We start from the raw sequence: 57,671 nt of genomic DNA on the forward strand, positions 1-57,671 counted from the left end.
AATGTGTGGTAGTTTTCCACTATTAGGTTATATACTTCAATTTCATTATAACCCTTATATTCTATACTTTCTACTACCTCATACTCTTTTCTACTGCTTAATACCTTTGATCCATCATGAAGTTCTCCAGCTTTTACCCATCCTTGATCTGTCATAAATGGGTGTTCAATTGTTGCATTAATAATTTGTCCGTTTATCTTTACACTTACTATTTCTTTGCTCTTTTTTCTTATTAACTTTGCTACCTGATAGCTTTGCTCTCCAGTATCTTCATTTTGAGATAATACCCTATCACTTTCACTTATTTCCTTTATTCTCTTAAATCCTTTTTCTGTTAGCACTAAGGTTTCTTCTGTAAAACAGCCTATTGAACACCCAAACCTTTCTAGAGGTGTTAAATCTGCTTCTTTTAAGATTATTCCAACTACTCCATTAACTTTTTCTTTTAAGGTAATATGATACTCTCCATTTATTAACTTTGAATCTTGAAGATACTCCATTACTTTATTACTTTTAAATTTAATTGTATTTAAAAAGTTCCTTTTTGGTAATTCAAAATTTTTAAATAAATCCGTTGACTGAATTAGATTTATTGTTCCTTTAGCACCTTTTCCTCCTGAGTATAGCACCATACATACAAGTGGATTAATCCCAATTGAAGAAAGAGTGGTTGTCCCTGATATTATAGCAACATTTTTTAGTAGTTCAGTACCAAATACTTTACTGTTAAATCGTATTCCTCTTTTTAGTCCTACTTCTGTTAACTCTTTGGCACCTTTTCCAAATATTTTGGCTCCGTCCCCAAAGAAAGGTATTATTGATATTAAACATAATCCTCTTTCTAGTGAACTTAATTCTCTTCCTGTGAAAAATTCCCGTCCTAACGCTGCTTCTATAATTGCTTTCCCATCTCCAATTACTGGAATACAATCTATGGCTAATGAAACGTATTCTTGCCAAGGCTCCACTATTTTATAGTCAAATTCACCTTGATGTATTAGCTCATTTAAGTACTCTTCGAACTTTGGTGGTACATCCTCACCTTTTTCATTACCCTCTTTCCCCTCTAAGCTGATGCAGTATTGCTCATAGTTTTTTTTCATTAGCTCTCCAATATCACCATAACTTAATACATCTTCAAAAGAAATAGTATCCTTAAGCTTAACTCTAGATTTCCAATCACGTCCTCCATTTCTTTCATCTTTATAATATTCAACCTCTGTTGCTCCTATATTATTGGGAACTGTAATTTCTTCAGATTTTATATCACTTATTTGAGCTACCAGCTTTTCATAATCTTTTGTAAATGGCTTATCTACTTCATCATCATATTGGGAGCATATTTTTCCAAATCTTGATAACTTATCTTTATCTTCTCTAAGTTTATCATAAAAAGCCCTTTGTGATGGAAAATTGAGGTTATTTAATTCTTCATCTTTATTTATAAGACTAATTGCATAGTTTATATAGTTTTCTGCTCTCATCATAGTCTCAATTATGTTCTCTATAGCATCAGTAGCTATTTTTGCTTTTGCTTGAGTTGATTCTTCCTCAATACAAAAATCGGACATTCCCTTTTACCTCACCATATTATTCTAATTCTAAAAATTCTTTATATATTTTTCTAGTAATTTCTTCATCCACATTTATAAATGTATTCATAACATTCATAATATACATATAACACATCTCGTAATATTGGCTTAACTTATCTAAATCTGCATTCATTGAACTATTAACAACTTTGAGAAATTCCTGAGCTCCTCCTGTATAGTTTCTTTCATTTTCTAATATAGCTAAAGCAGTTGAGTAATACATTACAGCTTCAAATATTTGTTTCTTTGCAAGTTCAATTCCATAATATATTTCAGATAAATCTTGTACAGGTATATCTATTATTTCATTCAATTATTTCACCTCTACCCCCAATAATTTGCTTATATCTAACCTTACTACTTTAGGACTTACTTCACATAGTTCTTTTTTTAATACGTCATATTTATATGTTTTACCCTCAACCTCAATATATGTTATATAAAGGCTAACGTAAGGAATTCTTACATTTTCCTCTTTTTTTAATATTAAAAAATTTTGATTATCATTTTTTATAATATAATTTTCTATAAAATCCTCAACTTCCATATTATTAATTGAACTATCTACTATAGTATCTCTTCCTCTTAGAAACTCATATTCCTTAAGTATAGTTAAAACCAAATGAAAGTTTGCCATTTTTTTAAGTTCAAACACATTACTTTCTGTATCTTTTTTGAAAAATATCATATAATCTGTATCATCTTTTGATAATAATATATCGTTTACCCAAATATAAGATTTTGCCATCTTAAATTTTTCTAAGCCTTTTATTAATTGATATGAACAAGCATTTATAGTATTATCTTCATTTAAAATCATTTTTTCTTTTAAACTATCTAACGCTTTTACTTCAGAATATAAATTTTCTCTTAGAGCTGCTTCTTTATCTAAACCATAGATATCTTTTCCATCTAAAGCTTCATTAAGTAAGTATATTTCACTTGCTTTAAGCATAACTATTCCTCCAACTCCTTTATAACTAGCGAATTATTTATAAACTCATCACGTTCATCAATAAACTTAGATATTTTTCTAACATTTTCTTCTGCAGCATCCTTTAACTTATCATTTAACTGCTCACATAACATAATTAAGTTAAGAAATGATTTCTTGGACTCTCCACTCCAAGAAGAATTTTCTACTAAGCTCACCATCTCACTAATTTTATCTTTACTATCGCTAATATTGTTACTAGCTTTTTTTATATAATCGTAAGCTTTTTGCATTTCATCACTTCCCCTAAAATTCAATCCTCCCACCACCACTTCACATAAACAATTTCAGGATTAGACCCCTCATAATCTCTTTTAGACTTATAATAATCTTTCTTTGATATTGCAGTATCAAGACTATTTTTTATACTGCTACAAATAATTTTATAGTCTTTTATTCTCACTTGAATATCCTTACTTGTCCTAATACACTTATCATTAAAAACATTAATTGGCTTTCCATAAATATTATCATAATTTGTTGTGCTAACTTTTCTCAAAGCGCTTAAATATCCATCAAGCTTGTTAAGTTTAACTATTAATTCATTATAGTATTCATTAAGATTCTTGCTTAAATCTTTATATTTTTTATATTTATCCTTATATATATAATATGCGTCTGTATTTCTCTCATAAGAGTACCCCAAAATATTCTCCCCTCACAATCATTTATATTTAAATAAGACCCTAAATTAAAAAGCTGTATCAAAATGGTTTATCATTTTAATACAGCCTCATCTTATGTTAGACCATTTTAATTTTACTAGCTATATCTTGGTCTGCTGCTTCCATTGCTTCAACAATAGAATTTAATTGTGCACTTAAATCTTCAAGCATTGTTACAAAGTTTGCCATAACGGAAGATTTTAATTGTTCATATTGATCTGCATATTGCCTACTTGCTGCACCTTCCCACTGAGCACATAACTCACCAGAAATTAGATTAGAAAGAGCATTTAATTCACCTTCAATTGTATCTCTTCTTCTAATAATTTCTGATGCCATCTCTCTTCCTTGTTCTGGACTAAATTTAATATTTCCTGACATTTAATCATCCCCCTTCTTATTAATAATTCTACCATTTATTACATTTACTGTAAATACGCTTTATGTATAATTCCACTACTATATATTGTATTATTTTTCATTTAAATACTATATTATAATTTATTATTCCATTTGATCTACTAATCACTAAAAGCTCTTTAAGCCCTGTAACATGTAGTATACAAAAAGGAACACTACTAGTAGTGTTCCTCTAATCTTCTATCTATAATGTACACTGCAATGCAAACGCTTTGTATCTTATAGAATTCCCTCTTTACCATAAGTTTCAATACACTTTGTTATGTAACTTAAGGTACAGAAATCTCTATCTAATCTATCAGCCAATATATTTAATCCCGAAATTAAATTCTTCTCACTGAATTTTTCTAATAATATCATGATACTTATAGGATTAATACCTCCATCCTTAGTATCTAAAACTCTTGAACTCTTTACCTTCTCATTTCCCATAGCTTTAAGTACTGCCTCTTCTAGCTCTTTACTTATATCTAATTCTGGAATCTCATCAAAAACTCTTACTTCACTTTCCTTATACTCTAAGCTCTTTGCAGATGATAGGTCGCATCCTACAAATATAACATTCTTAAATTCTGCATCTCTAAAATCTACATCACCTAAGTTAACACCTTCAAAAACAGCATTCTCAAATATAGCTCTTCTAAACTTGCTCTTTTTAAAATTAGTTCCTATAAACTCTGTTCCCCTAAAAGTACAACTAAAGAAATTACAGCCTTTAAAATGTGCTCCTCTAAAACTTGAGAAGTTAAAGTTTGATCCTGTAAAATCTGTTCCATAACAATTGCTTCTTCTTAAATCACTATACATAAAGTTTTTATTTTGCTTTATTTCTTTATTATAATGGAATCCCTTACTTTTATTCTTATCCATTTTGCCTCCAAATACCTAACTTCATTTTTTATTACTAACTTTTACTAGTATATAGCAAATACTTATACCTTACAATATTTATTCTGCGTTATCTATCTAATTAAATTCATTAAAAAAGGTGGAATGGATATTTATTTTATACTTTTCTATGCATTAAAAAAGAGCTATAAATTAAATTTATAGCTCATAACAATCATAATTATTGTCTGTTTCTTTCTTTCTTAGCTCTTCTACAAGCTTGGCATCTAACTGGATCGTTTTCGAATCCTTTTTCTTTGTAGAATTCTTGTTCTCCTACTGTGAATGTGAATTCTTGACCACAGTCTTTACATGTAATTACTTTATCTTGCATTGATATTCCTCCTTAAATTATAAAGAGATTCAAATTTGACTAATATAACTCTCATAAAGGAGAAATATATATTCACTCATAATCTAAACTCTTTATTTTTACGCATCAATAATACCACAAACTTCCTTCAATATCAATATAGTTTTAAATTTTATCCATTTTTTAAAGTATTTATTTCCTTAATACTCAGATTTCTCCACTTTCCTTCTTCTATTCCGTCAATTAAAACATTCATAATTCTAATTCTCTTTAAAAATGTAACTTCATATCCTAAAGACTTACACATCTTTCTTATTTGCCTATTCATGCCTTCTGTTAATATAATAGAAAACTTCTTTTCACCTAAAGCTTTAACTTGGCATTTCCTAGTTACCCTATCCCCTATTTTAATTCCATTGGACATATTTAAAATAAATTCATCATCTATATCTTTATCTACTTCAACTATATACTCCTTCTCATGATAGTTCTCAGAGCTTAATATTTTATCAGCTAAACCTCCATCATTAGTTAATAAAATCAATCCTTGAGAAGGTTTATCTAGCCTTCCAATTGGAAAAATATATTCAGGATAATTAATATAATCTATAATATTATTTTCAGTTTCCTTTGCTGCTGTACAAACAATTCCTACTGGTTTATTAAAAGCAACATATAGCTTATCCTTAGGTTTTACTCTTACATTATCTAAAAGTATAGTATCAGTTTCTTCAACCCATTGCCCCTCAATTGCTAGTTCTCCATTCACTATAACCCTTTTATCTTGAATAAGCTTATTAGCTTCCTTCCTAGAACAGTATCCATAATTGCTTAATAACTTATTAATTCTCATATAAATGTCCTCATTTGCAGTTTAAAATAATGAAATTTGAGTTTCCTCATAATTTTTTCTATATGCATTTATAATATCATTCATCTTATAAAGAATTCCACATCTTTCACATTCATTTTTAAATATATCCCATAACTTCCGATGTTCTAAAGAAGAACATTCATACTTTTCTCCATATATATTCATATACTTCTTTACTAAAAATTCATTAGGGAATAGTTTTGATAGTTTTTCATAATAGTATTCTCTTTGATTGCCTCTTAATGTTAACCCCATTCCATAAGCAAATATAAATTTAGCGCCACACTCCTTAGCTTTTCTAACAATGGATCTAATATTTTCCTCATTATCATTTATAAAAGGAAGTACTGGCATTAGTAATATACCTGTAAAAATCCCTTCACTAGTTAACTTTCTAATTGCTTCAAATCTACTTGAAGAAGGAACTACATTAGGCTCGATCTTTCTACATAAACTATCATGGAAAGTAGTTATAGTTATCTTTATTAAAACTGGTGAATGATTACTAATTTTTTTAAGTATATCAATATCTCTAAGAATCAAGTCACTTTTGGTTGCAATACTTATTCCAAATCCATATCTATTAATTAGCTCTAAGGCTCCTCTAGTTAAGTTAAGTTTCCTTTCAAAAGGATTGTATGTATCACTCATAGCTCCAATACCTATAACCCCTTTTTTTCTCTTACTCTTTAATTCTTTATTTAAAATATCTAATGCATTTCTTTTAGCCCTAACTGAATCAAAATTCTTAACTCCATAACATTCACTCCTTGAATCACAATAAATGCATCCATGTGAACACCCCTTATAAAGATTCATATTATAATTTAATCCAAACCACCTATTGTTTTCTGCATACCCCGAAAGTATTTGCTTTGCATCTATATAATACATTTTAATCCTCCTCTTACAAGGATTTTAAACCTATAAATAAGACATCTTTATGTCCTATTACTTAAATCCACATATGAAAACTTTTTAATATTATACCACATTATCTTTTTATTTTGATTTATCCCATTTTTCCCTATTTAATTCCCTTCCTTTACCAACTTGATAATGCTATAATAAATTCGTTAAAAATAAGCGATATAAAGGATTTGATAAAAATGTTTAAACTAATACCTTATTTAAAGGACTTTAAAAAGGAATGCTTTTTAGGTCCATTATTTAAGCTACTAGAAGCAATATTAGAACTTATTGTTCCTCTAGTAATGGCAAAAATAATCGATATTGGAGTTAAATCTTATGATACATCATACATAATTAAAATGGGTATATTGATTATAATTCTTGGTATAGTAGGATTAGGATCAGCCCTAGTTTGTCAGTACTTTGCTGCTAAAGCCTCTCAAGGTTTTGGAACAAAGCTTAGAAATGAGCTTTTCCATCATATAAATAGTCTTTCTCACTCAGAAATTGATAATATAGGAACTCCATCATTAATAACAAGGATAATAAATGATGTAAACCAGCTACAGGTTGCTGTGGCTATGGCTATAAGACTTGGAGTTAGAGCTCCATTTATAATTTTAGGTTCAGCAATAATGGCTATGTTTATAAATCTAAAGCTCTCACTAATATTCTTCCTATCTATCCCTCTAATTGTACTTACTTTATATTTAGTAATGGGAAAAGCTGTTCCACTATATAGGGTAATTCAGAAAAAGCTAGATAAAATTTCTCTAATTACTAGAGAAAACTTAGATGGGGTAAGAGTTGTAAGAGCCTTTTCTAAGCAAGAGGTTGAAAAAAATAGATTTAATATAGCAACATTAGATCATAGTAATACAGCTATAAAGGTAGGTAAGCTATCTGCACTTTTAAATCCATTAACCTTCATGATTATGAACTTTTCCATAGCTTTTATAGTTTGGTTTGGAGGTATTGGTGTAAATAACGGTAATTTTACACAAGGTGAAATAATAGCCTTCGTAAACTATATGACTCAAATACTTCTAACTCTTATAGTAGTTGCAAACCTTGTTATTATATTTACAAAAGCATCTGCTTCTGCAACTAGAGTTAATGAGGTTCTTGATACAAAATCAAGTATTAAAGAAGCTTCTAGCTCAACTAAGGTACAAGCTACTAATAATTCATCTAAAATAATTGAATTTAAGAATATTTCTTTTTCCTATAATAATTCAAAGCAATATTCTTTAGAGAATATCTCATTATCAATAAATAAAGGTGAAACCATAGGAATTATAGGGGGAACAGGAGCAGGAAAGTCTACTCTAGTAAACCTTATGCCAAGATTCTATGAAAGTACTGAAGGTGAAATTTTTATTAATGGAGAAAATATCAAAAATTACTCTATTAAAGACTTAAGAAATCTATTTGGCATAGTTCCACAAAAAGCTGTATTATTCACTGGAAGCTTAAGAGAAAATATGAAGTGGGCTAATAAGAATGCTAGTGATGAAGAAATTTTAATGGCACTAGATATTGCGCAATGTAGCGATTTTGTAAGTAATCTTAAGGACGGCCTTGATACTGCTGTTCTTCAAGGAGGTAAAAACTTCTCTGGAGGCCAAAAGCAAAGACTTACTATAGCAAGAGCTTTAGTAGGTTCTCCTAAAATAATAATTTTGGATGATAGCTCAAGCGCCTTAGATTTTGCTACTGATTTAAAACTTAGACAAGCATTAAATACACATGCTAAAGATATAACTACAATAATAGTTTCTCAACGTGCATCTTCAATAAAAAATGCAGATAAAATTGTAGTTTTAGATGATGGAAAGTTAGCTGGAATTGGAACACATGAAGAACTTCTTGAAAACTCAGAAGTCTATAAAGAAATATGCTTATCCCAACTGACTAGAGAGGAGGCTTATAATTAATATGGATAAACAAGTTGTTAAAAGGCTTTTAAAGTTTACCAAACCATATATAGGTTACTTAGTAACAGCTTTAATTTGCGCTCTTTTTTCAGTTACATTTACATTACTAGGACCAGTTTTAATAGGTAAAGGAATAGACTTAATAATTGGACCAAACAATGTAGATTTTAATGGAATCTTAAAAATAATAGTTATTCTTATGGCAACAATTATTTTAGGTGCTTTATTTCAATGGTTAATAAGTTTATGTACAAATATTGTTACCCAAAAAACAGTTAAGGATTTACGTACAACTGCCTTTAATAAAATAAATGAAGTTCCTTTAAGGTATATAGATAGTAATCCCCATGGTGATATTATAAACAGAGTTGTAAATGATATTGATTTAATATCTGACGGATTACTTCAAGGTTTCACTCAACTTTTTACAGGCATTGTAACAATTGTTGGAACTCTACTATTTATGCTATCAATAAATGTTTCAATAGCTCTAGTTGTTGTACTTGTCACTCCACTTTCACTATTTGTAGCTTCCTTTATTGCTAAAAAATCACACAATAGCTTTAAGGTTCAATCTGCAACAAGAGGTGAATTAAGTGGTTACATTGAAGAAATACTTGGTAATCAAAAGGTAGTAAAAGCTTTTTCTTATGAAGATGAAGCAGAGGAAAAATTTAAAGAAATAAATGCTAGGCTATATGAATCTGGAGTAAAATCTCAATTTTATTCCTCACTTACTAATCCTTCTACTAGATTTGTAAATGGTATTGTATATGCTGCAGTTGGTGTTATTGGGGCATTATTGGCTATAAAAGGGAAACTTACTATTGGAGATATATCTTGTTTCCTTTCCTACGCTAATCAATATACTAAACCATTTAATGAAATATCAGGAGTTGTTACTGAACTTCAAACAGCCTTTGCATCAGCCAAGAGAGTATTTAATCTTTTAGACGAGCTACCAGAAACTCCAGAAGATAAGGATGCAATATCCTTAGTTAAAGCAGATGGTTACCTAGAGATAAATAATGTTAATTTCTCTTATTCAGAAAATAAAAAACTTATAGAAAACCTTAATTTAAAAGTTAAACCAGGTAATAGAATTGCTATTGTTGGCCCTACTGGATGTGGTAAAACCACAATAATAAACCTTTTAATGAGGTTCTATGATGTAACATCAGGAGAAATTAAAGTTGATAATACTAATATAACTCATTTAACTAGAGAAGGTTTAAGAAGAAACTTTGGAATGGTACTTCAAGACACATGGTTATACTCTGGTACTGTAAAGGAAAATATAGCTTATGGTAAGGTAGATGCTACAGATGAAGAAATTATTGAAGCTGCTAAAGCTGCTCATGCTCACAACTTCATAATGAGATTACCAAATGGATATGATACTCTTATAAATGATGATGGAAGCAATATATCTCAAGGACAAAAGCAACTGTTATGTATTGCTCGTGTCATGCTTACAAAACCACCAATGCTAATTCTAGATGAAGCTACAAGCAGCATTGATACAAGGACAGAAATATATATTCAAAAGGCCTTTGATAAGATGATGGAAGGTAGAACAAGCTTCATTGTAGCCCATAGACTTTCAACAATAAAAGAAGCTGATCTTATTCTAGTTATGAATGCTGGTAAGATAATTGAACAAGGAAAACACGAACAACTATTAGCAGCTAATGGCTTCTATGCTAATCTTTATAACAGTCAATTTATTAAAGAATAAAAAGAGTGTAGCGGATATTTATTTTGCTTGTTCCGTCGCAAGCTCCAAGTCACATCAAAACAAATATCCACCCCACCCGTACTAAAGGTAAGGAAACTCCCTCTGCATTAACAGGGGGAGTTTAAATTTATCAGTGAAATCCTAATTTTTAATTATATCAATTGAAGTTATTTCATCTCCATCCTTAGTTAAGACAGCTTTATCTATTGTCTTACCATTAGAATCCAAGAAATTATAGAATATAAATGGTATTGTTACAATGCCATTCTCACTTTCCTTATCAATAGCTAACAAAACTAAATTGTAACTCTGTCCATTTTTTGTAATAATGTTCAAACAATAATTTGATTCCTTATTAAAATTATCGCTAGAAAATTTTATTTCACCTACAAATCCATAATCCTTTTTTGAAAACTCTTTTTTATCATCATATAGAATATATGATGATGGTATATTTTCATAAAATTCATAATAATCCTTATAGCCTACAATTTTTATATCAGCTATATCATTATTACCAGAATAATAGATATTCTTATCCTCTTTTTTAAAGGAAGTAAAGTAAATACCACTAACTATAACAAGTAAAATAAAAAATATAAATAAAATTATAGTCTTTTTATCTCGCAACATAGTAATCTCCTTAAGATAACTTTATACAATCCCTATATTTTACATTTTACCATCTGTCTAACTTTTTATCAATTACATTAACGCCCCTCTCCTCACATCCCTTACATAAACTGTAGTGCATTAAAAAGAAACTCAAGCTTTAGCAGTGTTTATTCATCATATTTTATTATCCTTTTTATCTTCTTACCTTTTTACCTAGTACCCTATTATCTTTTTTATCTCTCTTATCCTTCTTATCTTTCTTATCTCTCTTAATTTTCTATAAAAAGAAACACCAACAATATCAGTGTTTCCTCCCCAAACTTATTATCTCTTTTATCTTTTTACCTTCTTACCTTGTACCTTCTTACCTTTTTCATCTTAATTATCTAACTATCATCCCTTAATAAGCTCTATTTCATTTTCTTTAAGAAACTCACTCACCTCATTGATATCATCATAAGCCTCTCTAAATACAATTCTTCTTATACCAAATAGAACTAACATTTTAGCACAATTAAAGCATGGTGAATATGAAACATATGCTGTAGCTCCCTCTAAATTGAATCCATTATTCTGAGATGCCTTCTTTATTGCATTCATTTCAGCATGAATCTCATTTAAAAGAGACCACTTTGAATGTTCTCCATTCTTAGCTTCTATCCATTCATTATCTCCATCTTTCTTAAACCATTTATTACTGCTCTTTTTAAATAGTTCATTACAGTTTGTCTTGCCTTGCAATGTTCCATTAATACCTATAGAAAGAATGTTATTATCCTTAGTAAGTATACAAGCTACATTTTTAGCAGCACACTTGGAATGCCTCTCATAAAGAGATAAACTCTGAAGAAAGGTCTTGTCCCACTCACTTAAGTCATTATATTTAAAGGTTTTACTCTCCATATCACCACTCCCTCAAAAATTATATCATATTTTTTCCTTTACATAATCACATAATTGTAAATTATTCATAGTATATAGTATAAAGCTGAACACACAGCAATTAATCCTCCTTATAGCTCATAACTTAATCTTTTCTCAGTAGGCTTAAACCTACTGAGATTTTTTAGAATTCACTTCTTCTAAATAATTCTTTTTATTTACTATGTTTTCCTCAAAATTCTCAACTGCATTTTTAGTAAAGTTTCCTACTCTAGCCATATTCTCAAACTTCTCTGAACTACTTTTATGTGCCATAAAATCTTCTCCTTTTATTATATTTATAACTAATATTATTCCAAGCTCACTCATATTTTATAATAAGAACTTTTTCAAGGAGAATGTAAATGTTAAATAATGAAAATAATATATCTTACCACGTAGATCTTCCTTATCCAGACATAAAAGTTGAAAAAGAAAACCCACGTTATGCTAACATATTATTACACAACTACTCAGGTATAGTATCTGAATTTACAGCAGTAGACCAATATGTATACCATAAATTCAAATTATTTAAGGACTGTCCTGCTGTTTCACAAGCAATTGGTGAAATTGCTATGGTTGAAATGCACCACTTAGAAATGCTAGGGGAACTTATTTTACTATTAGGAGAAGACCCTCGTTATTGGATAAAGAAAAAAGATAAACGTTATTATTGGAACGGTAAATTTGTTGATTACGGAAACACTCTAAAAGAATATTTAGATTACGATATACAAGCTGAAGTTGTTGCCATAAGAGACTACAATAAAGCACTAAATGAAATTTCTGATCCTAACATAGTTAAAATAATAGAAAGAATAATTCTAGATGAAGAGCTTCATCTTAAAATATTTAAAGAGCTTTATGCAAAATATGTAAAAACCCCTGAATAAATCAGGGGTTTTAAGTATTTACAAACTATTTTTTCTTATTTCTCTTATAAAGCCAAACACCAATACCTACAGCTGCAGCACCAATTACTGCTGCTCCTATTTGAGCTAATAAAAAGAAATCTTTATATTCATCATATACACTAACAGGACATGATTCCTCTTTAGGTGTACCTGTTTCTTTTTCAAGTTTTCTAGCAACATAATATGCCTTCATAAATCTTTCTTTAGAAAAGTTATTATTTAAACCATCTTTAAGCTTTTGAAAATAACTTTCTGTCCAATCCTTAGGGTCTGATAATAATTTTTCTTTATCATGTGTTTCAAAAATCCCGTATGCATCAGCTAAATCAATAGCATCCCTGAATACTTCATGGGGATAATCAGTTGTAAGTAACTCACTTATCATCACCCTACGTGCCTTGTCTATATCCTTTTCACTAATAGCCACTTTTAATTGATCTATCATAATTATCCCTCCTTTTATACTTATACCTTAATTTTACCACCTTTTACATGTATTTTATACGTTCCTACAAAGTTTTAAGATAAATTTAATTTTAAGAAGCTTCTCACCAAATTTTTATCTATTTTCCTTACGATTTTTTATCATTGGTTGTATATATGGATATACTTCAACAAAAGTTGTCATTAAAGCTACAGTGATACAAATACCAATTTCAACTGAATTCATAATATCACCTCATACACTCTTTAATACATATTATGCTAAAGCTTTTCATATGGGATAATTACACAAACTAAATTATTATTCTATCCAATTGTACAATTATATAGAAAAAGAGAAATTGCAAAGCAATCTCTCCTCCTTCTTTCTATTATTCTTTTTACCTTTATTAACTATTAACAATTTCTCCTCCATTAACATGAATAGTTTCTCCTGTTATGAATGAAGCTCCTTGACTAGCTAAAAACACATATGCTTCTGCAAGCTCAACTGGTTGCCCTGCCCTTTTTAAAGCTGTCTTAGAACCAAACTTAGAAAGCTCTTCAGCTGTAAAAGTTGATGGAATTAAAGGAGTCCATATAGGGCCTGGTGCAACAGCATTTACTCTTATTCCCTTTGGTGCAAACATAAGAGCAAGAGACCTTGTTAAAGAAGTTAAGGCTCCTTTAGTTGCAGAATAATCAATTAACCTTTCATGACCATTATAGGCTGTAATTGATGTAGTTAAGATAATATTTGCGCCATCTTTTAAATGTTGTTCTAATGCCTTACACATAAATAGTGCTCCATAAATATTAGTTCTAAAAGTTCTATCTATCTGAGCATAAGTCAATTCTCCCAAATTATTAATTGGATGCTGTTCACCTGCATTACTAACAAAAATATCTATTTTATTGTATTTATCCATTACTGTTTTTACAGCGTTATTGCAGAAAGTTTCATCCCCAATATCACCTTTTATTAAGAGACATTCTCCTCCCATACCTTCTATAATTGATTTAGTTTCATTTGCATCATCATCTTCATTAAAATAAATTATACAAACCTTAGCTCCTTCCTTCACATATGCTACAGAAACAGCTCTGCCAATTCCACTATCTCCACCTGTTATTATTGCAACTTTATTTTTAAGTCTATCCCCTTTTACGTCATATTCCTCATGTTGAAAAATAGGTCTAGGATTCATATTCTTCTCAACACCAGGTTGTTCCTTCATTGTATTAGTAGGAAATGTTTTTGGAAATGTTTTTTCAATCATTATTTAAACCTCCTAAAAGAATTTACATTTAGTATCTCCTTTAGTTAAGTAAATAATAATATAAAAGGAGAAATTGCAAAAACAATTTCTCCTAATTTATAACTACCATTCTCATAGTACTTTTTTATTATTTAATAAAAATTTATATATTATTTGATTACTAAATATTAATCGTCTGCTACATTTCTATTGTTGTATGAATATACATTATACTCTTGCCATATATTTTCCAAATTAGCGAATATATCTGCAATATTTTCCTTTTCTCTCATTCCCACTGCTATTATAAGTGCATTTATAACAGAAAGTGGTGCTACTAATGAGTCAACAAAAGATGCCATATTACTTTGAGCTATTAAAGTGCTATCAGCCTTTGCAGCCAATGGTGAAAGTAAGCTGTCTGTTATAGCAACTACCTTAGCTCCTCTAGCTTTAGAGAAATCTAGAACATCAATTGTCTTTGTAGCATATCTAGGGAAGCCAATTCCAATAACTAAATCCCCTTCCCCTATATTTATCATTTGCTCAAATATATCTGAAATTCCGTAACTAACTATTCTTACATTTTGAAGTATTATATTTAAATAAAACCCTAAAAATTCAGCAAGTGCTGTAGAACTTCTTAGACCTATAATGTAAATATTCTTAGCTTCAAATATAGAATTTAATACATCTTCAAAGGTGTAAGGATTAATTTTTTCTAAAGTAGCTCTTATATTTTCCATATCAGCCTTTAATACACCTTTTAGAGCTGCTCCATGAGATGCAAAGTCATTAGAAAGTTCAAGTCTCTGCACAGTAGTTAATTTATTCTTTATTAGCTCTTGTAATGCTTTTTGAAGCTTTGGATATCCTGAAAACCCTAATTCATTAGCAAACCTTACAACAGTAGATTCTGAAACTCCTACAGAGATCCCAAGTTTTGCAGCTGTCATAAAAGCAGCCTTGTCATAATTTTTTAGTATATATTCAGCAATTAACTTCTGTCCCTTACTTAACCTAGGAAACTTTACTTGAATCAATCTCATTAAGTCTTTGCCTTGTTCATTTAGCTCGTTATCCATCATGTACCATCCTATTCATAAAAACTTATATAATTTGCAATTTAATTTTATCATTATGTTAATAATTAATCAATAAATAATTGAAAGCCTTTTAACAAACCTCATTCATTTTTGACATATTATAATCACTTTTTTTCTATAACAAGAAGCATTGGTGCCACTTCACTTCTGTTTAAAAAACTATGTTCCATAACTCCAAACTTATTCTTTGGAAGGTTTACTACATAATCCAAAATGCAAGATTCCTCTTTTTTACCTTCATTATGCCCTCTATAAATACATATTGTCATAATGCCACCATTATTAAGAAGCTGAAGACCTTCCTTAATACTTTGAAGTGAAGTTTCATGCATAGTTGTTACGCTCTTATCTCCTCCTGGTAAAAACCCCAAATTATACATTATACAATCTACTCCCTCATCTATATATTCTTTAAATTTATGATGAGAGTCATTTATAACATTAACATTCTCTTTGTTTTTTCCTATATAATTATCACAGGCTATCTTTTGTACATCAAAAGAATAAACCTTATTAAAATGTTCTGATAAAAAGTCAGTATCATAACCATTGCCTAGAGTTCCATCAATGGCTACATTCCTATTTTCCAAAAAGTTATTTATTATATGATGAGAAATCTCACTTATATCTCCAACGTATTTAAACATAATTCCCTCTCTATAAGCTATTTATATAATCTAATTCTTCCTTAGTTAAGTTTCTCCATTCTCCTCTTCTAAGGTATCCAAGTTTAATATCACCTACTGCAACTCTCTTTAAAGACAGTACATCATGACCTAAGGCAGAACACATTCTTCTAATCTGTCTGTTCTTACCTTCATGAATCCCAATTTCTACTGTACTCTTTCCATCTTCCACCTTGATAACTTTAATATTAGCATCGGCAGTAATATATCCTCCAATATCTATTCCTTTTCTAAACTTATCAAGCTCTCTAGGTGTAAACTCTCCCTTACACACTGCTATATATCTTTTAACCACTTTAACTCTTGGATGCATTATTTTATTATAAAGATCACCATCATTAGTTAAAATAATTAAACCTGAACTATCATAATCAAGTCTACCAACTGGATAAATTCTTTCCTCAACATTAACTAAATCAATAACGGTCTTCCTATCCTTCTCATCCTTAACTGATGTTATATATCCTTCTGGTTTATTTAGTAATATGTAAACCTTATTTCCTTCAGGTAAAATAATATTTCCTTCAAATTCTACTTTATCTATAGTTGGATTAACCTTAGTACCAAGTTCATTAATTGTTTTTCCATTAACCTTTACTTTTCCACCTAAAATAATTTCTTCACATTTTCTTCTAGATGCAACACCACATCTTGCCATGTACTTCTGTAATCTTTCTTCCATTATCTAAATCACTCCACTTTTATATTCAAATAGATTATAGCTTTATGTGAAATAAATTACAACATTTATGAAATACTATGAAGGATTGTATAAAAATTTGAAATTTGATATACTTTTATAAAAAGACTTAAGGAGAATTATTATTATGGAGAAACTTTTGTTTGGAATATCTGGTCTTCCTTTAGGCAATGAAGGAGATAAATTTACATATGCAACTGGAATTGAATATTTAAGTAACATGGGCTTAGATGCTATGGAGCTACCTTTTGTACGCTCTGTTAATGTAACTCCAAAAAATATGCATTCAATAATTGAAGCTAAAGAAAAACATAACTTTTACCTTTCTGCACATGGTTCATACTTTATAAATCTAAATGCAGTTGAAGATGAAAAAAAAGAAAAGTCCTTAGAAAGAATAACCCTTGGAGCTGAAGCCTTAAAATCTGTTGGAGGAAGAAGCTTAATCTTCCACCCTGGTTTCTATTTAAAATCTACAAAAGAGGATGCTCTTGAAGAAGTTAAAAGGAACTTAAAGAAGCTTCCATACTTTGGTGTAGATTATAGGTTGGAAACAACAGGTAAAGGTACTCAATTTGGAGATATTGATGAACTAATTCATATATGTAAAGAAATTGACACTTGTAAGTTATGTATTGACTTTGCACACGTTCACGCAAGAGGAAATGGTGCTTTAAAAGAATATGATGATTTTGCTAGAATATTAGAAAAGGTTGGAGAAGGTTTGGGTAGAGAAGCTTTAGATGATTTACATATTCACCTTGCTGGTATTTCATATAGTGAAAAAGGCGAAAAGCATCACCTTCCTTTCTTAGAAAGTGATTTTAACTACCAAGCATGTATGAAGGCCTTTGTTGATTATGAGGTAAAAGGATGCGTTATTTGCGAAAGTCCAATACTTGAAAGAGATGCAAAACTATTAAAAGATACTTATGAATCACTTTAATTGATGATATAAAAGCGAAATTGGTAAACAATTTCGCTTTTTTTCTTATAATAAATTTAAAGGGCATCATAGTAGATGCCCTTTACCTTCTAAATCCTACCAGAAGCCGCCACAGCCAAAGCCGCCACCGAATCCACCAAATCCAAATAATAATAAGATCCAAATTGGCCACAAAGCTCCGCCACCGAATCCGCCGCCGCAGCCACCGAATCCACCACAGCCACCGCAGTTCCATCCTGGGTTAACACGTCTTCCTCTACAACCATTATTACAACAACCGCCGCAATTGTTGCATCTACAGCATCCTCTTGACATAGTAAATCAACTCCTATTCTTTAGTTTAATATATTGTATTCTTAAGAATAGAAATTTGTTCTACATGAAAAAACTTTTACATAATTAAATAAAATTTCATTCACCTAAGGTAATTTAAGCTAAAAGAAATATTAGGTGTACCAGTAATATTAAATATATTTGTTAACTTTCTTTAAGATTATCTTAGTTAAGTATATAGAAACAACTATAATTAATCCTAGTATGAAAGTAATACCTAATACATAAACAAAATTACTAATATATATTTCATTTTTTGATAAAAACCAATTAAAGTCCCCCAATACTATTATGTAATAAAGTCCTCCTAAGAAAATAGAAAACACACCAGTAAAAATTGTTATCTTTCCCACTAAAGGAAAAACAAAAAACTTATTTATGTTATTTATAATAATCTTCTTATTAATAAATTTAGATAAATAATATACAAAAATGGATCCTAATAAATAAGCTATTATTATAAATAAAACATACCTACTACCTCTATAAAATGTATAATCATAGCTTATAAAACTAATTATATCTCCTATATAATTCATAATACTATTTAATACATCATAAGTCCTTAAAGCAGTTGTATTATAGATATCTACTCTATAAAAATATACCTGACCAATTACTAACGCATCAAAGAAAATTGCCATAGGAAAACCTACTAATGCTATTAATGTGAATATTAAATTTGAAAAAAACATATCCATAAATGATAAATAAACAATAAAAGCTAATCCTAAAGTAAAAATTTTAATTAAAATAAATATAGAATATCCCCAAGGGTTAAAAATATAAGGTAATAAATCCTTATTTCTTATATAAACACACATAATTGCATAAGCTGCAACTAAAGTAAATAGGCATAAAGTAAAGAATAAAAATAAAAATTCATTCCTCTTAACTTCTTCCTTAGTATATGGCCCACTTGTAATAAAGGTAATATTGTTTCTTTTATTAAAGCCAGTAATCATAACATATACTAATAGTATTATTAAAAATGTACTAATGACAAAAAATGAACTATTTAAATATATAGAGTTACCTTCTAAATTACTTATTTGATATTTTAAGTTATTCAAATTACCACTCATACTAGAATACATAATTAAAAAGAAAAGAATACTACCACCTAATATTCCCCATTTTCCATTATAGAAGGATTGATAAAAAAGTGCTTTATTATAATATTTTTTCATTAATATCCCCCTCATCTAACTTGTATATAAATATATCCTCTAGGTTCAAGTCTATTTCTTCTATAAATAGTGGTTTAAACCTATTAATTTCCTCTATAAACTCTTCTCCATAATTATCAACTAATATAGTAAATACTCTACCTACTTTGGACATTTTAAATATACCTTTAATATTTAAATCTTCTTCGTAAACTGGGCCATCAAAGGCAACTTGTATCTTTTTAATCTTCTTTTTCATCTCTTCTAGAGTATTTTTATATGAAACTTCCCCTCCATCTAAAATAACAACTTCATCACAAACTTTTTCTAATTCATTTAAATGATGAGAGCTAATTATAATAGTTGTTCCCCTAGTTGAAACCTCTTCAATTATTAATTTAAGTAATTTATTTTTTAATATTGGGTCTAATCCTGAGGTGGGTTCATCTAAAATTATATATTTTGCTTCTTGTGCAAATCCAAGCATTAAAAATGTTCTCATCTTCATACCTTTAGATAACTGATGAAGCCTTTTATTTAACGGTATCTTAAAAACTTTATTTATTTTGTGAAACTTCTCTTCATTAAAATTATCATAGGCTAATTTATAATACTTTATAACATCCCTTACTAAAAAAGAAGTAAAGAAATTATTTTCATCTGCTACATATGCTATATTCTTTTTTACTTCAGCATTATCGTATACGTTACTTCCATCATATAGTATTTCCCCTGTAGTTATTTTATAAATTCCAGTTAAGCATTTTATAAGAGATGTCTTACCAACTCCATTTGGCCCAATAAGTCCATATATCTTTCCCTCATCTATGGATAAATTAATATTTTTTAATATATCCTTATCCTCTAATTTAAGGGTTAAGTCCTTAATTTCTATCACTTACTTCCCCTCCAACTTGTCCAAGACTTGTTTTTCTAAATCAACTAATGCGTTAAATTTAATATTTAAATTTTTTGCTGATTCTAATACATCTTTAATTTTGTTCATTAACATCTCATAATTGTAAGCTAAAACTAATTCCTTAGCTCCAACTCTTACAAAAGTTCCCTTACCTTTTAAAGTCTCTATCATACCCTCATCTTCCAATTTATTATAGGCTTTACTAATTGTATTTGGATTTACTGTAAGCATTGATGCAAGTTCTCTAACAGAAGGTAATTTATCACCTTCTCTTAAGGCATTATTTATAATAAGTTCAATAAACTTATCCTTAATTTGCTCATATATAGGTCTATTATTATTGATTATATAAAACATCTTCTTCCCCATCACTTGAAATCCAAAAATAATCAATTACCCAACCTTCACCCTCATCTACAAATACAATATTAATATCTATATCTTCTGATTTAATATATTCAACCTCTTTGTTTTGCATATATAAATTATCAGTAGGATATCCCTTACCTGTTAATGTTAAGGTCTCTAACTTATCAGGTACAGTATAACCTTCCAACCTACTAATTCTATTTTTATAATCATCTAGAATAACTTTTTTACTATCTTTAGTATTTTTCTCAGGAAGTATTTCCCCATCAATTCGATAATAATTAAAATTTGAATATGTTACCCTCTTCCTTTTAGATAAACATTCCTTAAAATCAGAAGTTGTAACAAACTCTCCATCCTTATTTAATGCTCCTAGCTGTTTATGGTTTATTATTTCAATAATTTCATTTGGTGAATTAAAGTGTTTCGTCTTTTCATATGCCTTATTAGTATTCGTACATAGCATTATGGTCGCTACAATAAAAAAACCACTTAAGGCAAGTATCATGGATTTTTTCAAGATTATAACCTCCTAAAAAATAAAGTGTACTACATCTAGTAGTACACTTTAATTCTATATACATCTATTATAAAGGTCAATTAATAAATTCTTAGCATTTCTTAATTATTTCTTAATCTCAGTATTCTCTCTTTCTTTAAGAAGATTTTCAACTAAACATAAATCATCTAATTTACTTAATAGATTTTTATAAGACTCTCTTATATATTCATTATTATAAAGCTCATTATAGGATATTTTATCTGCATCTACCTTCAAAATTTTATCTACGTTGTCACCATAAATCTTATATAATATACAATTAAATCCCTTCTTAACTCTTTCATAAGCATAATTATCTGAAGTATTCCAACTATAAATATCTCTATTTACCTTCTCAATAATTCCATAAAGTTGATAAAGATAACTTAATTCTTTTAAAGAGTACTTATCACTTAAGCTTGCTACAGAAGCAGAGTAATTTTTATTTATAGGTAACAAATATAGGTACTTCTTCTCTTCCTCTGTATTTTGAAGACTTCTTATACTTTGAAAAAGTGAAGTTGCTATATCTAACCTTATTACATTAGCATTGTTACAGACTTCTTTAACTCTATACTTTTCCTCATAAAATCTATTTTCTTTTAAAATCTTTTGTTGATCTTCTATCTCCTTGTTGTGCATATTCTTATTAATAATCCAACTACAATACGCTCCAACTAAAGAACCTATAATAATAGAGATTGCAGAAATAATTGAAGTGACTATAGGTATAGGCACACTATCTACTCCTTTCCTCATTAGTACAATGTTAGTATGTACCGAAAAGGTTAGATAATACAGCCATTAATCAAAATATTCTTTTTCAATTTGTTCCAAATAACATTCTTTTGAACAATAAATTTGTTGTGTTATCTTATCATAAAAATAATCTCCTGTGATTACCTTTTTACAGCCTGTACAAATAAGAGGTTCCTTTTTTTCATCTTCTATCTCCTCTTCTTCTTTAAATATCCTAAAATCTAGCATAAAAAATCCCCCTCATTAAGTGACTCCTTTATCTTAATTAACATGCACTTATATCTTTCATCTTTAGAGTTATTAATTAACTCATCTATTCTTGCTTTACTAATTTTCTTATAATATGGTATGTTCCACTTATTAACTACATTTAATGCTTTTAAAACTATTCCTTCATCCTTACAATCAATAACTAAATCAAGTATATCTTCATATATTTTTGAATATTCACTCCTACAAGATAGTAGTCTATTAATAATTATATATTCATCACTTCTTTTCTCTTTTGGTTCAAGTATTGGATACTTTATATTTACTATATCGGCCTTTTCAATGAATAGTTTTAACAGCTTCTCTAGCCCCTCACTATCCAAAGTAAATATAAGAAAAATATAACCCCTCCATTTTAATGAATGGCTATCTCTTAACATTACAAATAATTCATCATTAATTTTAAAACCAGCTAAATTATTAACTTTAGCTAATTTAATTACCTGTCCTTCACTGCAAGAATTTAATTCAGCTAAAATAACATTTCTCCATCTTTTATCCTTTAAAGCCCTTAATACAAAACATCGTACCTTAGGAATATCATCCCTACTTAACCCAGTACTTGATAGATATTTACTATTACATTCATCCTGTAGAAATAATAAAATAGAGTACATATTATATAGATATATTCCTTTTAACTGCTTATTAGATATAAGCCTATTGATTATATGCTTTGTATAGTGGTTTATATATTCTCCTCCACAAGAAAGCTTATATATTAAGCCTTTTACATTTAACATTTTACATAAATCCTTAGAAGCTAAAGTCAATATTTTATCATTTACTTCAAACTTAATCATTTCTTTAGCTAGGTCTAAGCTTTCATAAAAACTATTCACTTTATCACTCCTCTAGCTAAAAATTTAACTTGCCACATTAGATTATATTAAAGCACATAAAAAAAAAGTCCTCTATATTACTAGAGAACTAACTTTTTCTATCTTAAATTATCATGAACTATCTTAATTAAAAAGTCTATATTAGCTTTATCATCTTCTGGATATAACCTTGCAAGCAAAACTATATTACACAAAATGATGTGTGTAAGCTTTTGAGCTCTATACTCTATATTTATGTATTGATTTTCTATATTAATTGCATTAATTACATAACTATAAATCTTTTCTATAATACCATTTTCTATATTTCTATTTTCTGTTTTACTTATTGCCTCACTTTTTAAAAGATTGCTACCAATTCCTCGCCTAACCTTTATATCCTCATATAAAATTTTAATTATACTTTCTAATACTTTATCATTATTATTATCTTCATTCATTACTTTTTCTATCTTTTCAAAGGTGTTATTCCAACTAGCATCTAAAACTTTTAAAAACAAATCCCTTTTATTATCATAATAATTATATAAAGTGCCTACTGCTATATTGCATTCCTTTGCTATAGCTTTCATATCCACATTATCAAATCCATCATTACTAAATAACTTCCATGCAGCTTGGAAAATTGTTTCATCTAGGTTTAATATCTTCTTAGGCAAACTACTCTCCCCTTTTTGTTCTATTAACTCTATTATAATGCCACCTTAACTTTCCTTCAAGTATAGAAATTTTCTAGTTATTTCAGTAATTTTTTATATGTTTTAAACATATTTCTATATTAAAACAAGTCATAGGAGGAATATTTTTATGCTACGCTATAACTTTCCTTATGATGGAATGAGATACATAGGCGACAAAGACACAAAACTCATTCATGACCTTGATAATGAATCATCTTTATGCTACATAAATAACATAAGTGAAGAAAATATTATAATGTTAGAATGTGAAGATGATGTTCAAATCCTATGTGAAACTGAAAACTATCGTGGTTGCCATTGGTGTAATTCTCGTTTTGACGCTGACCTAACTATATGTTAAAAATATACTTATTATTAATGATATATTTAAAATATGTGTAAGCAAAACCAAAAAATACAATATAGTTATTCCTATTAATATATAGTTTGATATCCTTAATTGCTTTAAGGTTGCATCTTTCATCCTATATGAAATAAACCTTATAAGAATAAATACTAAAATTACTTTAACAAATACCGCTTTTATAGGATTATCTACTATTGTTGCCATAACTTTATTTCCTTCTTCAAAAAGGTTTGTTTGCAATAAAACTAGGGTAAATATAATATCCGCTACATTAAGAAAGTATAATATCTTAAATTTTTTCACTATGCTTTCATAACTATAATTCTTAATAAATGTATTCATAAGTCACTCCAAATTTAATGTTATACATTTTAAGGATTGACTTATTTATAAAAAATAAACACCTAATTTCCAAAATGAGAAGGTGCATCAAAGTATTATTACTTAGATGCACCTTTTCTTATTTATTTAAAAATAACGTATTCTTTGTCTCCTCTAACATATCTTAATGACCCTAAAGTCATATCATATCCTGCTAGATATCCTATATCTCCATCAGAAAATTTTACACTTCCAGAAACATATGAATAGTTTTTCTCATCAATATCTCTTGGAGCTTCTGACATCTTAAAAGGATCTGACATTTCTATATAAACTTTCTTTTCTAAGGTATTATCATCAAGCTTATATACATACATATTTTCACTTGAGATAGGATGAAGATTTACTTCCCTTCCATCTTTATTAACTGTAACCACGCATGTATTATCACCTTGAGTAAAATTACAATTAATTGGTTCTAAATCAATACTTTGAGTAATCTTTTCTGTATTTAAATCATACACAAAAAGTCCAAAGTATCCATGAAAAATAATTTTATCATCAGAGGCAAAATCAAGCATCACCATGTCTGCCCCCACATCTTGCTGTGTAGTAACCTTGGGAATAGTAGGCTCAATTTTATTTTTTTTAGCACTACTCTCTTCTGTTTTAGCACAACCTATTAACAAGAATGATAAAACTGCTAAAGTAACCATCATTACAGTCTTTTTCTTCATCTTAACACCTCCAATAAATTATACATATTATAACATATAATAGTTCTATGGATATTAAATAAAAATGAAGAAAAATCAGACTATTCTATATTTTCACCATTAGAAGCTATAACCTTCTTATACCATTCAAAGCTCTTCTTCTTACTTCTTCTTAATGTTCCATTTCCATCGTTATCCTTATCTACATAAATAAAGCCATAACGTTTTTTCATTTCTCCTGTACCTGCACTTACAAGGTCAATACATCCCCATGTAGTGTAACCAAGTAAATCAACTCCATCAAGCTCTACAGCATCCTTCATTGTTTTTATATGTTGTCTTAAATAATCAATTCTATAATCATCTTCTACATAACCATTTTCATCTGGTATATCCACTGCGCCTAATCCATTTTCAACAATGAATAATGGCTTTTGATATCTATCATATAAATTATTCATTGTTATTCTTAATCCAAGTGGATCTATTTGCCATCCCCATTCACTAGCCTTTAAATGAGGATTCTTTACTGATGCAAAAATATTTCCAGCAGTCTTTGAATTGTCATCAGGGTTTGCACAAGCACATCTTGATGAATAATAAGAGAATGAAATAAAGTCTACTGTATGATTCTTTAACAGTTCCTTATCTCCATCTTCCATATCTATATTAATTCCCTTTCTTTCAAGCTCCTTTAAAGCATAAGCAGGATAAGCACCTCTTGATTGTACATCAATAAAGAAATAATTTTCTCTATCCTTATTTAAAGCCTCAAATACATCCTCTGGTTTACATGAGTATGGATAATACTGACCTGCCGCTAACATACACCCAACCATGTTATTTGGATCTATCTCATGGGCAATTTTAGTAGCTAATGCACTTGCAACTAATTCATGATGTGCTGCTTGATACTTAACTTGTTCCTTATTTTCCCCTTCCTCGAAACAGATACCTGCTCCCATAAATGGTGCATGAAGAATCATATTAATTTCATTAAATGTTAGCCAATATTTTACTAATCCTTTATAGCGATTAAAAATAGTTCTACATAGTTTTTCATAAAATCCTATAAGCTTTCTATTTCTCCAAGCTCCATATTTTTCAACTAAGTTCATAGGACAATCAAAGTGAGTAATTGTAACTAAAGGTTCAATTCCATATTTATGACACTCTTTAAATAAATCCTCATAGAACTTAAGTCCTTCTTCATTTGGTTCAGCATCATCTCCATTTGGGAAAATTCTACTCCATCCAATTGAACATCTATATGTTTTAAATCCCATTTCTCCAAATAGTTTTATATCTTCTTTATAATTATGATACATATCTATAGCTTCCTTAGCTGGATAAAAATGCTCATCATCAAAATTAAACATCTTCATTTCACCTGCTATAATAGGAAATCTATCCTTACCTATTGGAACTACATCAACATTAGCTAAACCTCTTCCACCTTCATTGTAACCACCTTCACATTGGTTTGCAGCAGTAGCTCCACCCCATAAAAAATCTTTTCTAAATCCCATTTTAAAACCTTCTTTCCTAAATAAATATATAAATATATAAACATATAAATATATAAACATATAAATATAAAAATATATATTTATATAAATATGTAAATATATAAATAAACAAATATATAAATATACACCTTAATAAAAAAGACCTATTTACATAAAGAAAACACCATAAAAGATTTCCTTTATATGCAAATAGGTCTAGCTTGTCTTTAAACAATAACTATCCAAATAACTTAATTAAAGTATAAATGAAAACAGTTACTTAGTCAAATAAAAAATGACTTCACCATGCTTTAATGAGAAGTCACTTTTCAAACCATCCAACAGGTTCCAAAACTTGCTTTTGGTATTCAAAAATTTTTATAACTAGCCTGGACTTTAAAAAATTCTTTATCTCTATTACATTTTTATATTTCTTCTTTTACAATTTCTATTTCGTTTCTTCTTACTTCTTCCTTAAATACAATACTTTTTTTATTATCGCAATACCACTTGTAAGCATTTTTTAACCCTTTTTCAAAGTCTGTTTCAATACTATATATTTTCTTAATTCTATTTACATTTAAAACATTATCGTAATCGAAGAATGGAAAAAAATCTCTTTCACTTCTATTCTTTGATTTATAGTCATATTCTATAACCTTTCCTTTTTTTCCAACTACTCTTTCACAATAATTTATCCATTCTTTTATTGTTACTCCTTCTTTATTTCCAACATTGAATATACATACTTCTTCAGTATTACTTTCAATTAATTTCACTATTATATTTGCTAAATCAGTTGAATATATGAACTGTAGCCTTAACTCTCCCTTATTAGGTATTATTATAAGTCTATTATTTTCTAAATGCTCAAAAATAAAGCTTTCTCTTTGAGCATAATTGTATTCTCCATAAACATATAGTGGTCTTAAAATAATTAAATCACAGTTAGTTTTTGAGAAAAATTTTTCAAAAAACTCCTCAGCTTCTATTTTATTAGTCCCATAATCTCCCCAGTATTTATTTCTCCCCAAAGGAGTATCTTCACTAAAAGGAGTTTTATTATTTTCCACATCATAAACCGCACTAGAACTTAAGAATATAAACTTCTTAATCCATTTTAAATTAAAAGAATTATATAAAATTTCACTTTGACTTTTATTTAATCCAGATACGTCAATAACAACATCAAAATAATATTTACTTAGTACCTTCTTCCAATAAAGTAGCTACCTCCCATAACTAAAACTCCCACTCCACCACACCGACTTACTTATTGTAGAAACTTTAGCGCCAGCAAAGTTTCCTTCTCCAACCTTATTATCTCCATTAACCTCATTACCTTTTTACCTTTTTACCTCCTTACCTTCCTTAACCTCATTTATTCACTTTATCTAAATTATCTTCTCCCTACCTTCTTACCTCGTACCTTGTACCTAATACTTCTTACTTTACATAAAGAAAGAAACACAGCCAAACGGCTGTGTTTCCACCTACTTTTAATTATCTCTATTATCTTATTTTTCCTAATTTACTCTACAGACTTTAATGATTCAACCATAGGTATCTTCTTAAGTTTCTTATACATTACTAAGTTTACCAAAATAGCAAATCCCATAGTAATTACAACAGCTATTAGATAACTTAAAATATTTATATTTCTTCCAAACATCATTGCATCAAACTCAACAGTTATCATTATAAATCTATGAAGTATAGTTCCCAGGGCAAGACCAACTACTGAACCAATAGCAGTAAGTACTAGATTTTCTCTATATACATAAGCTGAAACTTCATTATCATAGAACCCAAGAACTTTAATTGTAGCTATTTCTCTTAATCGCTCACTTACATTAACATTTGTTAAATTGTAAAGTACAACAAAGGCTAGAGCCCCTGCAGAAACAATTAGTACTATTACTACAATATTTAAACTGCTAATCATATTATCAAAATTATTAACTAATCCACTATAGAAAGAAACAGACTTAACTATATCATTATCCATAAGCTCTGCACCTAAAACTTCTTCTACCTTTGTTGAGGTATCATTTAGTTTTAAAGCTAAGGTATTTATTTCATTAGTCACCCCAAAAGTAGACTTATAATATTCAGGTGACATAAATACATAGTGATCAACATACATCTCACTAACAGCTGATACTTCTACTTCCTTTCTATCTCCATCTTCATTTTCTATAGTAATCTTATCACCTTTTTTAACTCCAAGGGATTTAGAAAGTTTTTCAGTAATAACAACTCCACTATTATCAAGCTGAATTTCCTTTTGACTACTTCTTTCTCTAAGAGATATAAAGTCCTTAAATTCACTTATATTCTTAGGTACAATTAATTTTACTGACTTATCCTCTCCATTATCTATCGCCTTACTATTAAAAGTGCTCATTTCAGAAATATCTTCAACTCTACTATCATTCTTATACTTATCAAATAAATCTTCTTTATCAGTTAAAGTAGCCTCTTTATCAATTGATACTTGGCTATCATATTGAATAATTTCTCCAAATTGCTTTGAAGCAATTGTGCTAATAGAATCCTTTATTCCAAAGCCAGCTAAAAGTAATGCAGTACACCCTGATATACCTATTACTGTCATGAAGAATCTCTTCTTATATCTAAATATATTTCTCGCTGTAACCTTTTCTGTAAAGTTCATCCTCTTCCATATAAAAGATATTCTTTCTAAGAAAATTCTCTTACCTTCCTTTGGAGCCTTAGGCCTCATTAGAAGTGATGGTGTTTCAATAAGCTCTTTATAGCACGCAAGTACAGCTGCTAAAGTTGTAACTGATACAGCTACCAAAATAGATATTATGCTTAAAGGTAGATCTAATAATAACTTTACCTTTGGAACTGTGTACATAATTCCCCATGCATAGAATATTACTGTTGGGAAAAGAACTACCCCAATAGCTAACCCTACCAATGCTCCTAATGTACTTGCCACAGCTGCATAAACTATATATTTAGAAGAAATACTTAATTTACTATAGCCAAGTGCTTTTAATGTACCAATAGTTCCTCTTTGCTCATCTACCATTCTTGTCATAGTAGTTAAACAAACTAATGCTGCAACTAAAAAGAAAAATACTGGAAAGACATTAGCAATATCTCCTATTTTATCAGCTGAAGCACCATAGTCCATATAACTATAGTGACTATTTCTATCTAAAACATACCAATCTGGTGCTTTTGCATCTTGAAGGTCTTTTTCAGCCTTATCTAGCTTCTCTTTTGCAAGAGCAAGTTCTTCTTCACCAAGCTTTTTAGCTCTCTCTAGCTCTTCTTCCCCTTGCTTTATGACTTGCTTACCTTCCTCAATCTTTTTTCTTCCTTCAACAAAAGCATTTTTCCCCTCAATCTCAGCTTTTTCGAGATTTGCTTTTTCATTCTTTATAGTAGCCCATCCAGAATCTAATGTAGCTCTTCCATCTTTTAATTTCTGCTCTGCATTAGCTATTTGCTTCTTTCCAGCCTCTACAACATAGGAAACAGTATCATAAGTTTTAATCTTAGACTCTTTACTATTAATTTCAAATTGAATTATGGCTTTTTCAGCTTCACTTAAATTAGGATCATTAAGCTTTTCCTTCAATTGCTTAACTTCCTCTCTTAACTTATCAACTTCTTCTTTATTATTCTTTAAGTAATCTTCAGATTCTTTAATACTACCTTCTGTTGCTTCCTTTAATTGATTAAAGGCTTTTAGATTTGTATTATACTCCTCTTCTCCAGCCTGCAACTCTTTTTCTGCTGCTGCTATTTTATCCTTCCCTTCTTGAATTTGAGTAGGAAATTCCTTTTCTTGTCTATCTAATTCCTTTTCATTAATAATAAGATCAATTTTTCCCTCTTGAAGTTTTTCTTCATTTGACTTTATTTCATTTTCATACTTAATCTTATTTTCTTCGTATTCTTTTTTACCATTTTCCAATTCTTTTCTACTTTCCTCTAGAATCTCATCAAAACGAATTGGACTTCTTTCATCACTTAAGCTTTCTAAAGGCTTAGTCACCTTATCTGTAACATCAAAATATTCATCACTATAACTATTTAGTTCTTTTGCACCATCCACTGTAAGAAGAACCTCAGTATAAATATCCATATTAAAATCTTCTTCTGGAATCATGATGAAATTATTAATAGATCCATGTCCAATATTGGAACTTCCCATTTCAAAAGAAAGGTAGTTAGGTGTATTAGCTATACCTACAATTGTAAATTCACTAACTTTAAGATTTTCACTTATATCATCCTTTGTTCCAGATGTAAGCTTAATCTTATCTCCAACCTTTACCCCCATACCATTGAAATTACCTGCACCTACTATACACTCTCCAGACTTTTCAGGAAGTCTACCTTCCTTAATTTCTGCCCTATTAATGTAGTTGTCAGTATCATTTTTAGCATCATCTAAGGGTATTCCATGAACCTTTAGTACAAATTCAGATGAATTTATCTCTGTTAAAACATCAATACTATGAGTTGGGAAAATCCCCTTTATACCATCAAGTTTTTTAATTTCAGCTACATCATCATCAGTTAAGCCTATAGGTGATACAACTCTTATATCCATTAAGTTATATTCATCAAAGTATTTATCTGCCGATGCTTTCATTACAGGCTCACCTTCTTTTACTCCTGCAAAAAAAGCTACCCCTATACCTACAATGGCAAATATAGAAAGAAATCTACCAAAAGATTTTTTTATCTCTCTTACTGTATCTTTTACCAGTGCATTTTTCATACTACCACTCAATCCTTTCTACAGGAACTGGATTTTCATTAACCTTGATTGAGTGAACTTTACCATTCTTAACTTGAATAACCTTGTCCCCCATTGGAGTTAATGCAAGGTTATGGGTAATAACTACTACTGTCATTCCTTTTTCCCTACATGTGTCTTGTAACAGCTTTAATACAGCCTTACCAGTATTATAGTCTAATGCTCCAGTTGGTTCATCGCAAAGAAGTAGTTTAGGGTTCTTTGCTAATGCTCTGGCTATAGCAACTCTTTGTTGTTCCCCTCCTGATAATTGAGCAGGAAAGTTATTCTTTCTTTTTTCAAGCCCTACTGCTTTTACAGTTTCAGCTACATCTAATGGATTTTTGCAAATTTGAGTTGCAAGCTCAACATTTTCAGTAACAGTTAGATTTTGAACTAAATTGTAAAATTGAAATACAAAACCAATATCGTATCTTCTGTATGTAGTTAATTCTTTAGAGCTATACTTACTAACTTCAACTCCATCAACAATTATTTCACCACTTGTTGGAGAATCCATTCCCCCTAATATGTTTAATATTGTTGATTTTCCAGCTCCACTTGCCCCTGCAACAACAACAAATTCCCCTTTATTTATTGAAAAGTCAACTCCACTTAATGCTTCTATTTCAACTTCACCCATTTTATAAATCTTTTTTACATCTTTAAACTGAATATAATCCTTCAATAAAAAATCGCCTCCAAATAATCTATTAATCTTTAGCATTATTCCCCATTATTTATCATGTTATTTAAAGTATACTAAAGCTTCATAATAATCTCAATGTTTGTATTGTACCATTTTTACCTATTATGTATAATAATAATTATTAAATGAAGCCTTCTTCAAAAAATTTATTTAAAAGGAGATATTTATGTTTGGATATGTAACTCCTCTAAAGGGTGAATTAAAAGTTAAAGAATATGAACTTTTTAGAGCATATTACTGTGGTGTTTGTAACAGCATTAAAAGAGATTTCGGCAATATACCTAGAATGACTCTAAACTATGATATGACATTCTTAGCTATATTATTAGATAGTTTAAATAAAAATAAGATAAATATAATTCATAAAAACTGTATAGCTCACCCACTACAAAAGAGAAATATAGTCACTGAAAATGAAGCAACAGCTTATGCTGCTGCAATGAATATATCACTATTCTATTTTAAAGTATTGGATGATGTGAAAGATGATAAGGATTTAAAAAGTAAATTTTTATCTCTTACTTTATTACCTTATAAAAGAAAATTTTCACACTCTGTACAAAAAATTAATGATATAATAAAAGAAAATTTATCAATTCTATCTAACTATGAAGATAATAAAAACTTTTATTCTATTGATGAGATTTGTCATCCTTTTAGTGTAATTGTTGGAGAAATTCTAAAGAACTACCCTAATGAAATATTAAATGATTCAGATGAATCAAGAAGTAATCTCTATGATTTAGGATATGGTCTTGGAAAATGGATTTATCTAGTTGACGCTTTAGATGACCTTAAAGAAGATATGGAAAAGAATAAATTTAATCCAATAAATTATTTATATAATACAAATAATCTTTCATACGAGGAATTAATTATACAAATTAGAGATAGAATTGAATTTAATATTTTAAGTTGTGGTTGCAGATGTAAAGAGTCCTTAGATAAGCTTAATTTACATAAGAACAAAGAAATTTTAGAAAATATAATTAACTTAGGAATGATGGACAAATATCTTGCCATAATAAATAACTGCAAAAAGATGAAAGGAAGTGATTCTTAATGAATCCATATGAAGTTTTAGGTATAAAACCAGGTGCATCACAAGAGGAAATTAAAAGTGCTTATAGAAAATTAGTAAAGCAATATCATCCAGATCAATATAGAGATAACCCACTTCAAGAATTAGCTCAACAAAAGCTAGCTGAAGTAAATGAGGCTTATAACCAATTGACAAGTGGTAAGTCTTCAGGAAATTACAGTTCAAATACATCAAGCTCTTATTCAAATAGTAGTTCATATAACAATAATTCTTATGGAAACTCTGCTTCTGAACTATCACAAGCAAGAGCTTACCTTCAAAGAAGAAATACAGCAGCTGCTGAAGCTATATTAAATAGGGTTTCTGATAGAAATGCTGAATGGTACTTCTTAATGGGAGTAGTTCACTCAAATAAAGGTTGGTACGATACTGCTCTTCAAAATATAACAACTGCTGCAAATATGGATCCAAACAACTTTGAATATAGACAAACATTACAGCAATTAACTTCAAGAGCTAGAGGGTATGGCCAACCATATTACAGAACAACTGGTGGTAATTCAGCAGATTGTTGTACTAACTTAATTTGCTTAGACTGTTGTTGTGAAGCAATGGGTGGAGATTTAATATCTTGTTGTTAGTTAAATAATGGAGGTTTATTATGAAAGCTAAAGATATTGCCCTTGGAGGAATTTTAGTTGCATTAACTATTGTCACACTATATTTAACACTGCTTATTCCAACAAACACAATAGCTATTATGACACTTGCCTCCTTATATATACCTATTTGTTTAATAAGAAGTAATATTAAAACATCCATTTTTGTTTATGTTGCTTCAACTATAATATCATTCTTTATATTACCTATTAACTATTCCATAATGTATGCCTTATTTTTTGGGGTATATGGCTTAGTTAAGCATTTTATAGAGAAATTAAATAAAATACCTATTGAAATAGTTATTAAACTTGTATTTTTTAATATAGTTTTAACTATTGGACTATTAGCTCTAAAGCTATTTGGAGTTAATATAGATATGAAATTCTCAGTTGGAATTATGTATCTTTTAGCCCAACCAGTATTTTTAGTATACGATTATGCATTAAGTACATTAATAACTATGTATTATAAGAAATTTCACAAAAAAAGCTCCCTTTAAAAGGGAGCTTTTCTAAATTATAAACATTAATTTTACATAAGTGGTGCAAATACTCGAAGTATTGCTCTAAGGAATCTATTAGACCATTTAACCTTCTTAGTATCCTCTAAAGTTATATTTTGTGATACATCCAATATATTTAAGAAATCTTCTTTAATTTGCATTACAGATTTAGTCTTATATAAGAAAACTCCACATTCAAAATGTAAGTAAAGGCTTCTATAATCCATATTAATAGTTCCTACTACACCTATCTCATCATCACAAACAAAAGTTTTTGAATGAATAAATCCTGGGGTATATTCATAGATTTTTACTCCAGCCTCAATAAGCTGAGCGTAATATGCCCTTGTTACAATATGGGCATACCATTTATCTTCAATAAATGGTGTTACAATTCTTACATCAACTCCACTTTTTGCAGCTAAAGTTAGAGCTGTTACTAACTCATTATCTATTATCAAGTATGGAGTGTTTATATAAATATAATCCTTAGCTTTATTAATTATATTTAAATATACATTTTCTCCTACTAACTCATTATCATAAGGACTATCACCATATGGTTGTACATATCCATCACTTCCAAACTCATCCAAATGATAAATTTTAGGTCTATACTTATTGTAATCCTCTTTATTAAATCCAATAAAATTCCATACCTGAAGGAACATTACAGTTAAATTCCACACAGCTTCACCTTTTATCATAATAGAAGCATCTTTCCAATGGCCAAACCTTACAACTTCATTAATATATTCATCTGCTAGGTTAATACCACCTGTAAAAGCTGTATGTCCATCAATTACTGTAATTTTTCTATGATCTCTATTATTAACGATTATAGAAAGTATAGGAATAAATTTATTAAATACCTGACACTTTATACCTAGCTTCTCCATCTTTTCATGATACTTATTAGGTAATGTTGTTATACACCCCATATCATCATAAAGAAGCCTTACGTCTACTCCCTCTTTTACCTTCTCCACTAAGATTTCTAAAATACTGTCCCACATTTTACCTTCATGAATAATAAAGTATTCCATAAATATGTAATGTTCTGCTTTCTTAAGTTCTTCTAATAGCTTTTCATAAAATACTTCTCCTGGAGATAAAAATTCAGTGGTAGAATTCTTATATATAGGGTAAGCTGCATAATCATTAATATATTTCACCTGATTATATACACTCTTATCTATGGCTTTTATTTCTTCAATAACGGCTTCATCTTGTTTTAGTAATTCTTTTGCTTCGTAATACTCAGCATCTATTTGCTTCTTTAAGGTTCTCCCAATTTTGTTGCCACCAAATAAAAGATAGAATAGTCCCCCAAAAACAGGAACTAATAAAACAGGAATGGTCCAAGCTAATTTATATGATGGATTATCTTTTCTACTAACTATGTAAACTACAACTACTAAACTTAATATTACAAATAAAGCATACATATATACAAAGGATTCACTTAATTTCCATATTCCTAATATTAAAATTATTAATTGAATAAGTACTAATACTCCAACTATAAATATTCTATTAAAAATCAACTTTAATAATTTACGCATTTATCCTCCTTGTTAACATAATTTTATCTTTATTCTATATCAATATTTCTAATAAATCAAACGCCTCTAATACAGACAAAATATTACAGCACTTCTTGACTATTTATATACATAATTGTAAAATATTACTTGTAATATAGGAGGTTTTATTATGAATAACAAGTTTTTTAAAACTATATCAGTCACATTAGTTTTAATACTTTTTTTAATACCTACCCAAAACGTATTTGCCTCAATACATGATAATAACATTAATTCAATACTTATACTAACTCCATATAATAAAACAAGTTTTGATGAATCACTATTATCAACTTTGAAAAGCTATATATCCTCAAATTTACCTAACTCAGTCTTTTTTGAGGATTCTATTTCATATGCTTTAAATGAAAGCGTTGATTTAAAAGATTTCGACCTAATTATTTGTCTAGATAGCAACCGTCTTCAATGCATTGAAAATAATTATTCTAATTTATTTAATGACACACCAGTAATCATTGGTTTAACTGAAGAAAAAAAGTTTAATTTACCCGAAAACTTTGGTGGATACTATATGAATTATGACTTCGCAAAATATATGGATTTCTTGCTAAAGATACATCCTAACCTAAAGAAAGTTAATCTTTTAATAGGATCAAACTTTAAAAGTTCCACTATATTTAAAAGTATAAATTCTTATATATCTAAAAACCCTAAAGATATAAAATTTAATTTTATAACAACTGGAGAAGAAGATAAAATAACGCCTCTATTGTGCGAAAAAGATACAATAACAATAGTTTATGATTCGCTTTTAAGTAATAATTGGGGAAAGTATTTAACATCTGGTTCTTCATATTCTACTATAAGAGCCATTAGCCGGAAGACAACTAATGAGGTCTATGGTGGTTACAGGGAATTTATAACTAGATTTAATATTGGAGGATATAATTATGATGCTACTGTTCTTGCCAAAGCAATTTCAGATACAGCAGTTTCAATTATAAATAATACTTTATCTATAAAAGATGTTGGTTACAGGGATGTTTCTTTTGATAAGGAATTTATAATAAACACTTACATGAATGATAGATATAATTTACCTACTGACCTCCCTGATACCTCTTACATAAAAATTGGAGCAGGTGAAACCCTAATTGAAAGTTCAGATTCTAATAAAAGAAATATTATTTTCTCTGCAATAATTATATTTTCAATGTTTATTTTATTTATATATATACATAACAAGATAAGATTAAGAGATAAAGAAAAATTGGATTTAATGAAAAATAATTTTATAGCTAATCTTTCACATGAATTAAGAAATCCTTTAAATATTATAATAAGTACAATTCAACTTTTTGATTTATACTTAAAGCAAAATAAAATAGTTTTAAAGGATCCTAACATAAATAACAAATTTGAATACCTAAAAAATAACAGTAATCGATTATTAAAACTTGTAAACAACGTAATTGACATAACTAAGATAGATGCAGGCTTTTTTAGCATTTCTAAAGATAATTACGATATTGTAAGTGTTGTAGAGAACTTAACCTTAAGTACTGTTCCTTACGCTGAATATAAGGATATAACCCTTATTTTTGATACTAATATCGAAGAACTTTATTGTTTATTTGATAAAGATAATATTGAAAGAGTCATTTTAAATCTTCTTTCTAATGCTTTAAAGTTTACTCCATCTAATGGAAATATCTTTGTAACACTAACATATAACCATAAAGACTTAAGCATTAGTGTAAGGGATACTGGTGTTGGTATTCCAAAAGAAAAGCAAAAATTTATATTTGATAGATTTAGTCAGTTAGATACAGATAAATATTCTAAGGGACAAGGTAGTGGTATAGGTTTAGCTTTAATCAAATCTGTTATAGAACTACATAATGGTCATATAGAGGTTAATAGCTCACCTGGAGTAGGTTCTGAATTTATTGTAGTCTTACCAATATATAAAGTTAAAAGCTTAACTGAACAAAATGAAAGTTCCTCTGATTCTATCCAAAAGACAAATCTTGAATACTCTGATATATTTTAAAAAAGGAACTGTCGCAAATATTTGCAACAGTTCCTTTTAACTACTCTCTTTCATTTCCAATAAATATTACGGCTAATGCATCTGGACCAGCATGTGTACCAATAACAGGGCCTATATTATTTAAGATTACATCCTTAAATTTGTATCTCTCAATTACCTTTTCTCTTAAGGCATTAGCGTCTTCTTCACAGTCTGAATGGGCAATAAATACTATCTGTTCTTCTAAGTTAACAGCTTTCTCTTCTATCTCATTTAATAAATAATTTATTGCTTTCTTTCTTCCCTTTAACTTAACTCCAGGCACAACTCTACCCTCTTTAGTAACTTTTAGTGTAGGCTTTACCCCAAGTAACCCCCCAATTGCTGCAGTTGTTCCAGATATTCTTCCCCCTCTTTTTAAATGCTGAAGATCATCAAGAATAATAGCATATTGTACTTTAGTTCTATTATCTACTATCCACTTTACAATTTCATCTATATTTTTCCCACTCTTTTTTAGCTCATTTGCATAATAAACTAATAAACCTTGCCCTAAAGTTACCCCCTTAGAATCAATGACTTCGATTCTTCTATCTTTATATGACTCTAAAAGATTTTCTCTTGCTATCCTTGCACTATTATATGTCCCACTAAGTTCGCTAGCTAAGGATATATAAATTATGTCATTTCCTTTTTCTAGTTCTTTCTTAAAGGCTTCTTCAAAAGTAAATACATTAACTTGTGCAGTTGATGTTAATTCACCTTCTCTTAAAGATTTATAAAAATCATCATACTTTATAGTTTGTCCTAAATCATCTTCTAAAAATTCACCTTTAATATTTACTGTTAAACAAACTAAACCAATATCATTTTCCTTAACTATATTTAAAGGTAGATCACTTGCTGAATCTGTATATATTTTAATACTCACTATTAATTCCTCCATTTTTCATAGTGTTACAGATAGTATAAATGATACCTTTAATAAAATCAATTAGTTTGACAATCAAATTATTTAATTTCCAAACTTATTCTCTCTAAATCATCTTATTTCTTTACTTTTCACTAATTTTAGAAAGAAAGAAGTAATAAAAGCCTTAAGCTTCTATTACTTCTTATCTTTATATTATATTGAATTTAACTTTTCTTTATATTCTAGTTCTATGATTTTCTTTTTTAACCTCTTGTTTTCATTAAGCAGTTCTTCATAATCATCAATAGATAAAGCCGACTCTTCATCTTTAAAAATTGTCTGTCTTGCAGACTCTTTTAATATACTATTATAAAATCTAGTTTGATTATGGTCCTTATTCTCTATTGTTGTATCTAATAGTCCATCTCTTATCATTATTACCCTACTAGAGAAACTTGCTATATATGGATCATGAGTAACCATTACTATTGTAATATTATCTTCTTCATTTAATTTTCTTAATATTGATAATAACTCATCAGAATTCTTTGTATCTAATGCACCTGTAGGTTCATCTGCTACTATAATTTTAGGATTAGTAATTAAAGCTCTACATGCTGCTACTCTTTGTTTTTGTCCTCCTGAACATTCTGAAGGATATTTATCCAGTATAGTATTAATTCCTAACCTTTTAGAAACAGATTCTACCCTTTTATCGCATTCTTCCTTTTCAGCTCCCATAATTATTAATGGAGATGTTATATTATCCCTTATGGTTAAATTGTCTAGTAGATTACACTCTTGGAATATAAACGAAATATACTCTCTTCTTAAAAGGCTCAATTGCTTTTCTGTATAAGATCTAATATACTTACCATCAATATATATTTTTCCTCTAGTTGCTTGGTCAATTGTGGCTAATAAATTTAAAAGAGTTGTTTTACCAGAACCAGAAGGTCCCATTATAGCAAGAAACTCTCCTTCTTCAATATCAAGATTAATCCCCTTTAAGGCTTGGAATGGATTCTTAAAACTTCCATACTCCTTAATTACATTTTTAGCTTCGATTATTTTTCCCATTTATATCCCTCCATAAATTTCTTTTCTATAATACGTGGGTATTTTAAAAGCCCCATTCTTACCCTCCCTAACTATATTTTATAAAAGAAAAATCACAATCTAATCTCAAATTCAAAACAAAATATAACAATTTTGTTACAATGAAAAAGAGAAGTAGATATTTATTTGGTTTGTTCCGTCACAAGGCTCCAAGTCACAGCAAAACAAATATCCACTCCCCTCATACTGAATGTAAGGAAACTATAAAATTATTATCATTGATTTAATAGTTTTCATCTCATCTATTAATTAAATTATCTCATACTTTTTATAACCAAATTTAAATATTAAGTATCCTATTAGAATAACTATTGAGGCAGTTAAGAATGGTAACTTACTTCCATAAGCAAATATAAATCCTGAGTATAATGAGCCAATTATCATTCCAATTGCTCTTGCTGAATTTTGTATTCCAGCTATCTTTCCATTATCCTTATTGGATACCTTTGAAATAATATTTTGAAGCATAGGTTGATAAACAGCAGAACTTCCTACAAATAATAAAATAAATAGGAAGAATAAAGGAACTAAATTAAATAATGTTGCTCCTCCTATACATAAAGCCATTGAAATTCCTGAAATTCTTAAGGCTTTTACCTCTCCAAACCTTTTTGCAAGCTTTCCTGTAAAGAATATATTAGTTAAGAATCCAAATATTCCAGCTATAGCTAAGAATATACCATTAATTGTTGGTGGAAGTGATAGTACTGACTCTATATAGTAGTTAATGCTTGAATTGTAACTAGTTACAGCAAAGAAAAATACTACCACCTGACTCATTATAAAAATAACTTTGGGATTAAGTACATTTATAGACTTAGTATATGCTTTTTCCTTTTCTACTTTATCTATATTTTTCTTAGTAACAGTTTCTTCTAAGAAAAAATAAAATAGTATGCATATAACTATACTTAAAATAAATTGTACAGAAAAGGTTATTTTATAATTATTATTTCCTATTACTCCACCTAGAAGAGACCCTATAGCTCCACCAAAAGTTGATGCAGCAGCATAATATGTCATACCTTTTAATCTTCCCTCTTCATCTGTAATATCAGCAATATAAGCAAGAATTACTGTTAAAAAACTTATAACTGATGCTCCACCTATAAATCTCCAAAAAACAATAATTACTGGATTACTACTAAATCCAAAACCTACTTGAGATATCCCATATCCCAAAATACCTAAAATCATGAATTTAATTCTTCCACCTTTATCAGATAACTTTCCCCAAATTGGTGAAAAAATAAAATTCCCTATAGACATAGCTGCAAAAAAAACTCCAAATAAATATGAAGGTAATTTATTTTGAGTTATAAACATTGGCGTTACTGGGTGAGCCATATTTAATACTATATAAGTTAATACAGTTAGAACCGTAACTGTTTTTAATGATTTACTCCTCATTTTTTCTCCTCTCATCTTACGTTTTCCTCTATTAGTATACATAAGAGAAGGAGTATTCTCAAGTTATACTCTATTTAGTTTCATTATATTTCCTATCATTATTATTTCCTTAAGTGAAAAAATACTTATAAGAGGTGAGATATAATGAAAAACATACTTATAACTGGATGTGGATCTGGTCTTGGAAGAAAGGCTGCAATTGCACTAGCAAATAGAGGACATTTTGTATATGCAACTACTCATACTCAGGAACAAGCTGACCACTTAAATAAATTAAATAAAAAGTGGTGTCTCCCTATGTATGCATTTAAATTAGATATTAGAAACCCGGATGATAGACATAAAGTAAGAAAGCTTAACTTAGATGTCCTTATTAATAATGCTGCTATAGGTGATTCAGGCTCTGTTTGTGAAATTGATGTTAATAAATATAGAAATGTCTTTGAAACTAATGTTTTCTCTGCCATTGAATTAACTCAAGAGGTTTTAAAAGATATGATTTCTAAAAGGGAAGGAAGAATTATATTTTTATCATCCCTTGCTGGACGTTCTCCTATTCCGTTTTTATCTCCTTATTGTAGTAGCAAATTTGCCCTAGAAAGTATAGTTCCCGCATTAAATATGGAGCTTAAAGAATTAAATAAGGTTAATATTCCTGTAATTTTAATAGAACCAGGTGCCTACTCTACAGGCTTTAATGAAAAAAATATAAGTAAACAATTTGAATGGATGAAGGTAAAATCATATTTTAAAAATAAAATTAGAAAGTTAGAAAAGAATCAATTTAGATACTTTAAAATAACTTCTTCTTCAAATTTTTCTTCTATAGTAGCCCAATATATTAGAGCAGTAGAAGATATAAAGCCAAAGGAAAGATATATTGCTCCTACTTATCAAGGAGTATTTATAAAAGCAAAAAATATTTTAACTAAGTAGCTAAAAAAAGTGCTTTACAATAACTATAACAATCATAATCCATATAAAAACTATAATGCCACCAGCTACATAATTTTTAGGCTTTCCCTCTTTAAATAAATTCTCAGATTCCTTTTTACATTCTTCAAATAAATCCTTTGGAATAAGCTTAAGGCATAAATAAATTCCAAGAGGTAATAAGATTAAATCATCTATGTATCCTAATATAGGAATAAAGTCAGGAATAAAATCTATTGGGCTTAGTGCATACCCAACCACTATAATAGCCATTACTTTAGCCATTATAGGAACTTCCTTTTTCCTATAAACTAGATACAGTGCTTTTATATTACTTTTAAGATCTATCGCTTTTTTCTTTAAGAATTCCATACAATCACCCAAGATAATTATAGCTCTATATAAATAATAATTAAAAGAGAAACTGCAAATAAATGCAATTTCTCTTTCTTAAATATTTATTCTACTGGATATATTTCTTTTATAATTTTATTCTTATTTCTAATTGTAGCTAGAATACCTATAAGAGTTATAGGGCCAACAGCACTTATAATTAGAAATACTGAGAATAGTGGTGTAAAATAACCTGCTATTATATATACAATAAAGTTTGATAAAAGTAGTATAACAGGTAGCATTAAACCTACTCCAAAGAAAAGTATATTTTCTTTATATATAATATTTATAATTTCCTCTTTACTATAACCAAGAATTTTTAATTGTCTATATTCCTTTATCTTTCTTTCCCACTCCACAATGGTTTTATAAAGTAGGGCTAATCCAACTAGCATACTTGTTATAACATAACAATAAAGAGAACTTGATATAGCACCCTCTACTATACTATATCTTACAGTAATCATGCTGTAATAAAGAAGAGATAACACTAAACCTAGTATGAAATATAACGAGCCTCTTAAAGTGCTTATAAAGTTTCCTATATAAATTTTTCTTAACCCTTTATAAGTAAAACTCATTCTGCTAAGCTTTTTCCCTATGCTTGGAACAAAATATTTTATAATTCCATATAATCCAAATAATCCACCGAAGGATAGGACATATACAGCATATTCAGCACCTTGAGTATTTCCCCAAAAAATTGCAAATATAATTGGCATTAAAAATAAAATTACAAAAATTATATTAGGAACTTTAACATGTCTTAAATCTATTTGAGACTTATTATTATTAAGATTTAATAATTCAACAGGCTCTCTTCTATAAACATCACCTAAGTTTAAAAGAGCTAATAATCCAAATTCGAATAAAAACACTAGTAAAGTATACTTAAACATGTAAAAATTAATAGTCCAAATATCTCCCCAATGTCCTGAAATGCTATACATTAAAATGTTACTTAAAGGAACAAATATAAATCCAAGTACTGTTCCTATAGCCCCTCCTATAAGAAAGAATATACTATTTTCAAACATTATATACTTTATTCTATCTCCAAGAGTTGCACCATTTAATGTAAAGAAGGCAAACTCTTTGCCCTTATTCTTTATAAAATATGAATTACAAAAATAAGTAAATACTAAAACCACTAAAAATAAGATTAAGAAGTTTTGTCCATGAAGCAAGGTAGGTTCCTCTATAAAAAATTGCAACTTAGTATCAAGTTGAACTATTTCATTTTGGCTTTCATTAATAACTACAGTATCTACGCCTTCAAAATAAGTAGCATTTGTAAAACAATTTAATACCATTAACACAGTAATAAATGAAATTACTATAGCAAATACATAAATAGAATTATCTTTTAAATCTTTCTTTATATTTAATAAAGCATATCTTAACATTCCCATTTTTTCTCCCCCTTTAAAGTTTATATATCTGTGTCATAAAAAAAGTTTCTCTTAGATAAAAATAAATAAGATAAATACGGAACTGTAACATTTATTATTAAACCTAACACTAATGAAAATATTAAAGGTATAAAAATATTCACAGCACTAATAACAACATTATAGGGAACTAACATAATAATATAACTTCCTATATAGGGTCCAAATATAAGTATTGGTACAGAAGATATAACAAATGTATAGTACCCTTCCATAACAACTAGCTTTTTAACATCTCTCCTGTGCATACCTATTGCCATTAAGGTTTCAAATTCTACTCTTCTTGATATAAGGCTTGTCAAAGTACTATTAGTAATATTTAAAATAGCTATAATTTCTATGATTATGGATATTATTAATCCTATTTTAGCAACACCATTTTGAAATTTTATAATATCACTTCTAATACTTATACTAGAAAATCCATCTGCATTTTGATTAAAAAACATACTTAAACACTTCTCTACATCCAAAGACAAATAGGCATTAATTGCAAATATTATAATTATTGATGCAAAAATAATAGATCCTATAGTTAATATACTTCTATTTTTATTACTAAGTATATTAGAAATAGCAATATCTTTTAATCTAATTCTTCCATTTGTTAAAGAAATACTCCTACTTTTATCTAAAGTTTGAGAGCTATCACTGTAGTCAAATTTTATATTTTCAACTGTATCAGATGGTTTACTACTACTAAAATTAATTATCATAGTAATAACAACTAAGGTTAATGCTATTAAAAAGTAGGGGTACCTCACTTCTCCTATTAATGTATAACCAGTAATATCAACTACATCTTTACATATAAAATTACTTATTAAGTATGCAATTGCTATCCCTAAAGGAATTCCTATAATGCTACACTTCATTCCTTGATAGAATAATAGTTTTCTTACATTCTTGCCTTTCATTCCAACAATTCTTAATAATTTATAAGTACTTCTTTCTGTAATTACATGAATATATAAAATAGTGTATATTATGAGATATGATGCAAAGGATATTAAGATTATTAGAAAGGTAATTGCCATAGTACAATTTGTAAGCATTGTCATATTACCAGAATATATACTTAATTCATCATTACTATCTTTAATAATACCTACAACATTAAATGTACTGCTCTGTATAACACTTCCATTTTCGTCAAGCATTACACCCACATTAATCTTACTTCCTACTTTTACCCCCTTTAAGGTGTTATACGCCTCATAACTTAACAATAGGTCATTTGAGTTTTTGGGAAAGTCTCCTACCAAAAGATTTATTCCTTCCTTTTTAAAAAACTCTGGTGATGAAGTTTTCTTTAGGACTATTCCATCTTTTTCATATATTAAAGTTTGGTTATTTAAACCATTATATATATCTTGGGTAGTAAAGGTTATGTTCTTAACCTTTGAAACTTCATAAGATATATTCCCTCCATTTATGAATTCATTTACATCTCCATCAATATCTCCTTGTATATATTCTTGGCTTTCATAAAACTTAATAGTTTCTTTAGCATTGTAACCGATAATAAAAGTAACCATTATAAGAGAAGTAGAAAACATAATTGCTAAGGTTAAAAATATATTTCTCATCTTACAATTACGAGATATTTCATTACATAACTTAAATAAAATCTTTCTATTCTTGCTATCAATCATATTTTAATCCTCTACTATTTTTCCATCTTCTATTCTTATGGTTCTATGAGCTAACTGAGATATATCTTCATTATGAGTTATCATTACAATAGTTTGATTATATTTCTGAGCTGAATACCTTAATAAGCCAACTACTTCTTGGCTCATCTTAGAATCTAAATTACCTGTTGGTTCATCAGCTAAAATTAAAGCTGGTTTTGAAGCTAAAGCCCTTGCTATTGCAACTCTTTGCTGCTGCCCTCCTGAAAGCTGTGAAGGTAAAAAGTTGATTCTATTTTCAAGTCCTAGAGTCTTTATAATTTCATCAATATACTCCCTATTTACTTTAAGTCCATCAAGTTCTATTGGCAAAACGATGTTGTCATAGACCTTTAGCACATTAATTAAGCTATAATTTTGAAATATAAATCCTATTTGTCTTCTCCTAAAAACAGTAAGCCTATCTTCATCTAAAGAATAAATATCCTCACCATCAATTACTACCCTTCCCTCATCTGGCCTAGTTAACCCACCTAAAATATGAAGTAAAGTAGTTTTACCACTGCCTGAAGAACCTATAATTGCTACAAACTCTCCCTTCTTTATTTCTAAACTAATGTTATCTACTGCTTTTACTAATTTTTCTCCACTACCAAAATACTTTTTTAAACCAATTGCCTCTATCATAACTTTTCCCCTCATTTATATTCTATAAAATGAAAATAACATTCTAATCTCAAAATAAAATTAAATATCACACTTTTGTTACTTTTATAAAAAAGGTGTGGCGGATATTTATTTCCCTTGTTCCGTCGCAAGCTCCAAGTCACATGGAAACAAATATTCACCCCACGCGTACTAAAGGTAAGGAAATTATAAAATTACTATCCTTTATTTTATATTTTTTAATATGAAAATGTAATAATACCTTTGATTTATAGCTAATTGAAATTTTATAATTTACTAGACAGTAAAATAAGAGGTGATAAACACCTCTTTAAACTTACTATTTTTTTAACAAAAATACTGAAAAAGTAGATCCTACTCCCTTTTGGGATGATACCTTAATATATCCACCTTCCTTGTATACTATCTCCCTAGCTAAATATAAACCAACACCAAGGCCCTTAACTTCCTTAACATCTTCACTTCTATAAAATCTTTTAAATATGTTGTTTATCTCATTCTTATGTATTCCAATTCCTTCATCAATTATATCAATTCTAACAAACATATCTAAGGGAATTACCTTAACTTTAATATTACTTCCTTTGTTAGAATACTTAATTGCATTTTCAATTAAATTAAGTAAAGCTTCAGATGTCCACTTTAAATCGAATATTCCTTTAATAGTTCTATCACATTCCACCTCTATGGAAATATTCTTCTTATCTCCTTCAGAAAAAACTCCGCTTAAGGCTAATGCTAAAACCTCTTCAATAAAATACTCCCCTTCACTTAATGAAATCAGCTCACTTTCAAGCCTAGATATTTTTATAAGTCCATCAATAAGCCACTTTAACTTATTAATTTGGCCATCCATTAATAATAAAAACTCCCTACTTTGATTTGCGTCTAAGTTCTTTTCTATTAAAGTAGAATTATACATAGAAATATTGGTTAAAGGGGTTTTTACTTGATGTGACAAATCAGTAATAAAGGATTGAATTCTACTCTTTTCTTCCTCATATTTATTCTTTTCAGATTGAAGTATGGATATTAATTCCTTTAGTTTATTGTCTTCCCTTGAGGAGATTGTATCCTCTGTAATATTAAATTTAGCATCCATCTTCTTATCCATTACTTCTTCTAAAAAATCACACCTTTTATCTGATGCTTTAACTATGCTTATCTTTATGGACATAAAAGTACTTAAGACTGTTATAAGTGAAATAAAAACATTTATGGCAAACACAATCATTAAGTATTCATTTTCTTTGTCCAACATAAAACAATATCCTATAAGTAACATGAAGGCAGAAATGGATATATAAATATACATTAGCTTTTTGGAAAAAAATTTCATTTTATGCATCCTCTCCAATCCACATATAACCTATACCATATATTGTCTTTATATACTTCACTCCATCATCCTTACTTTCAATTTTGCTTCTCAATCTATTTATATTTACTGTTAGGGCATGTTCATCAATAAAGTTCTGATCTTTATCCCACAGCTCCTCTAAAAGATTATTTCTTGTAAGAACTTTTCCTTTTGAATTAACAAAAACCCTTAAAAGCTTAAACTCTGTTGGAGTAATATCAACTCTCTCTCCATTTTTATTAAGTATAAATTTATCAAAATCAATCTCTAAATTATTAATCTTATAAATATAAGTTTTTTTATTTCCTTCATACCTTCTTAGTACAGCTTGTACCCTTTCCTTCATAATACTTAAACTAAAGGGCTTAGTTATATAATCATCTGCTCCAAGTTTAAAACCATTAACTATATCAAACTCCATATCACAAGCACTTAAAAATATAATTGCAGTATTTTTGTTCTTTAATCTGATCTCACTACATAAATCAAAGCCACTTCCATCTGGAAGATTAACATCTAAAATTATTAAGTCATAGTCCTTTTCTATCTCTAATCTTCCTTCAAAAAGTGAATATACTCCCTTTACATCAAAACCTTCTTCTTTTAAATTAAAAGTAATTCCTTTATTTAATGCTCTGTCATCTTCAATTATTAGTATCTTTTTCATTTTATCCCCCACATAATTACCCACAATGCTTTTTATACATTAAGAGAAACACCATCAACAGTGGTGTTTCCTCATTATCTTTCTTATCCTATTTATCTAAGTTATTATCTTCTCTTATCTTTAAAATATCTAACCTTATCTTCTTCATTTATTTCTCTAAGAACTCTACAAGGATTACCCACAGCAACAACTCCTGATGGAATGTCTTTTGTAACTACACTTCCTGAACCAATTACAGTATTCTTTCCAATTGTTACCCCAGGATTAATTATTACTCCTGCTCCTATCCATACATTATCCTCTATATTTATAGGAAAAGCATACATATCTCCTTCATTTCTCCAATCAGGATCAACAGGGTGACCAACTGTAATTAAGGTAACTCTTGGCCCAAATAAAACATGATTTCCAATATTTATTGGAGCTGTATCTAAAAAAATGCAATCAAAATTCACAAAGCAAGTATTGCCAAAAGAAATATTTTTACCATACTCACAATTAAATGGTGGTAATATATGTACATCCCCACTCTCTTTAAATAGCTTCTTTAACATAGGCTCGTTTCGTCCAACATTTAAAGCATTTCTTGCATTAAACTCATAAAGTATATTACGTGCATTACACATATCTTTATACATTTCTGGATCTCCAGGCCTAAATAATTCCCCATCTCTTATACAATCTCTTACACTTTTATCCATATTAATCACCTCTAAATATTAATAACCCTAATTACATTAAAACACTTTTTTGTATACCTTTCCACTATTATCTATACAAATAAAGAAAAAACATTATCAAATTTGTAATGCTTCCTATATATTACAACACTTTGCTGCATTAATTACATTAATATTACAAATATTTACATATAAAAAAATCGCCAAGGCGACTGTGGAGCCGTCGATTTTTTTCAGCGCACTCTGGCTTTTGGAAACGCATGTGAGCAAAAGACCAGGCGCATATAATTTTATTTTTTATTCTTTAGGAAGAAATGAACTAATGTATCGCTAAATTGTTGAAGTTATCCACAATTTAATTGAATCTATAATTTCCTAAAGCATAAAAAATAGCTAATGCAAATACTATTAAGTTGCATTAGCTACTCCTTTATTAATTAAAAATCACTTTGCTTCTTTCTAAGGTATTAGTAAGAAATGAAAGTAAAACCCCATAATTAGTAATATATACTTTTCTTTCTTTACATAAATTAATTCTATTTAAAATTGTCTTCCTATTAACCATACACCCACCACAGTGTATTATTAGCTTATAATCCCCTATATCCTCTGCAAAATCATATCCTATTTTAAATTCAAAATCTAATTTACCACCTACATACTTTTCTAATAGTGTTGGAATTTTTACTCTTCCTATGTCTTCATGGGAGACATTATGGCTACAGCTTTCAGAAATAAGCACTTTATCACCTGGTTTAAGATTTCTTACTCCCCATACTCCATTGATAAATTCATTTATATCTCCTTTCTGTCTTGCAAAAAGCATAGAAAAACTTGTAAGCATTATATCTTTAGGAACAATTTCATCTACAAACTTAAAAGCTTGAGAGTCTGTTATTACTAAATCAACATCTTTTATCTCTTCTAATGCCTCTTCTAATTCTGTATCCCTTACAACATAACTCTTTATACCATGGTCTAAGCAATCTCTTATGCATTGAACTTGTGGAAGTATTAACCTTCCCTTAGGTGCTTCTGAATCTATAGGAACAACTAAAATAACCTTTGAACCATATGGTAGTAAATCCCCTATTAAAGGTAATTCTTCCTCTTCTTTTTCTATTAGCTTAATAAGCTTTTCTTTAACTTCTTCTATACCACTATCATCTTTAGCAGATATAAATATTCCATTTTGATAATCTTTTTTTATCTCTTTTATCTCATCATTTTCTAAGATATCTACTTTATTTATTACAAGTAAATAAGGAATATTATATTTCTTAAACTCTTTTTTCATTTTATTAAATGAGGATAAATCTTTATCCTTCCCATCAATAATGTAAAGAGCAATATCTGTTCTTTTTAGTAACTCTAAGGTCTTATTTACTCTTAAATCCCCAAGGACAGTATTATCTTCAAGACCAGCTGTATCAATATATAAAACTGGTCCTACTGGAATAAGCTCTACCCCTTTACTAACTGGATCTGTTGTTGTGCCTTCTCTTTCAGACACTATTGAAATATTAGAGTTACAAAGCTTATTAAAAAGAGATGACTTTCCAGAATTAGTTTTTCCATATAGAACTACATGCTTTCTATTTCCTCTAGGTGTATTGTTCATAGTTCCTCCTAAATATACAGATCTCTTTCACCATTTTTTAATCTATCTATATTTCTTATTACAAAATCTCTAGTCTCTTTTTTATTTATTTTTTCTGCTTCTCTTCTAACTAAAGCTTCTGCTTTGTTCTTAAACTCATCATCACCATAATCTAATGCATATTCCATTAAAGTAGATAATGCATTAGGCTCACAGCAATATTGAATTTCCCCTGATTTTGCAAGTTCCATAAATCTATCACCAGTTCTTCCTCTTCTATAGCAAGCTGTGCAGTAACTTGGAATATAACCATCGTCCATTAATTCCTTTAATATTTCTAAAGGACTTCTTTCATCTGAAAGCTTAAATTGTGTAATTTCCTTTTCTTCTTCCCTTTCCTTATATCCCCCAACTCCTGTGCTTGAACCTGCACTCATTTGTGATATACCATGCTTTAATAAATCTCTTCTCATCTCAGCATCTTCTCTTGTAGATATAATCATTCCTGTAAAAGGTACTGCAATTCTAATTATTGCCACTATCTTCTTAAAGGTTTCATCATCTACTAAATGAGGGAAATTTTCTAACGATACACCTTCTGCTGGTCTAAGTCTAGGAACTGAGATTGTATGGAATCCTACACCATACTTCTCTTCTAGGTGTTCATTATGAATCATAAGACCAAGAACCTCGAATTTAGGATCAGCTAATCCAAATAAAACTCCTGCCCCTACATCATCTATTCCACCTTCCATTGCTCTATCAAAAGCTGTCAAATGATATTCATAATTACTTTTTAAGCAATTGGGATGTACTTTTTCATAAGTAGGTTTATGATAAGTTTCTTGGAATAGAATATAAGTTCCAATACCTGCTTCCTTAAGCATTTTATACTCCTCAACTGTAGTAGCTGCAATATTAACATTTACTCTTCTGATTTCCCCATTATCCCTTTGTGTATTGTAAATAGTTTTCAAGGTCTCTAGAACATATTCAATAGGAGCATTTACTGGATCTTCCCCAAGTTCTAATGCTAGCCTCTTATGTCCCATTTTTTCAAGTATTCTTACTTCCTGTGCCACCTCTTCTTGGGTAAGCTTTCTTCTTTTAAAGCTATTACATCTATGATATCCGCAATAAACACAGTTATTTACACAATAATCACTTACATAAAGTGGAGCAAACATAACTATTCTTTTTCCGTATATATCTTTTTTAATTTGTCCAGCTATTTCATACATTTCTTCAATTTGATCTTTATCCTCTATTTGAAGTAGAAGTGCTATGTCCCTATGCTTTAGTCCTTCTTTTCTCTTAGCTTTTTCTAACACCTCTTGTATTTGTTCTTTAGTGGCATTTTTTGATTCATCTAGAAGTCTTTCAATGTAGTCCTTATTTATAAACATATTTTTTCCTCCTTAACCCATTGAATATTATCTCCACGACCAATCTCAATCTGAAATCCTGCTCTATTAATTCTCCCTTCAATGCACATTCTACATTCTGCTGCTTCATCACCAGTACAAATTTTACCATCATAAAGAGAATACTTGTCCCTAACATCTGTTGGAGAAAGATTAGGCATAACTACGTTTGCACCTGCCTTAATACCAAGTTCTCTTCCTATTGGATTTATACTTCCTAATGCAGTTGTTGCAGGTAATAAAACATTTGGTAGAAGTAATCTAACTATGGCCAAAATAGTTATTGTGTCTTCTAAAGTACCACCTTTTTCATCCTTTAAACTTGTGTCTTTATGAGGTATAAAAGGTCCTATCCCACACATTTCTGGTGTTAACTCTTTTATATAAAGTAAGTCATTTACTAAATCTTCTGTAGTTTGGTTAGGTAGTCCTACCATAAATCCTGCTCCTATTTGGTATCCTATCTTCCTAAGATTTAATAAACACTCTCTTCTATTTTCAAAACTAGCTCCTGGATGTAATTTTTTATATAGTTCTTTAGTTGCAGTTTCATGTCTTAAAAGATATCTATCTGCACCTGCTTTAAACATTCTTTCATAAGATTCATAACTTCTTTCACCTAAAGAAAGAGTAATTGCATTATTGGGGAATCTTTCCTTAATCTTAGTTATTATTTCAACCATTATATCATCTGTAAAATAATCATCTTCTCCACCTTGAAGAACATAGGTTTTATAACCAAGCTTGTCCCCTATTTCTGCACATAATAATATTTCCTCTACAGAAAGCCTATATCTATCAGCTTCTTTATTTCCTCTTCTAATTCCGCAATACTCACAATTTCTTTTGCAGTAATTAGTAAACTCAATAAGGCCTCTCATATAAACCTTATCTCCGTATGTTTTCATTCTAGTATCATGAGCCTTATCTATTAGATAAGATTTAGACTCTTCATCTAGATTATCTAATAGATAAATAAGCTCTTCCCTAGAGGCATTGTTTTCATTGTATAACTTATCAATAATGTCTCTAATATTCACTTTAAATCTCCTTTTTAGCAATTGCTGTTTTTACAGTAACTCCTGAAATATTACCAAGCTTTCCTGTTAAAGTATTTATATCATCAACCTCTCCAACAACTGTTAAAGATATTACTGATATTTCACCTTCAAATGGAATGCCCATTCTACCTTTCATACTACCTCTAAATGATGCTACAACATCATTAAATTCACTTTGACATTCTCTTGGGTCCTCTAAAATACATCCGATTACAGCTATTCTCGCCATTTTTATACCTCCTATAATGCAAAAAGAGGTCTCTTTAATAGAGACCTCTAAAAATTTACGCAAAATAAACCTAGCAAAGCTAAGTAAGTCTTATAATAATTTTGGCCTCTTTCAGATTAGATTGCTCTTTTCTGTTAGATATTATTCAAAATTTCAACTCACCTAAAAGATTTTTCTCTTAACTAAGTTGTTAATATTATAACATACTTAGTTTTACTTATAAATATGAATTAGATTTTTATCTATAGGAAAATATAATCCTGTAAGGAGTGATTAATTTGAGTAAAAAAAATTCTAGTATAAATTCAGCAAAAAATAAACTTAGCTCTATTGAAGCTAATTTAACAGAAGCACATGCACAGGCTAATGATGAAGGTAAAGAAAAAATAGAAAGTGCTATGGAAGCTGTAGTAAAAGCATCTGAATCCTTATCTGAAATATAAAAAGAAGTTGCTCTTAGCAACTTCTTTTTATAAAATACTTTTCTAGTTTTACTGAATTAATAATATATTTATTTACGTTTTAATTTACGTATAGCTATACCACTTCCAAGCATTGTTAATGCAATAAGACCAATTGATGCAACATCTCCTGTCTTTACAGGACTAGAAGTTGATGGTTCCTTTGGCGCTTCTGAATCTTTTAACTTCAATTCATCAATTGCTTTTAATAAATCATTATTAGCATTATCAATATCTGTTTGAGTAGACTCTTCATTTTCTAAAACTTTCTTAGCTTTATTTAAAGCATCCTTAAGTTTAGCTGCTGATTCATCTGTATATTTAGATATGTCTATTTTTTCTGCTTTATTTATTGTATTATTTAAATCATCCTTGTTTACAGTAACTTCTTCAGTACTATCTTCTACCTCCCAAGTATAAGTAGTAAATCCGTTAGGAACCTTTACATTAGCAACTTTATCATCAAGTACTAAATCTACATTCTTTTCTTCACCTTTATTATTTAATATCATAACATATTCTTTAGAATCATTGTCTTCTTTATTGATATACACAACATTTGTAATACCTTCTATAGTTTCAGATGATTTTATTCTTTGAGCTCCGTAATCTAAATATCTTGACATTTGCCCTATAGAATATAAATTTGCACTATAAGTGGCATCCTTAGTATCTGTATTTATTGTAACTAACCTATTACGCCATTTTGCTCCTTCTGATGCTCCTACTGCATACCATTTGTCTGGTGAATCACCTAAGTTTTCACTTCTACTATCAGTCCAATGTAATGTTCCACCATTTTGGTCTGTCATTTGTGTCCATCCAGTATAAGAACTACAATTTAACTTGAAATAATCCAATATTGTTCCTGGACCCATTCCCCCTGCTTCTGTTAAATATACAGGTTTACCAGTTTCATTGTAAGTATCTAACATTACTTCTGGGTCTCCCCAATATGGATGGAATCCTATACCATCTGCTGCTTCATAAGTAGCTTCTCCGTTTTCACCTTCGAAAATACGATAATAATTTTTAGTTTCTGTGCTATTTGGATCTTTCCAATCCCAGAAGTTAAAATCATGCATCCACAATTTAGTATCAATATTTTCATCCTTAAATACTTTTTTAATTTCAATAGCCAACTTTTGTTGTTGCTCAATACTTATATCCATTGCAGGATATACTACATCCATACCTGGTTCATTTAATAAAGTTATAGCATCTATTTCAATTCCTTCAGCTTCATATGCCTTTATAAATTTAGCATAATATCTTGCAAAAACATTAATGCAATCATCTCTTAAAGCAGAAGCTTGTCTATGACTTCCATCTGGATTTTTCTCAACAAATCCTGTAAAAGTACCTGAAGTTGTCATCCAAGCTGGAGCACTCCATGCAGATCCAAAGAATTTAGCATCTGGATTATACTTTAAGATTAGTTTTGCCACATCCACTAGATGATATTTGTAATCCTTTTCTATAGAGAAATATTCTAGGTCAAAATCCTCTTCTACACCTTGTGGTAATTCATCATATGACCAGAAGGGAATATGCTCAATACAATCAGGACTACCAATAGTAATTCTAAATTGATCTAAACCTGCACCCTCTGTAGGACTAACTAATTTTTTAATTATTTCTTCGCGTTTATCTTCTGGCATCTTCCATAAATTAGATACACTTGTTTCATCTAAAGAAATACCTATTCCTTGATATTGTTGATACTTTACTGAGGGATCTATTACAATTTCAGTGTCTCCCTTTTCTCCATTAGCATCCTTAAAGTAACTTTTATCTAAAGACTGCCACTGCTTGCTATTCCCTGTTGAATAGGTTCCTGAAATTTCAATTAAATTGTCACCATTTTTGGCTAACGCCACACTTGCATTGCTACCAATAATAACAAAACCCAATATTACCGCCAACATTCCTCGTAGCTTCTTTTTTCTCATATCTCTCAACCTCTCTTTTTGATAAAATTTTATTTCCCATGCTTCACAAGCATCCTAAATATTGGAAGTTTTGAACTTATATCATTTACCTATATACTAACAACACTTACTTTTTCTGTAAATAACCTCTTTTTATGATTTGTACTAGTTTTTAAACTTTTCAAACAAAAAAAGAGAAATTGCATTTACAATTTCTCTCCTTAATTCTTTTAATTAAATTATCTTTTTCAATTAATTACCCATCTTTTCTTAATGATTTCAAGGCATTTGTAAGTTTTACTGGATTACCATATCTTAATGTTCCCATTCTATAAATCTTAGCGCCTAAAACTCCAACAAGTCCTGTTGAAACAGCTAATATTAATAATGAAATTACTACTTCTATAGCTTTAACACTTCCCATTGCAACTCTTACGAACATAGCCATACAAGAACTAAATGGTACATATGATAATACCCTCATAAGCATTGACTCTGGATTGCTTAAACCAAACATTACAGCCATAAAAACAACTACAAATATCATTGTAACAGGAGATGCACTTTTACCAATATCCTCTGTCTTAGAAACTAATGCTCCTAATGAACCAAATATAAATGCATAGAATAGATATCCAAGTAATCCAAATATAGCAAATGTGGCTAGAGTTTCACCTGAAATATTGAATATGAAATCAAGCTTTCCTCCCCATGCTGCACTATTAACTTTATAAGTTACTAAAGCAGAAGCTAATATTACACCTACTTGCGCCAAACTTGCAATTGTAGCAGCTAGTACTTTACCAAAAATTAATGCATTGCTACTTGCACTAGTTACTAGTATTTCCATAGCTCTATTACTCTTTTCAGTTGTAACAGATACAGCTATTAATTGGCCATAGTAAATAATCATAAAATATAAAACAAATATTAATCCATAAGTATAAGCAAAGTTACTTACTGTATCTTTACCTAGCAATTCAACCTCTGAATTTATTTGAGTATTATATAAAGCATCTATTTCATTAACATCTATACCTTTATCGCTAAAATAATTTTCTCTATTTAATCTAGATAAATATGAATCAAACATCTGTTGATTTCCATCACTAAAGCTACTATTTTGAACTATATATTTATAGCTTGTTGGTGAACTTAAGATAAATCCTGCTTCAACTTCCTCATTATTTACAGCATCCTTTACCTCTTGCTCATTAGTAGCAACTTTCCAACTTGAACTAATAAATATATTCTCTAGTCCTTTAACATCTTTAATTATATTTTCTTTATCAAAGATTATAAAGTTTTTCTTTTCTTCATCACTAACAGATTCACTTGATTCGGTCTTTTTGTCATCACCACCAAATAAACCTGACATATCAAAAAATGATGGTAAGCTTAATCCAACTATTAAAACTGCTGCAATTATTCCTGTTGTTATAAGATATCCTTTATTCTTGAAATAATTAGTTAATTCAAATCTTAGTACAGATAAAAATCCCTTCATTATTCGTCACCTGCCTTAAGTACAAATATATCATTTAAGGATGGTTCATATTCCCCAAACTTTTCTACATCAATATCACTCTTTATAATTTCAGACAATAAATCATTTTTGCTTCTAGATTCTTTAAGCTCTAAAATTACAAATTCTTTCATAACTTCATCTACTCTTATTATATCTCCAAAGTATTCTTCACACTTTTCTTTTAGTTCTATAGGAGAATAGTT

The 57,671-nt window shown here is 29.1% G+C and carries 62 protein-coding genes (1 of these 62 running past the window's edge); 11 read left to right on the top strand and 51 right to left on the bottom strand.

Annotated features, from left to right (window positions below; genetic code table 11):
- The 10 genes from I4V16_RS02640 to I4V16_RS02685 form a co-directional block, all read right to left on the bottom strand.
- The coding region (locus I4V16_RS02640; RefSeq protein ID WP_243282783.1) for a polymorphic toxin-type HINT domain-containing protein at positions 1–1,571 on the bottom strand (1,571 nt) is incomplete at its 3' end.
- Positions 1,572–1,590: 19 nt separating this feature from the next.
- Positions 1,591–1,908, bottom strand: coding sequence for a hypothetical protein (locus tag I4V16_RS02645; protein WP_099329547.1), 318 nt, complete (start codon positions 1,906–1,908; stop codon positions 1,591–1,593).
- Positions 1,909–2,550, bottom strand: a complete 642-nt coding sequence (locus I4V16_RS02650; protein ID WP_099329548.1) for a DUF5081 family protein — start codon at positions 2,548–2,550, stop codon at positions 1,909–1,911. It lies immediately after the preceding gene.
- Positions 2,551–2,552: 2 nt separating this feature from the next.
- Positions 2,553–2,846 (bottom strand): hypothetical protein, encoded by a 294-nt coding sequence (locus I4V16_RS02655; RefSeq protein ID WP_099329549.1) that lies wholly within the window; start codon positions 2,844–2,846, stop codon positions 2,553–2,555.
- On the bottom strand, positions 2,843–3,235 hold the full coding sequence (locus I4V16_RS02660; RefSeq protein ID WP_099329550.1) for a hypothetical protein: 393 nt from the start codon (positions 3,233–3,235) through the stop codon (positions 2,843–2,845). Before I4V16_RS02660 ends, I4V16_RS02655 begins: the two co-directional genes overlap by 4 nt.
- 97 nt (positions 3,236–3,332) lie before the next feature.
- Positions 3,333–3,635, bottom strand: a complete 303-nt coding sequence (locus tag I4V16_RS02665; protein ID WP_099329551.1) for a WXG100 family type VII secretion target — start codon at positions 3,633–3,635, stop codon at positions 3,333–3,335.
- 258 nt (positions 3,636–3,893) lie between these two features.
- Positions 3,894–4,544 carry a pentapeptide repeat-containing protein gene (locus I4V16_RS02670; protein WP_099329552.1) on the bottom strand — a complete coding sequence of 217 codons (651 nt, stop codon included), beginning with the start codon at positions 4,542–4,544 and terminating at the stop codon, positions 3,894–3,896.
- A 199-nt stretch (positions 4,545–4,743) separates the two neighbouring features.
- Positions 4,744–4,896: a zinc-ribbon domain-containing protein gene (locus I4V16_RS02675; RefSeq protein ID WP_027098363.1), complete on the bottom strand. Its 153-nt coding sequence runs from the start codon at positions 4,894–4,896 to the stop codon at positions 4,744–4,746.
- Between the two features lie 151 nt (positions 4,897–5,047).
- Complete coding sequence (locus I4V16_RS02680; RefSeq protein ID WP_099329553.1) at positions 5,048–5,728, bottom strand: pseudouridine synthase; 681 nt, start codon at positions 5,726–5,728, stop codon at positions 5,048–5,050.
- A 21-nt stretch (positions 5,729–5,749) separates the two neighbouring features.
- Positions 5,750–6,643, bottom strand: coding sequence for a radical SAM protein (locus I4V16_RS02685; protein WP_111937515.1), 894 nt, complete (start codon positions 6,641–6,643; stop codon positions 5,750–5,752).
- Positions 6,644–6,858: 215 nt separating this feature from the next.
- Between I4V16_RS02685 and I4V16_RS02690 the strand changes: the two genes are divergently transcribed.
- Entirely contained in the window at positions 6,859–8,598 is a 1,740-nt protein-coding gene (locus I4V16_RS02690) for an ABC transporter ATP-binding protein (RefSeq protein ID WP_195617380.1), read from the top strand.
- Between the two features lies 1 nt (position 8,599).
- The gene (locus tag I4V16_RS02695; RefSeq protein WP_195617379.1) at positions 8,600–10,336 is read left to right on the top strand and encodes an ABC transporter ATP-binding protein; all 1,737 of its coding nucleotides are present in this window, start codon (positions 8,600–8,602) and stop codon (positions 10,334–10,336) included.
- 141 nt (positions 10,337–10,477) lie between these two features.
- Here I4V16_RS02695 and I4V16_RS02700 read toward each other — a convergent pair whose 3' ends face one another.
- From I4V16_RS02700 to I4V16_RS02710, 3 genes are all read right to left on the bottom strand, one after another.
- Complete coding sequence (locus I4V16_RS02700; protein WP_195966495.1) at positions 10,478–10,969, bottom strand: hypothetical protein; 492 nt, start codon at positions 10,967–10,969, stop codon at positions 10,478–10,480.
- A gap of 375 nt (positions 10,970–11,344) precedes the next feature.
- Positions 11,345–11,854, bottom strand: a complete 510-nt coding sequence (locus I4V16_RS02705) for a deaminase (protein WP_099329558.1) — start codon at positions 11,852–11,854, stop codon at positions 11,345–11,347.
- 150 nt (positions 11,855–12,004) lie between these two features.
- Positions 12,005–12,148, bottom strand: coding sequence for a hypothetical protein (locus I4V16_RS02710; RefSeq protein ID WP_195966496.1), 144 nt, complete (start codon positions 12,146–12,148; stop codon positions 12,005–12,007).
- An 89-nt stretch (positions 12,149–12,237) separates the two neighbouring features.
- On the opposite strand from I4V16_RS02710, the gene I4V16_RS02715 reads away from it, so the two are divergent.
- Positions 12,238–12,768, top strand: coding sequence for a ferritin family protein (locus I4V16_RS02715; protein ID WP_099329559.1), 531 nt, complete (start codon positions 12,238–12,240; stop codon positions 12,766–12,768).
- A gap of 25 nt (positions 12,769–12,793) precedes the next feature.
- On the opposite strand, the gene I4V16_RS02720 is transcribed toward I4V16_RS02715, so the two are convergent.
- The 5 genes from I4V16_RS02720 to I4V16_RS02740 form a co-directional block, all read right to left on the bottom strand.
- Positions 12,794–13,234 carry a hypothetical protein gene (locus I4V16_RS02720; RefSeq protein WP_099329560.1) on the bottom strand — a complete coding sequence of 147 codons (441 nt, stop codon included), beginning with the start codon at positions 13,232–13,234 and terminating at the stop codon, positions 12,794–12,796.
- 388 nt (positions 13,235–13,622) lie between these two features.
- The gene (locus I4V16_RS02725) at positions 13,623–14,492 is read right to left on the bottom strand and encodes an SDR family oxidoreductase (RefSeq protein WP_099329561.1); all 870 of its coding nucleotides are present in this window, start codon (positions 14,490–14,492) and stop codon (positions 13,623–13,625) included.
- A 167-nt stretch (positions 14,493–14,659) separates the two neighbouring features.
- Positions 14,660–15,559, bottom strand: coding sequence for a MurR/RpiR family transcriptional regulator (locus I4V16_RS02730; protein WP_099328259.1), 900 nt, complete (start codon positions 15,557–15,559; stop codon positions 14,660–14,662).
- 122 nt (positions 15,560–15,681) lie between these two features.
- Positions 15,682–16,224, bottom strand: coding sequence for a class I SAM-dependent methyltransferase (locus I4V16_RS02735; RefSeq protein WP_099329562.1), 543 nt, complete (start codon positions 16,222–16,224; stop codon positions 15,682–15,684).
- Positions 16,225–16,234: 10 nt separating this feature from the next.
- Positions 16,235–16,945 (bottom strand): pseudouridine synthase, encoded by a 711-nt coding sequence (locus I4V16_RS02740; RefSeq protein ID WP_195966497.1) that lies wholly within the window; start codon positions 16,943–16,945, stop codon positions 16,235–16,237.
- Positions 16,946–17,090: 145 nt separating this feature from the next.
- Between I4V16_RS02740 and I4V16_RS02745 the strand changes: the two genes are divergently transcribed.
- Complete coding sequence (locus I4V16_RS02745) at positions 17,091–17,909, top strand: TIM barrel protein (RefSeq protein WP_195573370.1); 819 nt, start codon at positions 17,091–17,093, stop codon at positions 17,907–17,909.
- A gap of 96 nt (positions 17,910–18,005) precedes the next feature.
- Here I4V16_RS02745 and I4V16_RS02750 read toward each other — a convergent pair whose 3' ends face one another.
- The 9 genes from I4V16_RS02750 to I4V16_RS02790 form a co-directional block, all read right to left on the bottom strand.
- A complete protein-coding gene (locus tag I4V16_RS02750; RefSeq protein WP_111937512.1) occupies positions 18,006–18,224 on the bottom strand; it encodes a hypothetical protein in 219 nt (72 codons plus the stop codon).
- 149 nt (positions 18,225–18,373) lie between these two features.
- Positions 18,374–19,432 carry a hypothetical protein gene (locus I4V16_RS02755; RefSeq protein WP_099329566.1) on the bottom strand — a complete coding sequence of 353 codons (1,059 nt, stop codon included), beginning with the start codon at positions 19,430–19,432 and terminating at the stop codon, positions 18,374–18,376.
- Positions 19,416–20,309 (bottom strand): ABC transporter ATP-binding protein, encoded by an 894-nt coding sequence (locus I4V16_RS02760; protein ID WP_099329567.1) that lies wholly within the window; start codon positions 20,307–20,309, stop codon positions 19,416–19,418. The genes I4V16_RS02755 and I4V16_RS02760 overlap by 17 nt, the downstream gene beginning before the upstream one ends.
- Positions 20,310–20,699 carry a GntR family transcriptional regulator gene (locus I4V16_RS02765; protein WP_243123440.1) on the bottom strand — a complete coding sequence of 130 codons (390 nt, stop codon included), beginning with the start codon at positions 20,697–20,699 and terminating at the stop codon, positions 20,310–20,312.
- The gene (locus I4V16_RS02770) at positions 20,668–21,219 is read right to left on the bottom strand and encodes a hypothetical protein (RefSeq protein ID WP_099329569.1); all 552 of its coding nucleotides are present in this window, start codon (positions 21,217–21,219) and stop codon (positions 20,668–20,670) included. Before I4V16_RS02770 ends, I4V16_RS02765 begins: the two co-directional genes overlap by 32 nt.
- A 105-nt stretch (positions 21,220–21,324) precedes the next feature.
- On the bottom strand, positions 21,325–21,978 hold the full coding sequence (locus I4V16_RS02775) for a hypothetical protein (RefSeq protein WP_049178228.1): 654 nt from the start codon (positions 21,976–21,978) through the stop codon (positions 21,325–21,327).
- 66 nt (positions 21,979–22,044) lie between these two features.
- Positions 22,045–22,227, bottom strand: coding sequence for a hypothetical protein (locus tag I4V16_RS02780; RefSeq protein WP_049178229.1), 183 nt, complete (start codon positions 22,225–22,227; stop codon positions 22,045–22,047).
- The gene (locus I4V16_RS02785) at positions 22,221–23,111 is read right to left on the bottom strand and encodes a hypothetical protein (RefSeq protein WP_049178230.1); all 891 of its coding nucleotides are present in this window, start codon (positions 23,109–23,111) and stop codon (positions 22,221–22,223) included. The genes I4V16_RS02780 and I4V16_RS02785 overlap by 7 nt, the downstream gene beginning before the upstream one ends.
- A gap of 98 nt (positions 23,112–23,209) precedes the next feature.
- Positions 23,210–23,770 (bottom strand): TetR/AcrR family transcriptional regulator, encoded by a 561-nt coding sequence (locus I4V16_RS02790; RefSeq protein ID WP_195966498.1) that lies wholly within the window; start codon positions 23,768–23,770, stop codon positions 23,210–23,212.
- A 148-nt stretch (positions 23,771–23,918) separates the two neighbouring features.
- Between I4V16_RS02790 and I4V16_RS02795 the strand changes: the two genes are divergently transcribed.
- On the top strand, positions 23,919–24,152 hold the full coding sequence (locus tag I4V16_RS02795; protein ID WP_049178232.1) for a hypothetical protein: 234 nt from the start codon (positions 23,919–23,921) through the stop codon (positions 24,150–24,152).
- On the opposite strand, the gene I4V16_RS02800 is transcribed toward I4V16_RS02795, so the two are convergent.
- From I4V16_RS02800 to I4V16_RS02825, 6 genes are all read right to left on the bottom strand, one after another.
- Positions 24,138–24,500, bottom strand: coding sequence for a DUF5658 family protein (locus I4V16_RS02800; protein WP_049178233.1), 363 nt, complete (start codon positions 24,498–24,500; stop codon positions 24,138–24,140). The genes I4V16_RS02795 and I4V16_RS02800 overlap by 15 nt on opposite strands.
- A gap of 122 nt (positions 24,501–24,622) precedes the next feature.
- Positions 24,623–25,216, bottom strand: coding sequence for a hypothetical protein (locus I4V16_RS02805; protein WP_049178234.1), 594 nt, complete (start codon positions 25,214–25,216; stop codon positions 24,623–24,625).
- Positions 25,217–25,296: 80 nt separating this feature from the next.
- Complete coding sequence (locus tag I4V16_RS02810; protein ID WP_049178235.1) at positions 25,297–26,724, bottom strand: 6-phospho-beta-glucosidase; 1,428 nt, start codon at positions 26,722–26,724, stop codon at positions 25,297–25,299.
- A gap of 404 nt (positions 26,725–27,128) precedes the next feature.
- The gene (locus I4V16_RS02815) at positions 27,129–27,884 is read right to left on the bottom strand and encodes an NAD-dependent epimerase/dehydratase family protein (RefSeq protein WP_080351824.1); all 756 of its coding nucleotides are present in this window, start codon (positions 27,882–27,884) and stop codon (positions 27,129–27,131) included.
- Positions 27,885–28,234: 350 nt separating this feature from the next.
- Positions 28,235–31,471, bottom strand: a complete 3,237-nt coding sequence (locus I4V16_RS02820) for an FtsX-like permease family protein (RefSeq protein ID WP_049178236.1) — start codon at positions 31,469–31,471, stop codon at positions 28,235–28,237.
- A gap of 1 nt (position 31,472) precedes the next feature.
- Entirely contained in the window at positions 31,473–32,177 is a 705-nt protein-coding gene (locus I4V16_RS02825; protein WP_099329581.1) for an ABC transporter ATP-binding protein, read from the bottom strand.
- Positions 32,178–32,364: 187 nt separating this feature from the next.
- Between I4V16_RS02825 and I4V16_RS02830 the strand changes: the two genes are divergently transcribed.
- Genes I4V16_RS02830 through I4V16_RS02840 form a run of 3 tightly spaced genes read left to right on the top strand, consistent with a single transcriptional unit; the run spans position 32,365 to position 34,402 of the window.
- Positions 32,365–33,261: a DUF5685 family protein gene (locus I4V16_RS02830; RefSeq protein ID WP_049178239.1), complete on the top strand. Its 897-nt coding sequence runs from the start codon at positions 32,365–32,367 to the stop codon at positions 33,259–33,261.
- The gene (locus tag I4V16_RS02835) at positions 33,261–33,881 is read left to right on the top strand and encodes a J domain-containing protein (protein WP_099329573.1); all 621 of its coding nucleotides are present in this window, start codon (positions 33,261–33,263) and stop codon (positions 33,879–33,881) included. Before I4V16_RS02830 ends, I4V16_RS02835 begins: the two co-directional genes overlap by 1 nt.
- Before the next feature lie 20 nt (positions 33,882–33,901).
- Positions 33,902–34,402 carry a hypothetical protein gene (locus I4V16_RS02840; protein ID WP_049178241.1) on the top strand — a complete coding sequence of 167 codons (501 nt, stop codon included), beginning with the start codon at positions 33,902–33,904 and terminating at the stop codon, positions 34,400–34,402.
- Positions 34,403–34,434: 32 nt separating this feature from the next.
- Here the strand turns inward: I4V16_RS02840 and cls are convergent, their stop codons facing one another.
- The gene (gene cls / locus I4V16_RS02845) at positions 34,435–35,970 is read right to left on the bottom strand and encodes a cardiolipin synthase (RefSeq protein WP_195966499.1); all 1,536 of its coding nucleotides are present in this window, start codon (positions 35,968–35,970) and stop codon (positions 34,435–34,437) included.
- Positions 35,971–36,121: 151 nt separating this feature from the next.
- Between cls and I4V16_RS02850 the strand changes: the two genes are divergently transcribed.
- The gene (locus I4V16_RS02850; RefSeq protein ID WP_195966500.1) at positions 36,122–38,005 is read left to right on the top strand and encodes a HAMP domain-containing sensor histidine kinase; all 1,884 of its coding nucleotides are present in this window, start codon (positions 36,122–36,124) and stop codon (positions 38,003–38,005) included.
- 40 nt (positions 38,006–38,045) lie between these two features.
- On the opposite strand, the gene I4V16_RS02855 is transcribed toward I4V16_RS02850, so the two are convergent.
- From I4V16_RS02855 to I4V16_RS02865, 3 genes are all read right to left on the bottom strand, one after another.
- Positions 38,046–38,915 (bottom strand): DegV family protein, encoded by an 870-nt coding sequence (locus I4V16_RS02855; protein WP_049178243.1) that lies wholly within the window; start codon positions 38,913–38,915, stop codon positions 38,046–38,048.
- Positions 38,916–39,110: 195 nt separating this feature from the next.
- The gene (locus I4V16_RS02860; protein WP_195966501.1) at positions 39,111–39,977 is read right to left on the bottom strand and encodes an ABC transporter ATP-binding protein; all 867 of its coding nucleotides are present in this window, start codon (positions 39,975–39,977) and stop codon (positions 39,111–39,113) included.
- A gap of 288 nt (positions 39,978–40,265) precedes the next feature.
- Positions 40,266–41,426 (bottom strand): MFS transporter, encoded by a 1,161-nt coding sequence (locus I4V16_RS02865; RefSeq protein ID WP_065423180.1) that lies wholly within the window; start codon positions 41,424–41,426, stop codon positions 40,266–40,268.
- A gap of 144 nt (positions 41,427–41,570) precedes the next feature.
- Here I4V16_RS02865 and I4V16_RS02870 point away from each other — a divergent pair, with 144 nt between their 5' ends.
- Positions 41,571–42,362, top strand: a complete 792-nt coding sequence (locus I4V16_RS02870) for an SDR family NAD(P)-dependent oxidoreductase (RefSeq protein ID WP_195966502.1) — start codon at positions 41,571–41,573, stop codon at positions 42,360–42,362.
- Here the strand turns inward: I4V16_RS02870 and I4V16_RS02875 are convergent, their stop codons facing one another.
- The 11 genes from I4V16_RS02875 to I4V16_RS02925 all read right to left on the bottom strand — a co-directional run bounded on the left by I4V16_RS02875 (position 42,363) and on the right by I4V16_RS02925 (position 53,548).
- The gene (locus I4V16_RS02875) at positions 42,363–42,644 is read right to left on the bottom strand and encodes a YkvA family protein (RefSeq protein ID WP_347707993.1); all 282 of its coding nucleotides are present in this window, start codon (positions 42,642–42,644) and stop codon (positions 42,363–42,365) included.
- Between the two features lie 173 nt (positions 42,645–42,817).
- A complete protein-coding gene (locus I4V16_RS02880) occupies positions 42,818–44,167 on the bottom strand; it encodes an FtsX-like permease family protein (protein ID WP_195966504.1) in 1,350 nt (449 codons plus the stop codon).
- A gap of 20 nt (positions 44,168–44,187) precedes the next feature.
- A complete protein-coding gene (locus I4V16_RS02885; RefSeq protein WP_195966505.1) occupies positions 44,188–45,861 on the bottom strand; it encodes an ABC transporter permease in 1,674 nt (557 codons plus the stop codon).
- 3 nt (positions 45,862–45,864) lie between these two features.
- Positions 45,865–46,527, bottom strand: a complete 663-nt coding sequence (locus I4V16_RS02890; protein ID WP_195966506.1) for an ABC transporter ATP-binding protein — start codon at positions 46,525–46,527, stop codon at positions 45,865–45,867.
- Positions 46,528–46,846: 319 nt separating this feature from the next.
- Positions 46,847–47,788, bottom strand: coding sequence for a HAMP domain-containing sensor histidine kinase (locus I4V16_RS02895; protein WP_161799098.1), 942 nt, complete (start codon positions 47,786–47,788; stop codon positions 46,847–46,849).
- 79 nt (positions 47,789–47,867) lie between these two features.
- Positions 47,868–48,554, bottom strand: a complete 687-nt coding sequence (locus I4V16_RS02900; protein ID WP_049180314.1) for a response regulator transcription factor — start codon at positions 48,552–48,554, stop codon at positions 47,868–47,870.
- A 104-nt stretch (positions 48,555–48,658) separates the two neighbouring features.
- Complete coding sequence (locus I4V16_RS02905) at positions 48,659–49,255, bottom strand: sugar O-acetyltransferase (protein ID WP_049180316.1); 597 nt, start codon at positions 49,253–49,255, stop codon at positions 48,659–48,661.
- Between the two features lie 412 nt (positions 49,256–49,667).
- Positions 49,668–50,855: a [FeFe] hydrogenase H-cluster maturation GTPase HydF gene (hydF, locus tag I4V16_RS02910; protein ID WP_195617261.1), complete on the bottom strand. Its 1,188-nt coding sequence runs from the start codon at positions 50,853–50,855 to the stop codon at positions 49,668–49,670.
- A gap of 8 nt (positions 50,856–50,863) precedes the next feature.
- A complete protein-coding gene (hydG, locus tag I4V16_RS02915) occupies positions 50,864–52,240 on the bottom strand; it encodes a [FeFe] hydrogenase H-cluster radical SAM maturase HydG (RefSeq protein WP_049178725.1) in 1,377 nt (458 codons plus the stop codon).
- Positions 52,231–53,292, bottom strand: a complete 1,062-nt coding sequence (gene hydE, locus I4V16_RS02920; protein WP_195617262.1) for a [FeFe] hydrogenase H-cluster radical SAM maturase HydE — start codon at positions 53,290–53,292, stop codon at positions 52,231–52,233. The genes hydG and hydE overlap by 10 nt, the downstream gene beginning before the upstream one ends.
- A 7-nt stretch (positions 53,293–53,299) precedes the next feature.
- On the bottom strand, positions 53,300–53,548 hold the full coding sequence (locus I4V16_RS02925) for a TM1266 family iron-only hydrogenase system putative regulator (RefSeq protein ID WP_027098321.1): 249 nt from the start codon (positions 53,546–53,548) through the stop codon (positions 53,300–53,302).
- Between the two features lie 278 nt (positions 53,549–53,826).
- Here I4V16_RS02925 and I4V16_RS02930 point away from each other — a divergent pair, with 278 nt between their 5' ends.
- Positions 53,827–53,991, top strand: a complete 165-nt coding sequence (locus tag I4V16_RS02930) for a hypothetical protein (protein WP_153246624.1) — start codon at positions 53,827–53,829, stop codon at positions 53,989–53,991.
- A 68-nt stretch (positions 53,992–54,059) separates the two neighbouring features.
- Here the strand turns inward: I4V16_RS02930 and I4V16_RS02935 are convergent, their stop codons facing one another.
- The 3 genes from I4V16_RS02935 to I4V16_RS02945 form a co-directional block, all read right to left on the bottom strand.
- Positions 54,060–55,961 carry an FIVAR domain-containing protein gene (locus I4V16_RS02935; RefSeq protein WP_195617260.1) on the bottom strand — a complete coding sequence of 634 codons (1,902 nt, stop codon included), beginning with the start codon at positions 55,959–55,961 and terminating at the stop codon, positions 54,060–54,062.
- 235 nt (positions 55,962–56,196) lie between these two features.
- Positions 56,197–57,447 carry an ABC transporter permease gene (locus I4V16_RS02940; protein ID WP_195617259.1) on the bottom strand — a complete coding sequence of 417 codons (1,251 nt, stop codon included), beginning with the start codon at positions 57,445–57,447 and terminating at the stop codon, positions 56,197–56,199.
- On the bottom strand, positions 57,447–57,671 hold the final stretch of the coding sequence (locus I4V16_RS02945; RefSeq protein WP_195617258.1) for an ATP-binding cassette domain-containing protein. It continues 690 nt past the right edge of the window; 225 of the gene's 915 nt are visible here — the last part of the coding sequence; the start codon falls outside the window, past its right edge; the stop codon is at positions 57,447–57,449. The genes I4V16_RS02940 and I4V16_RS02945 overlap by 1 nt, the downstream gene beginning before the upstream one ends.

Source organism: Clostridium sp. 1001283B150210_160208_E6, from assembly GCF_015669365.1.
Lineage (GTDB): Bacteria > Bacillota > Clostridia > Clostridiales > Clostridiaceae > Clostridium > Clostridium paraputrificum.

Excerpts from the sequence above, each read along its gene's own strand:
- I4V16_RS02730 (WP_099328259.1), bottom strand. The coding sequence starts at position 15,559 with ATGATGGATAACGAGCTAAATGAACAAGGCAAAGACTTAATGAGATTG.
- I4V16_RS02940 (WP_195617259.1), bottom strand. The coding sequence starts at position 57,447 with ATGAAGGGATTTTTATCTGTACTAAGATTTGAATTAACTAATTATTTC.
- I4V16_RS02890 (WP_195966506.1), bottom strand. The coding sequence starts at position 46,527 with ATGATAGAGGCAATTGGTTTAAAAAAGTATTTTGGTAGTGGAGAAAAA.
- hydG (WP_049178725.1), bottom strand. The coding sequence starts at position 52,240 with ATGTTTATAAATAAGGACTACATTGAAAGACTTCTAGATGAATCAAAA.
- I4V16_RS02685 (WP_111937515.1), bottom strand. The coding sequence starts at position 6,643 with ATGTATTATATAGATGCAAAGCAAATACTTTCGGGGTATGCAGAAAAC.
- I4V16_RS02810 (WP_049178235.1), bottom strand. The coding sequence starts at position 26,724 with ATGGGATTTAGAAAAGATTTTTTATGGGGTGGAGCTACTGCTGCAAAC.
- I4V16_RS02720 (WP_099329560.1), bottom strand. The coding sequence starts at position 13,234 with ATGATAGATCAATTAAAAGTGGCTATTAGTGAAAAGGATATAGACAAG.
- I4V16_RS02875 (WP_347707993.1), bottom strand. The coding sequence starts at position 42,644 with ATGGCTAAAGTAATGGCTATTATAGTGGTTGGGTATGCACTAAGCCCA.
- I4V16_RS02780 (WP_049178229.1), bottom strand. The coding sequence starts at position 22,227 with ATGCTAGATTTTAGGATATTTAAAGAAGAAGAGGAGATAGAAGATGAA.
- I4V16_RS02805 (WP_049178234.1), bottom strand. The coding sequence starts at position 25,216 with ATGAAGAAAAAGACTGTAATGATGGTTACTTTAGCAGTTTTATCATTC.
- I4V16_RS02860 (WP_195966501.1), bottom strand. The coding sequence starts at position 39,977 with ATGGGAAAAATAATCGAAGCTAAAAATGTAATTAAGGAGTATGGAAGT.
- I4V16_RS02885 (WP_195966505.1), bottom strand. The coding sequence starts at position 45,861 with ATGATTGATAGCAAGAATAGAAAGATTTTATTTAAGTTATGTAATGAA.
- I4V16_RS02675 (WP_027098363.1), bottom strand. The coding sequence starts at position 4,896 with ATGCAAGATAAAGTAATTACATGTAAAGACTGTGGTCAAGAATTCACA.
- I4V16_RS02755 (WP_099329566.1), bottom strand. The coding sequence starts at position 19,432 with ATGAAAAAATATTATAATAAAGCACTTTTTTATCAATCCTTCTATAAT.
- I4V16_RS02895 (WP_161799098.1), bottom strand. The coding sequence starts at position 47,788 with ATGTTGGACAAAGAAAATGAATACTTAATGATTGTGTTTGCCATAAAT.
- I4V16_RS02850 (WP_195966500.1), top strand. The coding sequence starts at position 36,122 with ATGAATAACAAGTTTTTTAAAACTATATCAGTCACATTAGTTTTAATA.
- I4V16_RS02650 (WP_099329548.1), bottom strand. The coding sequence starts at position 2,550 with ATGCTTAAAGCAAGTGAAATATACTTACTTAATGAAGCTTTAGATGGA.
- I4V16_RS02710 (WP_195966496.1), bottom strand. The coding sequence starts at position 12,148 with ATGGCACATAAAAGTAGTTCAGAGAAGTTTGAGAATATGGCTAGAGTA.
- I4V16_RS02735 (WP_099329562.1), bottom strand. The coding sequence starts at position 16,224 with ATGTTTAAATACGTTGGAGATATAAGTGAGATTTCTCATCATATAATA.
- I4V16_RS02880 (WP_195966504.1), bottom strand. The coding sequence starts at position 44,167 with ATGGGAATGTTAAGATATGCTTTATTAAATATAAAGAAAGATTTAAAA.
- I4V16_RS02700 (WP_195966495.1), bottom strand. The coding sequence starts at position 10,969 with ATGTTGCGAGATAAAAAGACTATAATTTTATTTATATTTTTTATTTTA.
- I4V16_RS02820 (WP_049178236.1), bottom strand. The coding sequence starts at position 31,471 with ATGAAAAATGCACTGGTAAAAGATACAGTAAGAGAGATAAAAAAATCT.
- I4V16_RS02725 (WP_099329561.1), bottom strand. The coding sequence starts at position 14,492 with ATGATTGAAAAAACATTTCCAAAAACATTTCCTACTAATACAATGAAG.
- I4V16_RS02800 (WP_049178233.1), bottom strand. The coding sequence starts at position 24,500 with ATGAATACATTTATTAAGAATTATAGTTATGAAAGCATAGTGAAAAAA.
- I4V16_RS02905 (WP_049180316.1), bottom strand. The coding sequence starts at position 49,255 with ATGGATAAAAGTGTAAGAGATTGTATAAGAGATGGGGAATTATTTAGG.
- I4V16_RS02840 (WP_049178241.1), top strand. The coding sequence starts at position 33,902 with ATGAAAGCTAAAGATATTGCCCTTGGAGGAATTTTAGTTGCATTAACT.
- I4V16_RS02795 (WP_049178232.1), top strand. The coding sequence starts at position 23,919 with ATGCTACGCTATAACTTTCCTTATGATGGAATGAGATACATAGGCGAC.
- cls (WP_195966499.1), bottom strand. The coding sequence starts at position 35,970 with ATGCGTAAATTATTAAAGTTGATTTTTAATAGAATATTTATAGTTGGA.
- I4V16_RS02665 (WP_099329551.1), bottom strand. The coding sequence starts at position 3,635 with ATGTCAGGAAATATTAAATTTAGTCCAGAACAAGGAAGAGAGATGGCA.
- I4V16_RS02750 (WP_111937512.1), bottom strand. The coding sequence starts at position 18,224 with ATGTCAAGAGGATGCTGTAGATGCAACAATTGCGGCGGTTGTTGTAAT.
- I4V16_RS02745 (WP_195573370.1), top strand. The coding sequence starts at position 17,091 with ATGGAGAAACTTTTGTTTGGAATATCTGGTCTTCCTTTAGGCAATGAA.
- I4V16_RS02925 (WP_027098321.1), bottom strand. The coding sequence starts at position 53,548 with ATGGCGAGAATAGCTGTAATCGGATGTATTTTAGAGGACCCAAGAGAA.
- I4V16_RS02680 (WP_099329553.1), bottom strand. The coding sequence starts at position 5,728 with ATGAGAATTAATAAGTTATTAAGCAATTATGGATACTGTTCTAGGAAG.
- I4V16_RS02935 (WP_195617260.1), bottom strand. The coding sequence starts at position 55,961 with ATGAGAAAAAAGAAGCTACGAGGAATGTTGGCGGTAATATTGGGTTTT.
- hydF (WP_195617261.1), bottom strand. The coding sequence starts at position 50,855 with ATGAACAATACACCTAGAGGAAATAGAAAGCATGTAGTTCTATATGGA.
- I4V16_RS02830 (WP_049178239.1), top strand. The coding sequence starts at position 32,365 with ATGTTTGGATATGTAACTCCTCTAAAGGGTGAATTAAAAGTTAAAGAA.
- I4V16_RS02835 (WP_099329573.1), top strand. The coding sequence starts at position 33,261 with ATGAATCCATATGAAGTTTTAGGTATAAAACCAGGTGCATCACAAGAG.
- I4V16_RS02865 (WP_065423180.1), bottom strand. The coding sequence starts at position 41,426 with ATGAGGAGTAAATCATTAAAAACAGTTACGGTTCTAACTGTATTAACT.
- I4V16_RS02690 (WP_195617380.1), top strand. The coding sequence starts at position 6,859 with ATGTTTAAACTAATACCTTATTTAAAGGACTTTAAAAAGGAATGCTTT.
- I4V16_RS02715 (WP_099329559.1), top strand. The coding sequence starts at position 12,238 with ATGTTAAATAATGAAAATAATATATCTTACCACGTAGATCTTCCTTAT.
- I4V16_RS02870 (WP_195966502.1), top strand. The coding sequence starts at position 41,571 with ATGAAAAACATACTTATAACTGGATGTGGATCTGGTCTTGGAAGAAAG.
- I4V16_RS02740 (WP_195966497.1), bottom strand. The coding sequence starts at position 16,945 with ATGGAAGAAAGATTACAGAAGTACATGGCAAGATGTGGTGTTGCATCT.
- I4V16_RS02900 (WP_049180314.1), bottom strand. The coding sequence starts at position 48,554 with ATGAAAAAGATACTAATAATTGAAGATGACAGAGCATTAAATAAAGGA.
- I4V16_RS02670 (WP_099329552.1), bottom strand. The coding sequence starts at position 4,544 with ATGGATAAGAATAAAAGTAAGGGATTCCATTATAATAAAGAAATAAAG.
- I4V16_RS02695 (WP_195617379.1), top strand. The coding sequence starts at position 8,600 with ATGGATAAACAAGTTGTTAAAAGGCTTTTAAAGTTTACCAAACCATAT.
- I4V16_RS02765 (WP_243123440.1), bottom strand. The coding sequence starts at position 20,699 with ATGGGGAAGAAGATGTTTTATATAATCAATAATAATAGACCTATATAT.
- I4V16_RS02705 (WP_099329558.1), bottom strand. The coding sequence starts at position 11,854 with ATGGAGAGTAAAACCTTTAAATATAATGACTTAAGTGAGTGGGACAAG.